This window comes from Nocardia rhamnosiphila NBRC 108938 (assembly GCF_000720425.1).
In the GTDB taxonomy this organism is placed as follows: Bacteria; Actinomycetota; Actinomycetes; order Mycobacteriales; family Mycobacteriaceae; genus Nocardia; species Nocardia rhamnosiphila.
In genome coordinates, this window is sequence record NZ_JOAJ01000003.1 from 345,515 (window position 1) to 401,415 (window position 55,901).

General features: G+C 70.3%; 53 protein-coding genes and 4 tRNA genes (2 of these 57 running past the window's edge). 29 read left to right on the forward strand and 28 right to left on the reverse strand.

Annotated elements, in window-relative coordinates; genetic code table 11:
• Both IG75_RS0113390 and IG75_RS0113400 read right to left on the reverse strand, forming a co-directional pair.
• Positions 1-529, reverse strand: the beginning of a protein-coding gene (locus IG75_RS0113390) for a CapA family protein (protein ID WP_030521577.1). 572 nt of this gene lie to the left of the window's left edge; 529 of the gene's 1,101 nt are visible here — the first part of the coding sequence; it begins with the start codon at positions 527-529; the stop codon falls past the left edge of the window.
• 383 nt (positions 530-912) lie between these two features.
• A tRNA-Val gene (locus tag IG75_RS0113400) sits at positions 913-984 on the reverse strand.
• A gap of 314 nt (positions 985-1,298) precedes the next feature.
• On the opposite strand from IG75_RS0113400, the gene IG75_RS0113405 reads away from it, so the two are divergent.
• The 3 genes from IG75_RS0113405 to IG75_RS0113415 all read left to right on the forward strand — a co-directional run bounded on the left by IG75_RS0113405 (position 1,299) and on the right by IG75_RS0113415 (position 1,562).
• Positions 1,299-1,371, forward strand: a tRNA-Gly gene (locus IG75_RS0113405).
• A gap of 44 nt (positions 1,372-1,415) precedes the next feature.
• Positions 1,416-1,486 (forward strand) — tRNA-Cys (locus IG75_RS0113410).
• A gap of 1 nt (position 1,487) precedes the next feature.
• Positions 1,488-1,562: transfer RNA gene (locus tag IG75_RS0113415), tRNA-Val, on the forward strand.
• Positions 1,563-1,628: 66 nt separating this feature from the next.
• On the opposite strand, the gene IG75_RS0113420 is transcribed toward IG75_RS0113415, so the two are convergent.
• Entirely contained in the window at positions 1,629-2,735 is a 1,107-nt protein-coding gene (locus IG75_RS0113420) for a baeRF11 domain-containing protein (RefSeq protein WP_030521578.1), read from the reverse strand.
• Positions 2,736-2,953: 218 nt separating this feature from the next.
• Here IG75_RS0113420 and IG75_RS0113425 point away from each other — a divergent pair, with 218 nt between their 5' ends.
• Entirely contained in the window at positions 2,954-4,174 is a 1,221-nt protein-coding gene (locus tag IG75_RS0113425; protein ID WP_245713176.1) for a sigma-70 family RNA polymerase sigma factor, read from the forward strand.
• A 71-nt stretch (positions 4,175-4,245) separates the two neighbouring features.
• On the opposite strand, the gene IG75_RS0113430 is transcribed toward IG75_RS0113425, so the two are convergent.
• Positions 4,246-5,460, reverse strand: a complete 1,215-nt coding sequence (locus tag IG75_RS0113430; protein ID WP_030521580.1) for an FAD-dependent monooxygenase — start codon at positions 5,458-5,460, stop codon at positions 4,246-4,248.
• Positions 5,461-5,538: 78 nt separating this feature from the next.
• On the opposite strand from IG75_RS0113430, the gene IG75_RS0113435 reads away from it, so the two are divergent.
• On the forward strand, positions 5,539-6,123 hold the full coding sequence (locus tag IG75_RS0113435) for a TetR/AcrR family transcriptional regulator (RefSeq protein WP_030521581.1): 585 nt from the start codon (positions 5,539-5,541) through the stop codon (positions 6,121-6,123).
• 41 nt (positions 6,124-6,164) lie between these two features.
• On the opposite strand, the gene IG75_RS0113440 is transcribed toward IG75_RS0113435, so the two are convergent.
• The 3 genes from IG75_RS0113440 to IG75_RS37835 all read right to left on the reverse strand — a co-directional run bounded on the left by IG75_RS0113440 (position 6,165) and on the right by IG75_RS37835 (position 10,799).
• Positions 6,165-7,046 carry a hypothetical protein gene (locus tag IG75_RS0113440; RefSeq protein WP_245713175.1) on the reverse strand — a complete coding sequence of 294 codons (882 nt, stop codon included), beginning with the start codon at positions 7,044-7,046 and terminating at the stop codon, positions 6,165-6,167.
• A gap of 182 nt (positions 7,047-7,228) precedes the next feature.
• A complete protein-coding gene (locus IG75_RS0113445; RefSeq protein WP_174561176.1) occupies positions 7,229-8,182 on the reverse strand; it encodes a LysR substrate-binding domain-containing protein in 954 nt (317 codons plus the stop codon).
• Between the two features lie 7 nt (positions 8,183-8,189).
• Positions 8,190-10,799: a flavin-containing monooxygenase gene (locus IG75_RS37835; RefSeq protein WP_063834137.1), complete on the reverse strand. Its 2,610-nt coding sequence runs from the start codon at positions 10,797-10,799 to the stop codon at positions 8,190-8,192.
• A 177-nt stretch (positions 10,800-10,976) separates the two neighbouring features.
• On the opposite strand from IG75_RS37835, the gene IG75_RS0113455 reads away from it, so the two are divergent.
• Positions 10,977-11,510 carry a GNAT family N-acetyltransferase gene (locus IG75_RS0113455; protein WP_030521585.1) on the forward strand — a complete coding sequence of 178 codons (534 nt, stop codon included), beginning with the start codon at positions 10,977-10,979 and terminating at the stop codon, positions 11,508-11,510.
• A 21-nt stretch (positions 11,511-11,531) separates the two neighbouring features.
• Here IG75_RS0113455 and IG75_RS0113460 read toward each other — a convergent pair whose 3' ends face one another.
• Together IG75_RS0113460 and zapE are read right to left on the reverse strand one after the other, a co-directional pair.
• A complete protein-coding gene (locus IG75_RS0113460) occupies positions 11,532-12,341 on the reverse strand; it encodes a tyrosine-protein phosphatase (protein WP_030521586.1) in 810 nt (269 codons plus the stop codon).
• Between the two features lie 161 nt (positions 12,342-12,502).
• Positions 12,503-13,519 carry a cell division protein ZapE gene (zapE, locus tag IG75_RS0113465; RefSeq protein WP_030521587.1) on the reverse strand — a complete coding sequence of 339 codons (1,017 nt, stop codon included), beginning with the start codon at positions 13,517-13,519 and terminating at the stop codon, positions 12,503-12,505.
• Between the two features lie 35 nt (positions 13,520-13,554).
• Between zapE and IG75_RS0113470 the strand changes: the two genes are divergently transcribed.
• The 4 genes from IG75_RS0113470 to msrB all read left to right on the forward strand — a co-directional run bounded on the left by IG75_RS0113470 (position 13,555) and on the right by msrB (position 17,895).
• The gene (locus IG75_RS0113470; protein WP_030521588.1) at positions 13,555-14,319 is read left to right on the forward strand and encodes a pyrimidine reductase family protein; all 765 of its coding nucleotides are present in this window, start codon (positions 13,555-13,557) and stop codon (positions 14,317-14,319) included.
• An 81-nt stretch (positions 14,320-14,400) separates the two neighbouring features.
• Complete coding sequence (locus tag IG75_RS0113475; protein WP_030521589.1) at positions 14,401-15,951, forward strand: alpha/beta hydrolase; 1,551 nt, start codon at positions 14,401-14,403, stop codon at positions 15,949-15,951.
• Positions 15,952-16,057: 106 nt separating this feature from the next.
• The gene (locus tag IG75_RS0113480; RefSeq protein WP_245713174.1) at positions 16,058-17,404 is read left to right on the forward strand and encodes a glycosyltransferase family 87 protein; all 1,347 of its coding nucleotides are present in this window, start codon (positions 16,058-16,060) and stop codon (positions 17,402-17,404) included.
• A gap of 38 nt (positions 17,405-17,442) precedes the next feature.
• Complete coding sequence (gene msrB / locus IG75_RS0113485; protein WP_030521591.1) at positions 17,443-17,895, forward strand: peptide-methionine (R)-S-oxide reductase MsrB; 453 nt, start codon at positions 17,443-17,445, stop codon at positions 17,893-17,895.
• A 92-nt stretch (positions 17,896-17,987) separates the two neighbouring features.
• On the opposite strand, the gene hemQ is transcribed toward msrB, so the two are convergent.
• The 3 genes from hemQ to hemE form a co-directional block, all read right to left on the reverse strand.
• Positions 17,988-18,683, reverse strand: a complete 696-nt coding sequence (gene hemQ, locus IG75_RS0113490; RefSeq protein ID WP_030521592.1) for a hydrogen peroxide-dependent heme synthase — start codon at positions 18,681-18,683, stop codon at positions 17,988-17,990.
• A gap of 94 nt (positions 18,684-18,777) precedes the next feature.
• The gene (locus tag IG75_RS0113495) at positions 18,778-20,136 is read right to left on the reverse strand and encodes a protoporphyrinogen oxidase (RefSeq protein ID WP_030521593.1); all 1,359 of its coding nucleotides are present in this window, start codon (positions 20,134-20,136) and stop codon (positions 18,778-18,780) included.
• Between the two features lie 116 nt (positions 20,137-20,252).
• Positions 20,253-21,308 (reverse strand): uroporphyrinogen decarboxylase, encoded by a 1,056-nt coding sequence (gene hemE, locus IG75_RS0113500; protein ID WP_030521594.1) that lies wholly within the window; start codon positions 21,306-21,308, stop codon positions 20,253-20,255.
• A gap of 296 nt (positions 21,309-21,604) precedes the next feature.
• Here hemE and IG75_RS0113505 point away from each other — a divergent pair, with 296 nt between their 5' ends.
• Both IG75_RS0113505 and IG75_RS0113510 read left to right on the forward strand, forming a co-directional pair.
• Complete coding sequence (locus IG75_RS0113505) at positions 21,605-22,156, forward strand: DUF3000 domain-containing protein (RefSeq protein ID WP_051714614.1); 552 nt, start codon at positions 21,605-21,607, stop codon at positions 22,154-22,156.
• 38 nt (positions 22,157-22,194) lie between these two features.
• Positions 22,195-23,550: a ribonuclease D gene (locus IG75_RS0113510; protein WP_081876848.1), complete on the forward strand. Its 1,356-nt coding sequence runs from the start codon at positions 22,195-22,197 to the stop codon at positions 23,548-23,550.
• Positions 23,551-23,637: 87 nt separating this feature from the next.
• Here the strand turns inward: IG75_RS0113510 and dxs are convergent, their stop codons facing one another.
• Positions 23,638-25,536, reverse strand: a complete 1,899-nt coding sequence (gene dxs, locus IG75_RS0113515) for a 1-deoxy-D-xylulose-5-phosphate synthase (RefSeq protein ID WP_030521597.1) — start codon at positions 25,534-25,536, stop codon at positions 23,638-23,640.
• Between the two features lie 231 nt (positions 25,537-25,767).
• On the opposite strand from dxs, the gene IG75_RS0113520 reads away from it, so the two are divergent.
• On the forward strand, positions 25,768-26,424 hold the full coding sequence (locus IG75_RS0113520; RefSeq protein WP_030521598.1) for an SIMPL domain-containing protein: 657 nt from the start codon (positions 25,768-25,770) through the stop codon (positions 26,422-26,424).
• A gap of 17 nt (positions 26,425-26,441) precedes the next feature.
• On the opposite strand, the gene IG75_RS0113525 is transcribed toward IG75_RS0113520, so the two are convergent.
• On the reverse strand, positions 26,442-27,827 hold the full coding sequence (locus IG75_RS0113525; protein WP_030521599.1) for a class I SAM-dependent RNA methyltransferase: 1,386 nt from the start codon (positions 27,825-27,827) through the stop codon (positions 26,442-26,444).
• 6 nt (positions 27,828-27,833) lie between these two features.
• Positions 27,834-29,822 (reverse strand): APC family permease, encoded by a 1,989-nt coding sequence (locus tag IG75_RS0113530; protein ID WP_030521600.1) that lies wholly within the window; start codon positions 29,820-29,822, stop codon positions 27,834-27,836.
• 185 nt (positions 29,823-30,007) lie between these two features.
• On the opposite strand from IG75_RS0113530, the gene IG75_RS0113535 reads away from it, so the two are divergent.
• Both IG75_RS0113535 and IG75_RS0113540 read left to right on the forward strand, forming a co-directional pair.
• Entirely contained in the window at positions 30,008-30,673 is a 666-nt protein-coding gene (locus IG75_RS0113535; RefSeq protein ID WP_030521601.1) for a potassium channel family protein, read from the forward strand.
• Between the two features lie 2 nt (positions 30,674-30,675).
• Complete coding sequence (locus IG75_RS0113540; RefSeq protein ID WP_036513725.1) at positions 30,676-31,395, forward strand: potassium channel family protein; 720 nt, start codon at positions 30,676-30,678, stop codon at positions 31,393-31,395.
• 33 nt (positions 31,396-31,428) lie between these two features.
• Here the strand turns inward: IG75_RS0113540 and shbA are convergent, their stop codons facing one another.
• The 3 genes from shbA to IG75_RS0113555 all read right to left on the reverse strand — a co-directional run bounded on the left by shbA (position 31,429) and on the right by IG75_RS0113555 (position 33,349).
• A complete protein-coding gene (gene shbA / locus IG75_RS0113545; RefSeq protein WP_081876849.1) occupies positions 31,429-32,067 on the reverse strand; it encodes an RNA polymerase sigma factor ShbA in 639 nt (212 codons plus the stop codon).
• Between the two features lie 142 nt (positions 32,068-32,209).
• Positions 32,210-32,941 (reverse strand): DUF3159 domain-containing protein, encoded by a 732-nt coding sequence (locus IG75_RS0113550; protein ID WP_081876850.1) that lies wholly within the window; start codon positions 32,939-32,941, stop codon positions 32,210-32,212.
• Positions 32,942-32,944: 3 nt separating this feature from the next.
• Positions 32,945-33,349 (reverse strand): OB-fold nucleic acid binding domain-containing protein, encoded by a 405-nt coding sequence (locus IG75_RS0113555; RefSeq protein WP_030521605.1) that lies wholly within the window; start codon positions 33,347-33,349, stop codon positions 32,945-32,947.
• Positions 33,350-33,439: 90 nt separating this feature from the next.
• On the opposite strand from IG75_RS0113555, the gene IG75_RS0113560 reads away from it, so the two are divergent.
• On the forward strand, positions 33,440-34,171 hold the full coding sequence (locus IG75_RS0113560) for an alpha/beta fold hydrolase (protein ID WP_051714556.1): 732 nt from the start codon (positions 33,440-33,442) through the stop codon (positions 34,169-34,171).
• 77 nt (positions 34,172-34,248) lie between these two features.
• On the opposite strand, the gene IG75_RS0113565 is transcribed toward IG75_RS0113560, so the two are convergent.
• Positions 34,249-35,175 carry a DUF3710 domain-containing protein gene (locus IG75_RS0113565; RefSeq protein ID WP_030521607.1) on the reverse strand — a complete coding sequence of 309 codons (927 nt, stop codon included), beginning with the start codon at positions 35,173-35,175 and terminating at the stop codon, positions 34,249-34,251.
• Position 35,176: 1 nt separating this feature from the next.
• Complete coding sequence (gene dut, locus IG75_RS0113570) at positions 35,177-35,671, reverse strand: dUTP diphosphatase (RefSeq protein WP_030521608.1); 495 nt, start codon at positions 35,669-35,671, stop codon at positions 35,177-35,179.
• A gap of 52 nt (positions 35,672-35,723) precedes the next feature.
• Between dut and IG75_RS0113575 the strand changes: the two genes are divergently transcribed.
• Positions 35,724-36,239 (forward strand): DUF3093 domain-containing protein, encoded by a 516-nt coding sequence (locus tag IG75_RS0113575; RefSeq protein WP_051714557.1) that lies wholly within the window; start codon positions 35,724-35,726, stop codon positions 36,237-36,239.
• 13 nt (positions 36,240-36,252) lie between these two features.
• Here the strand turns inward: IG75_RS0113575 and IG75_RS0113580 are convergent, their stop codons facing one another.
• The gene (locus IG75_RS0113580; protein WP_030521610.1) at positions 36,253-36,555 is read right to left on the reverse strand and encodes a DUF4193 domain-containing protein; all 303 of its coding nucleotides are present in this window, start codon (positions 36,553-36,555) and stop codon (positions 36,253-36,255) included.
• Between the two features lie 391 nt (positions 36,556-36,946).
• On the opposite strand from IG75_RS0113580, the gene cei reads away from it, so the two are divergent.
• Entirely contained in the window at positions 36,947-37,627 is a 681-nt protein-coding gene (gene cei, locus IG75_RS0113585; RefSeq protein ID WP_030521611.1) for an envelope integrity protein Cei, read from the forward strand.
• A 21-nt stretch (positions 37,628-37,648) separates the two neighbouring features.
• Here cei and IG75_RS0113590 read toward each other — a convergent pair whose 3' ends face one another.
• Positions 37,649-38,560: an inositol monophosphatase family protein gene (locus IG75_RS0113590; RefSeq protein WP_063045282.1), complete on the reverse strand. Its 912-nt coding sequence runs from the start codon at positions 38,558-38,560 to the stop codon at positions 37,649-37,651.
• 208 nt (positions 38,561-38,768) lie between these two features.
• Between IG75_RS0113590 and ppgK the strand changes: the two genes are divergently transcribed.
• Both ppgK and IG75_RS0113600 read left to right on the forward strand, forming a co-directional pair.
• Positions 38,769-39,527, forward strand: a complete 759-nt coding sequence (ppgK, locus tag IG75_RS0113595) for a polyphosphate--glucose phosphotransferase (protein ID WP_030521613.1) — start codon at positions 38,769-38,771, stop codon at positions 39,525-39,527.
• Positions 39,528-39,695: 168 nt separating this feature from the next.
• Entirely contained in the window at positions 39,696-41,078 is a 1,383-nt protein-coding gene (locus IG75_RS0113600) for an RNA polymerase sigma factor (RefSeq protein WP_030521614.1), read from the forward strand.
• Positions 41,079-41,159: 81 nt separating this feature from the next.
• On the opposite strand, the gene eutC is transcribed toward IG75_RS0113600, so the two are convergent.
• Positions 41,160-41,975, reverse strand: a complete 816-nt coding sequence (eutC, locus tag IG75_RS0113605) for an ethanolamine ammonia-lyase subunit EutC (RefSeq protein ID WP_030521615.1) — start codon at positions 41,973-41,975, stop codon at positions 41,160-41,162.
• Positions 41,972-43,393, reverse strand: a complete 1,422-nt coding sequence (locus IG75_RS0113610) for an ethanolamine ammonia-lyase subunit EutB (protein ID WP_030521616.1) — start codon at positions 43,391-43,393, stop codon at positions 41,972-41,974. Before IG75_RS0113610 ends, eutC begins: the two co-directional genes overlap by 4 nt.
• Before the next feature lie 245 nt (positions 43,394-43,638).
• Here IG75_RS0113610 and IG75_RS0113615 point away from each other — a divergent pair, with 245 nt between their 5' ends.
• The 3 genes from IG75_RS0113615 to IG75_RS0113625 are packed head-to-tail and all read left to right on the forward strand — an operon-like array spanning position 43,639 to position 45,839.
• Positions 43,639-43,962 (forward strand): hypothetical protein, encoded by a 324-nt coding sequence (locus tag IG75_RS0113615; RefSeq protein ID WP_030521617.1) that lies wholly within the window; start codon positions 43,639-43,641, stop codon positions 43,960-43,962.
• 9 nt (positions 43,963-43,971) lie between these two features.
• The gene (locus tag IG75_RS0113620; protein WP_030521618.1) at positions 43,972-45,180 is read left to right on the forward strand and encodes a sensor histidine kinase; all 1,209 of its coding nucleotides are present in this window, start codon (positions 43,972-43,974) and stop codon (positions 45,178-45,180) included.
• Complete coding sequence (locus IG75_RS0113625) at positions 45,177-45,839, forward strand: response regulator (RefSeq protein WP_030521619.1); 663 nt, start codon at positions 45,177-45,179, stop codon at positions 45,837-45,839. Before IG75_RS0113620 ends, IG75_RS0113625 begins: the two co-directional genes overlap by 4 nt.
• A 17-nt stretch (positions 45,840-45,856) precedes the next feature.
• Here IG75_RS0113625 and IG75_RS0113630 read toward each other — a convergent pair whose 3' ends face one another.
• On the reverse strand, positions 45,857-46,216 hold the full coding sequence (locus IG75_RS0113630) for a DUF952 domain-containing protein (RefSeq protein ID WP_030521620.1): 360 nt from the start codon (positions 46,214-46,216) through the stop codon (positions 45,857-45,859).
• A gap of 269 nt (positions 46,217-46,485) precedes the next feature.
• Here IG75_RS0113630 and IG75_RS40230 point away from each other — a divergent pair, with 269 nt between their 5' ends.
• Positions 46,486-46,680 carry a DUF7455 domain-containing protein gene (locus IG75_RS40230; protein ID WP_030521621.1) on the forward strand — a complete coding sequence of 65 codons (195 nt, stop codon included), beginning with the start codon at positions 46,486-46,488 and terminating at the stop codon, positions 46,678-46,680.
• A gap of 88 nt (positions 46,681-46,768) precedes the next feature.
• On the opposite strand, the gene IG75_RS0113640 is transcribed toward IG75_RS40230, so the two are convergent.
• Positions 46,769-47,506 (reverse strand): TetR/AcrR family transcriptional regulator, encoded by a 738-nt coding sequence (locus tag IG75_RS0113640; protein WP_030521622.1) that lies wholly within the window; start codon positions 47,504-47,506, stop codon positions 46,769-46,771.
• A gap of 245 nt (positions 47,507-47,751) precedes the next feature.
• Between IG75_RS0113640 and IG75_RS0113645 the strand changes: the two genes are divergently transcribed.
• On the forward strand, positions 47,752-49,503 hold the full coding sequence (locus IG75_RS0113645; RefSeq protein WP_030521623.1) for a DEAD/DEAH box helicase: 1,752 nt from the start codon (positions 47,752-47,754) through the stop codon (positions 49,501-49,503).
• Entirely contained in the window at positions 49,503-50,063 is a 561-nt protein-coding gene (locus tag IG75_RS0113650) for a hypothetical protein (protein ID WP_030521624.1), read from the forward strand. Before IG75_RS0113645 ends, IG75_RS0113650 begins: the two co-directional genes overlap by 1 nt.
• Before the next feature lie 34 nt (positions 50,064-50,097).
• On the opposite strand, the gene IG75_RS0113655 is transcribed toward IG75_RS0113650, so the two are convergent.
• Positions 50,098-51,840 (reverse strand): DEAD/DEAH box helicase, encoded by a 1,743-nt coding sequence (locus IG75_RS0113655; protein ID WP_081876851.1) that lies wholly within the window; start codon positions 51,838-51,840, stop codon positions 50,098-50,100.
• 186 nt (positions 51,841-52,026) lie between these two features.
• On the opposite strand from IG75_RS0113655, the gene IG75_RS0113660 reads away from it, so the two are divergent.
• Entirely contained in the window at positions 52,027-53,127 is a 1,101-nt protein-coding gene (locus IG75_RS0113660; protein ID WP_081876914.1) for a YihY/virulence factor BrkB family protein, read from the forward strand.
• A gap of 309 nt (positions 53,128-53,436) precedes the next feature.
• Here the strand turns inward: IG75_RS0113660 and IG75_RS0113665 are convergent, their stop codons facing one another.
• Positions 53,437-53,673 (reverse strand): DUF3039 domain-containing protein, encoded by a 237-nt coding sequence (locus tag IG75_RS0113665; protein ID WP_030521627.1) that lies wholly within the window; start codon positions 53,671-53,673, stop codon positions 53,437-53,439.
• Between the two features lie 285 nt (positions 53,674-53,958).
• Here IG75_RS0113665 and IG75_RS0113670 point away from each other — a divergent pair, with 285 nt between their 5' ends.
• A complete protein-coding gene (locus IG75_RS0113670) occupies positions 53,959-54,399 on the forward strand; it encodes a DUF3099 domain-containing protein (RefSeq protein ID WP_030521628.1) in 441 nt (146 codons plus the stop codon).
• A 90-nt stretch (positions 54,400-54,489) separates the two neighbouring features.
• Positions 54,490-55,901, forward strand: the 5' portion of a protein-coding gene (locus IG75_RS0113675) for a DUF7782 domain-containing protein (RefSeq protein WP_030521629.1). Its footprint extends 112 nt past the window's final position; only the first 1,412 of its 1,524 coding nucleotides appear in the window; its start codon is at positions 54,490-54,492; the stop codon falls past the right edge of the window.

Genomic DNA, 55,901 nt, shown 5'->3' on the forward strand with positions numbered 1-55,901 from the left:
TGGTCGATACGGACTCGATCAGAACCCGGCGTCCATCCCGTAACGGCACCGCCACGGGCTGTTGCGCCGCCGCGAGGTCGTCCCCCGCACCCACGGCCCGGATACCCGCGCCGGCCAATGCGTCGAGTGTGTCCAGCAATCCGCCGATACCGAAATCGAGGGCATGGTTGTTGCTCAACGCGCAGACGTCGGGGGCGAACGCGGTGAGCGCCGGCAGGTTACCGGGCTGCATCCGATAGTGGATGGCTTTGCCCGGGGCGAAGCACCCGTCCGCGGTGACCGCGGTTTCCAGATTGACCAGACGTACCTCGGGCGCCAGCTCGTCCAGCAGGCCCGGCACCTCACCCCACACCCAGTCGTAGCCACAGGGCCGCGGCAGCGAGCCGTGGGCCCACTCTGCCAACTCGACGTAACGCCGGGCATCCCGGACCCAGGGCTCCCGCAGTTCCGGGGCTCCCGGATGCGGCAGGATCTGGTCCACACCGCGACCCAGCATCACATCACCGCCGAGAAGAACCGTGACCGCCATCACGACACCGCCCGGCGCAGTGCAGTGCCGGTCCCCGCGCCGACGATCCCGGCCCGGCACGCTCCAGAACCGCCAACGAGCCACGCCGGGGCGATCGCGCGAACCATCGATTCCACCCCGAAACCCATACCTGAAAGCTATCACCGGATGTGCGGCAATGCAGGGCCGAGGCGCCGCCCCCCGGGATGGTCGACATGTTCAGATGCGCATATCCGAGTATCGACACGTAGTGCCGGCGAGCGGGAGCGCTCCTACTTACGCCGCGGGTATCGAACTCCGAACCGGTGCGAGAACCGAACCCAAGGGTGCGATAGCGGAAATCGGCCAGGAACGACAATCGCCTCCTACCTGCTGATTCACAGATAGGAGGCGATTGCTTACTGTGGTCCCAGCTGGGATCGAACCAGCGACCTTCCGCGTGTGAGGCGGACGCTCTCCCGCTGAGCTATGAGACCGGGATGAACCGCTCGGGGGGAATTTCGATGCCCGCCGAACGAGTACGAACTTTAACACGCACCACCCGTTCGCCACCAAATCACCCGGTTGTCATCAGTTCACCGGGGTCGGCCGTCGCGCCACGCCCACCTACCGCCGCAAGAGTCGGGCGCAGCCGTTACGAACGGACGGCGCGACCCGCACCGGTACCGGCGGAAATGACAAGCTTGTGATTTACCGGCGTCTACCAGGCGATTTGTAGGTTTCGCCGAACGTCGGCTAATGTTCTGTCTCGCACCACGGAGGACGGAAACGACCACCGGGGATGCAGAATGCGGATGTAGCGCAGCTGGTAGCGCATCACCTTGCCAAGGTGAGGGTCGCGGGTTCGAATCCCGTCATCCGCTCGAGAGGTAGGGCCAGGCGCATAGAATGCCTTCCCCCTTTGCGCGGTGGAGTGGCCGAGTGGTGAGGCAACGGCCTGCAAAGCCGTGCACACGGGTTCGATTCCCGTCTCCACCTCGCGCGATTAGCTCAGCGGGAGAGCGCTTCCCTGACACGGAAGAGGTCACTGGTTCAATCCCAGTATCGCGCACCAGTTCATATCGGTTGAGAGGCACTTTCCGAGCGGATCGGAAAGTGCCTCTACTGCTTTTCCGGGCGGCTACGCCGCGTAACGGAGTATGCCCGCGATCTCCGTCTCGCGGGGCAGGTCCTCGGCGCGTACGGCCAGGACCCGGCCGCCGGTGAGCAGGACGCGGCGGCTTATCTCGTCCAGGATGCCGGGCGCGTCGACCGGCTCCGGTTCGGCGAATGTGACCGCGCCGTCGGCGGATACGGCGCCGGGCACCGACGCATCGATATCGACGAGCAGGGTGTCCACGGCGCCCGCGGTGGCCGCCCGGGCGAGATCGGAGATATCGGTGGCGGCCCGGCCCTCGCTGCGCCGGCGATCCAGCAGGTCGATCAGCTCGGACAGTTGCGCGGCGTAGTGGCGGTCCAGTACCGCACGGGAACGTTCGGCGAGTTCCTGGTCGGAGGCGTGCTCGGGATTGCCGGAGATGCTCTCGGCGAGCAGGCCGTCGTAGCTGTTCACCGACCGGAACAGGGAGTCGATCGGTTCGGTGGCCGCGAGGATGAGTGGCACATGGCGGCCGGACAGGAAATCGCGGAGTTCGGTGTCGATGGCGCGGGCATACTGGCGGGCCCGCATCTTGCGCCCCTCTTCCCCCTGGACACGGCGCTTCGGTGCCCGATCGCCCAGGCTCGATTTGCCGGCGTGCGCGGCCGCGTTGGCCGGCAGACCGGGTATCCGCACCGTGTACGCCGGCTTGTCGGCGGTGATCTCCACCAGCCGGACGCTGCCTTCGGCCAGGGCCAGGACGAACGCCGACTGCGGGAAGGTGACGGCGCGGAGCAGGCGTTTGAGATAGAAACGATCGCCCACCGTGACGGAGGCGTTCAACTCGTTGGGCACCCGAAAGGTGCGGATCCGCGTCGGTGTGGCGAGGGTGACCAGGGTGCGCGACTGGTAGCGCCAGAACTCGGCATCGTCGATGTGGACGTCGAATTCCTCCTCCAGGGCGGCCCGCGCCGCCGCGTCGGTGACCTGGTCGAGTGCCTGCCGGACCTGGTCCCAGAACGCGATCCGGTTGCGGTCCGGATCGGCTGCGTCCGATTCGGTGGGAGTGTAGATCGATACGCACCAGTCGTCGGTGAGGGCGGCGAGAGCTTCGATCTCGCCGCGAGTCGGGATATCGGTGTGCAGCACGAAATCCTCCACATCGTGGGGTCGGCGCGCCGAATCCGGTGGAACCGGGGATCGCGGCGGTGGGTCGTGACGCAGGGCGAATACTCGGCAAACTTCATTAGAGCACAGGACGACCCCGACAGTCGGTACGCATCCACCGGGGTTGTCGGCGGGCGCGGTTAAGCTGACCCGCACGAACTCGAGCCGACCGGCCCGCCGGGTCCCGACAGGGGGTGTGTGTGCAGACGGAACCAGCCCGCGATGTGATGCCGGATGGGCCGGCCGCCACGGACACCGGGGAATCGTTTCCGGACGATCTCCGTGAACATCTGTCCTTCGAACTCGAGGAATGCGGCCACGCCCTGGCCGAGCTGGTGGACGATTACGCGGTCGACCGGGAACGGGCCGCAACGATCCTGCGACTGCGGCTCGGTATCACCGGGGACCGCCCCGAAACGCTCACCCGTATCGGCGCACGACTGGATTTCGCGCGGGACCGGGCCCGCCAATTGCACACCAAGGCGGTCGGCGAACTGCTCCGGCACACCGCGCGCTCCGGACGGCTGCCGGTTCCCGAGTACGCCCGGCGCTACCCGGTGGGCGCCCGGGATTCCGCACTCACGCGCGCGCTGCTGGCCGAAACCTACGCCACCGATACCGATATCGCGGTGAACGACCTGTCATACCTGAAGCTGCGGCTGGCGGGGCATACCGCGGCCGACGCGAAACGGATCGCGGGTTTCGTCACCCAGCGCATCGTGGGCTGGCGCAAGAAGACCAACCACCTGCTGTCCCGATTGCGCATGGACGAGGAACCCGCCGGGCCGCCCGCGCCCTGGCTCGACCGGATCGACTGGCCCACCGGAAACGGCTCGCCCGCACCGCTGCCCACCGGCCCGGCACGGACGTTCGATATGGACGATGACGGTCGCGGCCGGTTCTACCTGCACAAACCGGGACGTGATATCGGTTTCGACTCCGGGCTCGAGGCCCGGCTCCTCCGTCTGCTCGACGCCGACGACCGGATCCGTAATTTCCAGGAATATCCCGATGCCGTCGGGTACCGGATCGACGGCACGGAACAGTTGCACTTCCCGACCGTCGTCGCCGAACTCGCCGATGGGCGCCTGGTACTGATCGACGAACAACCTCTGGGGCATATCGGTTTCCATGTGAACCGGATGAAGTCCACGGCGGCCCGCGCCCGGGCGCACGAGAACGGCTGGGGCTGGTTGCTCTGGACGGGCAGCCGCCTCGGTGAACCGGAACTGGCGGAGCACCGGGTGCCCGCGGGCCTCGAGGACCGGCTCACCGAACTGCTCGCCGAGGGCCCGGTCCGGCTGCCCACGCTACGGCAGGTGCGGGCGGATACCGGATTCGACACGGTGGACCTGATCGCGCTGGTGGTCCGCAACGAGTGGCGGTGGGATCGGGGCCCGTTCCGGTTGACCGCCGGGTAACGGACGCAACATCCGGCCCTCGCCCCGTGGGGCCCGTTCGGTGCAGCGGCGCGGAAACCGCCGGGCCGCGGCTAGTGGTGCTGCCCGATGGGATCGGGCACGGTGAACGACGAGAGCGTACTGCTCGCGCTGCCGGACATCAGGCGGGCACGGAGCCGGCGCGGGATATGCGGGAGCAGGCGCATCGCCGTTTCGCCGGCGAGCAACTGGGCCCGGGACCGGGGAATACCCCGGCGCAGCACCGCGGGCGCGACCTCGCGACAGCGCCGGGCGTACGCGTCGACCTGCGCGCGGTAGGCGGAAAAGGCCACCGCATGGTCGCCGCCTGCTTCGGCCAGGGCACGGGCGAGGAGGTAGGCACCGACAACGGCGAGCGAGGTACCGCCTCCGACCGCCGGTCCGGGTGCGTACCCGGCGTCGCCGACCAGCGCCACCCGGCCCCGCGACCAGGTGTCCAGCTGGATCCGGCTGACGGAATCGAGATAGAAGTCGTCGGCGCGGTCCATCTCGTCGAGCAGCAGCGGGATATCCCAGCCCTCGTCGCGGTACTCGGTGCGCAGCAGCCGGCGCTGGGCATCGATATCGCGAGGGTCGTGCCGCGCTTCTTCACCGCGCCGGAACAGGAACACCGCACGTGCCAGGCCGGTCTGCCGGACCGGGTACATCGCGGCGATCCGGTCCACGGCGTTGTACAGCAGCGTCAGCCCGGCGAGCTCCCGATAGTTCGGGAGGGTGCCCACCGCGAAGTAGGCGCCCAGATGCCGGCGCCAGCGCTCCTCCGGGCCGAAGACCAGTTCCCGGACTCTGGAATGCACACCGTCGGCACCGATGACGAGGTCGAACCGGGCCGAAGCACCACTGTCGAACGTCACCGCCACGCCGTCACCGTGGTCGGTGAGGTCGGCGATCGAATCACCGAAGCGGTAGTCGACCCGGCTATCGGTCGCCTCGTGCAGGATCGCCGCCAGCTCCCCGCGCATGATCTCGAGGTGCCGCCCATCGGCGAAAGCGTCCGAGATATCGCGCAGATCCACCGCGATGGGCCGTTTGCCCGGCCGTTCGAGCCGGAGCGCGGTCGATTCGGTGCTCGCCTCCCGCAGCGGCCCGAGCAGGTCCATATGGTCCATCACTGCCGTCGCCGGGGCGAAGAGATCTACCGCGTGACCACCCAGGCCCAGCCGCGGAAAGGGGGTGCGCTCCACGACCACCGGTGTGAACCCGAACCGATCGAGCCAGTAGGCGAGAACGGGCCCGGCCACGCTCGCGCCGGAAATCAGGACGTCCATAGCGATCCCCTAGTTCGTTTACTTATCGGTAGGTAAGTTAGTTTACTTACCGGGCGGTCAACGCGCTAGGGTGGAAAAGTGCCGAGACCCCGATCCAGCGAAACCCGTGAGCGCATCCACGCCGCTGCGCTCGAACTCTTCGCCGCGCGCGGCATCCAGGAGACGAGCCTGCGCCAGATCGCCGAAAAACTCGGACTGACCAAACCCGCGCTGTACTACCACTTCTCCTCGCGTGAGGATCTGCTGCGCAGCCTGGTACAACCGTTGTTCGACGATACCGAGGCCGCGATCACCGCGGACGAAGTCCGCGCGGGCGATGGCCCGGTGGACGCACGGGAACTACTCGGACGCTATTTCGATGTCTCCTACCGGCATCGCGCGATCACCGCGCTGGTGCTCCGCGATCTCGCGCCGCTGGCCGAACTCGGATTCCTCGATCGCGTCGTCGACTGGCGCCGCCGGCTCACCACCCTGTTGGTCGGTCCCGACGCCGGGCTCGGCGATCGGGCCCGCGCCATCGTCGCACTGGGCGGCCTGGGCGACTGTCTGGTCCTGCTCGCCGATACGCCGGTAGAAGAACTACGCGTGGCCGCGCTCGACGCGGCGTGCGCCGCGCTGGACAGAAGACCGCCCGCGGCGGACTCGGCGGCCCCCACGCGCTGAGATCCGCCCGGCGGATACGAGATCGGGCCGGGCGGTCGCCGTCAGGGTTTGACCAGCATGGTCGCCGCGATGAAGGTCGCGAGCAACAACATGACGAAAACCGTGATCAGCTGCCAGTTGTCGATGGTTTTGTGCAGACGCCGGATGGTGTCCTCCAGCGCGCGGTGTACCCGCCGCTCATCGGCGATCCGGCGATCCACCGCCGCCACCGCCTCGGCCTGCTCCCGGGCGCGCTGCGCCGTCCGCTCCATCCGGGCGACGGTTCTGGCGAGCTGCCGCTTCTTCTCGCGCACCGCCTGCCGGGCCATGGCCAGCGCGGTGCGCTGCGACATCAGTTCCTGACGTTGCTGTTCGAGCAGCAGTGCCTGGGTCCTGGTGTGCTTCTCCCAGTCGGTCACGGCCGCCCATCCTTTCTTCATATGATCGCGATAACCCCACGCGACCTCGCCTGCCACCCACTCCCGCAGGAACTCTCGCAACTCGTAGGGCCGCCCGCTCGGCACCACCACACCGCTGGGACCGGTTTCCAACATGCCGCTCACGGCGCGGTACTCACACGAGGCGGGTGCGAGATCGGCGATACCGAGGGCGGGCAACTGGGACACCCAGAAACCGGGCGCGCACAACCACAGCACCTTCGCGCAACCCAGCGCACGGAGCCGGTCCGTATGTTGTTGCGCGAGTTCCTGGGTCAGTGGGCCGGTGCGCACCTCGATCGCGCCTTGCTCGGTGCCCCGCCGCCACCAGACATCGACGGTGACCGGGCCGCAGCGCCGGTCCACCACCGCTTCGTCCGCACCGAACGCGAGCATCCGGCTCGCCAGCCAATACTTGAGTCGCTGCGCGTCCCACTGCGCCTCCACGCAGTGCGCACAGCCGCACCCGTACCCGGAGGTGGTCTGCTCCGCGGTGTCCGTACCCACCGGACCGTCGGATATACCCAGGTCGGACAACATCGTCCGGCGCCCGCACCGAATATCACTCCGCCGCTTCGTCTGCATGCGACCACCCATCTAACCCGTCCCACCATGTCGGCCCGACACCACACCGACGTATTCCAGGGTGCTCCACGGAGGCCGGTCACCGCCAGGTTTCTGCCCAGCAGTTACCCAGATGGGACCCATGCAACCCTCACCCCCGGCGGTGTCCCGGTCACCGGATCGGCGGCTGTCAGCGCCGAACGCACCAGGGTGCGCAGCCACGCGTGCGCGGGGTCGGGGGTGTTGCGCGGATGCCAGGCCAGCGAAATCGTCACTTCCGGCAGCGGTAGCGGAATCTCGAACGCACACAGACCCAGTGCCGGCAGCGCGGTGGCCGCGACGACCGCGGGGGCCGGACACACCGCGACACCGGAACGCACGGCGAGCAACGCCGTTGTCAGATCGGGGACAGTGGCCACGACGCGGCGGGTGCGGCCGTGCAGGGCGAGACGGTCGTCGATGGGGCCGCGGGCGATCCCGCGCGCCGAGATGCTGATATGGGCCGCGGCGGCGTAGGCGGCCACGGTCACTCGCTCGGTGACCAGCGGATGCCCGGGTGCGGCGACCCCGATCAGCCGGTCTCCGCGTACCCGTTCCACCCGGGTCTGCGGATCCGCCTGCACGATCACCCCGACCTGCGCGTCGATCCGGCCGTCGCGCAGCGCACTCGCCGAACCGGCCGCCTCGCCGGGCACGAACCGCAGGGTCACTCCCGGTGCCCGGGCGCGTACCTCGGTGAGCAGCCGGCCGGCCAGTTCGGGCAGCACCGCGTCGTCCACGTACAACGCGAACCCGCGTACCAGAGCGGTCGGGTCGACGGTATCGGGTTTCGCCAGCAGCGCCCGACCCTGTTCGACCAGCGCGCCGACCTCGAACCGCAACTCGAGCGCGCGTGGAGTCGGGACGAGCTGGCGCCCGGCCCGGACCAGCAGCGGGTCGTCGTAGACCCGGCGCAGCCGCGCCAGGGTGCGGCTCATCGCCGGTGGCGAGGTGTTGAGCCGTTCGGCGGCCTGCGTGACGCTGTTGGTCTCGAGCAGGGCGTGCAGGGCCACCAGCAGGTTCAGATCCAGATCCGGCACGGCCGGATCAGGTTCGCGAGGACGCGCCGGTGGCCTGTGTCTCGGGTTCGGGAGAAGCCGATGCCGAGTCGGCCGTTGCCCTATCCGGCGTCTCCGGTCCGGCGGCGGATGCCGTACCGGTGGCCGATGCCTGCTCGGTGGCGGGCGCCGGCTCGGTGGTCCCGGAAGCCGATGCCGGATCCACGGTCTCGGCGAGCGCCGTATCGCCGGCACCGGTGGCCGATGCCCGGTCGGTGGTGTCGGCGGACACCGGTTCGGTGGTCTCGGGAGCCGATGAACCCGCCGCGTCCGCGGGCGCCGTATCACCAGCACCCGTAGCCGGTGACCGGTCGGCAGCCGACTGCGTATCCACGGTCCGGGCCGCCGGTGCCGGGTCGGTCCGTGCCGGTTCGGCGCGGTCCGATCCCGTGGTGGCCGTACCCGGTTCCGTTGCCTCCCCGGTGCCGGTTTCGGCGGCGGGCGCGGCTGCCGCGCCCGTCGGAATATCGCCGGGTGTCCCCGGCCCGGGCGACGGCGGCGCGGAGGTCTCGGCCGCCGCGGCGGCTGCCGCGGCCTGGGCCGCACGCATATCGAGCCGGACCGTGGGGCTGTTGGATCGGGCGGCGATACCGGCGGCGCGCTTCTCGGCCGCGGCCCGCCGGGCCGCCTCCCGGGCGACGTCCACCGTCGATTGTTGTGCCGCGGGGGGCGTCTCCGGGGGGCGCCCGTCGGGGGACGGCGCGGCGTTCTCCGGATGTGGTGTGTTCGGCGGCTGCGCGGCGTGCACCGGCCATCGGGTGTTCACCGCCGCGGGCGCGGGCCTGGACTGGTGCACCGGTTGCGAAGGTTGCCCGGGCATGGGTTGCGGTTGCGGAGGTTGTCCGGGCGCGGACTGCGGGTCCGGGCCGGCCGGGTGCGCGGCGGGCATCGCGATGATCTTGGTCCGCTCATCGGCACCCGGAAGAGCCGACTCCGGCAATTTCACGGTCGGAGATTCCGAGGCCACGGGTCGCCCGCCGGACGATTCGGGGCGGGCGGCGCCGGTGTGGATCGGTTCGGTCGCACCGGTCGGCGGCGACGCCGGCTGCGGTGGCGACGCGGGCGGCTGCGGTGCCGACGGCTCCGCCGAAGGTGCACCGTAGGGGGCCGCGAGAGGCCGGGCCACAGGCCCCCGTTTCCGGCGCGACACCACCTTGTAGTCACCGGGCCGGGCCGGGCGCACCCATTGCGCGGTACGTGCCGCGAAGGGCAGCTTCACTCCGAGATCGGCGAGCAGTTCATCGATATCGCGCAGGGCGTAGGGCGTCACCGAGGCACCGTGCGCGTGGTGACCGCCGGTGTACTCGTGCATCCAGCGCAGGCGGGCTTCGATCCGCTCGCTCATCGTCTCCGCGGGCGGCAGGGACAGGCTCCGGGTGAGCAGGGCCGACGTCCAGTGCGCGCCGACCTCCGCGCCCACCGCGCTCAGCAGCGACGAGTTGTAACCGGCGAAGGTCAGATGTGGTACCTGCAACGGCAGGATCTGCCGGTACAACCGGAAATTACCGTGATCGTCGGTGAGCTGGCGCTGTACGTACGGGGTCAGGAACGGGACCCGCTGCTGGAAACCGGTGGCGCAGACGACGATATCCGCACGGACCAGCCGGCCGTCGGACAGTTCGGCATACGGCCCGGCCTGGCCGCCGCCCAGCGCGGCGATCTCGGTTTCGCCGCACACGGCGATACGGCCGGCCGCGACCTGATCGGCGAAATCATCTGCGACCAGGCCGAACGCGGCTTCGTGGGCCTGGTCGAACCGCACCGGCGGCACCAGCCCCAGCTCCGCGGCCCGGGACCGCTGGGCCACCAGCGCCTCGATGAGATCGAGGTTGCTCTCCCGGAAGGAACGGCCCGGGCCACGCAGCAGACGCTCGAACCGGCCGGGCTCGGGATGCCGGAAATGGGCGGCACCGGTACGGGTGAGCAGCACCCGTTCGGCGTCCAGCCCGGGGGCCAGCCGGCGCGGCATCTTCCACAGCAGCCGGCGCGCCACCACCGTGGTCTCGGCGGCCACCCGGCTGATCTCGGTGGCCAGATCACAGGCCGCGGCGCCGTAGCCGACCACGACCACCGAACGGTCGCGGACCGCGTCCACATCCAGGAACTGGGTGCTGTGGCCCAATTGGCCTCCGGCACGACCGAATTCGGTCATTCCCGCGAAATCGGGGATCTCCGGCTCGCTGAATACGCCGTTGGCGATGACGAGGTGATCACAGGAGGTGCGGTGCACGCCGTCGAGATCACGTATCTCGAGCAGCCAGCCGCCGTCGACCGGATCGGCCGCGACCACTTCGGTGCGCAGCCGGAGGCGATCGGTCAGCCCGAAGGCGCGCACGTAGCTCGCCAAATACTCCTGCATCCGGGCTCCGTCGAGCACCCGCGGGTAGTCGGCGGGCATCGGATGGTCGGAGAAGTGGTAGGTGTACTTGCTGCTCTGCGCGCGTAAGCCCGGGTAACGGCGAGTCTCGCTCCACACGCCGCCGATATCGGGGGCTCGGTCGAAAACCTCGACCGCGAACCCATCCTCACTCAGGACCTTCGCGCAGACCAGACCCGCGATACCCGCACCGACGATCGCGATGCGGTTCCCGCTCCTCATGGGCGAGAGATTACGTCGGATGTGTCCGGCAGCAAAGCCGGAGGCTCTATTACGCCTATCGCCGCAGGTCGCACGAGTCTCGCCGGAACCCAGGACAAGTTGTCCGCGGGGCGGGCCCGCACCCTGCCGGACCAGCGGACACACCGCCGGGCCGGACCGCTGTGGTCTCATTGGGATATGACCACTGTCACCGTGGACCGGGCCGGACTGTGGGACGCCGAGGCGCTCAGCGATGTCGCCGCCGCGACCTTCCCGCTGGCCTGCCCGCCGGGTTCGGATATGGAAGATATCGAGGTGTTCCTGGCGGAGGTGCTCTCCGGGGAGCGGTTCGGCGAATATCTGTCCGATCCGGCGCGCACGGTCCTCAAAGCGGTCGCGGACGGCGAGATCGTCGGGTACGCCATCCTGCACAGCGGGCCGCCGTCCGACCCCGCGGTGGCGACGGCGGTAGCGCTGGATCCGGTGCTCGAGATCAGCAAGATGTACGTGCTGCCGGGCCATCACGGCACCGGAGTGTCGAGCGCGCTCATGCACGCGGCACTGGAGCAGGCCCGCGGCGGCGATTACGCCGGTGTCTGGCTCGGCGTGAATCAGGAGAACCTGCGGGCGCAACGCTTCTACGCCAAGTACGGCTTCGAGCAGGTGGGCACCCGGACTTTCACCGTCGGGCGCCAGGTACACCACGACTTCGTGCTGCGACTGCGGTTCTGACCGCCGGCCGCGCTCGCGGTCTCAGTCCAGCATGCGCTGTTTCAGGGTGTCGATCTCCGCCGCGCTCAGCCCCAGACCCTCGCTCACATAGCGGTCGAAACCGCCATAGCTCACCGCGACCTGATCGAAGGCGGCGTCGAGCCACTCCCGCTGGACCCCGCCCACCGGATCACCGGCCGCGGCGCCGCGGTAGTGGTTGGACAGCAGATAGTCCTCGGTGACCGTGGCCCGATCCACACCGAGCACCGTGAGCAGTACCGCGGCGGTCCAGCCGGTCCGGTCCTTGCCGGCGGTGCAGTGGAACAGCACCGCGCCGGCCTCGGGCCCCTGCCCGGACGCCGCGATATCGCGCAGTACCCCGGCCACCGCCTGGTTCGCGCCCGGGGCGGTGATGAACGCCCGGTACAGGTCGCTGCCACCGGCGAGGGTCGACACGAGTTCCGGCAGTGGGGCGGCGCCGATCATGTCGTACCAGTTGGCGCGCGCCCCGGCGGGGATCCGGTCCGGGCCGATCGCGCGCTCGTAGACCGTGCGCAGATCGTCGACCGCACGGACCCCGAGCCGGGTCAGTTCCGCCAGATCCGCGGGGGTGAGATTGTTGAGCTGATCGGTGCGGAACGCGATACCGGTGCGTACGGTGCGTCCGTCCACGGTGCGGTAACCGCCGAGATCGCGGGCATTGGGAGCGCCCGACAGGTGCAGCGACCGGTCGACGGTGAGCACCTCGGCGGCCGCCGGTGCCGCGGTGACATTCGCCGCCGCGGCCGGGCCGAACGCGATCAGGGCACCGGTGAGAACGGCGGCCGGTACGCGCGCCGAACGATGAACCATGAGCGGAACTCCCATCGTGCTCGCCGGCACCCCCGCGCGGCGTGCCGGACTCAGCAAACCAACCCCGGGGTCCGGGGTCAACCCGAAAACGGCGCGTCTGCGCACGCCGCGCGGGTCGGCGCCCGGCGGCCGGAAACGATCCGGCTACCGCCGGGCCGCGCTCAGGCCGGGACCTCGAAGCGGGACAGCGCCAGCAGCCGGGAGATCGCCCGCAGATACTTCTTGCGGTAGCCGCCGTCGAGCATTTCCTGGGAGAAGATCTCGTCGAGTTTCGCGCCCGAGACGGTCACCGGGGTGCCCGCGTCGTAGAGCCGGTCGGCCAGCACCACCAGGCGCAGGGCCACCGCCTGATCGTTGACCGGATGCACGCCGGAGACGAAGACCGCGGACACCCCGTCGATCAACGCCCCGAATTTCGACGGGTGCAGGGTGCTCAGATGGCGCAGCAGGGCGTCGAAATCGTCGAGCGTCGCGGCGGGGGTGGCCGCCGCCCGTTCGTTCAGCTGCGCGTCACTGCTGGGCTCCGGGGCCGGCGGCAGATCGCGGTGCCGGTAGTCGGGGCCGTCCACCCGCACCGTGTCGAAGATCGAGCCGAGCTTCTTGATCTCGCGCAGGAAGTCCTGCGCCGCGAACCGGCCCTCGCCGAGCTGCCCGGGCAGCGTGTTGGAGGTGGCCGCGACCGAGACGCCACTGGCCGATAGCTCGGTGAGCAGCCGGGAGACCAGCATGGTGTCGCCCGGATCGTCCAGTTCGAATTCGTCGATGCACAGCACACTGTTCGCCGACAGCCGCTCGACCGCGTTACCGAATCCCAGCGCGCCGACCAGGTTGGTGAGTTCACCGAAGGTGCCGAACGATTTCGGCGCGGGCGCGCTGTGGAAGATCGAGGCCAGCAGGTGGGTCTTGCCGACACCGAAACCGCCGTCCAGGTACAGGCCCGCACCCTGGGTCGGCTTCTTCTTCCCGAAGAAGGATTTCTTCTGCCCGGCCTTGTGGATGGCGGTGACCTTCTCCGCGAAGGCTCTGGCCGAGGCGACCGCCGCGGCCTGGCTGGGCTCGTTCGGGTCGGGGATGTAGGTGTCGAAACCGACCTCGTCGAACATGGGCGGCGGTACCATCTGGGCGACCAGTTGGTCGGCGGGGACCTCCGGACGGCGGTCGACGAGGCGCATCGGCATGGACGTAGCCTAGTGACGTGGTATGAGCTGTTGGTATGCAGCGTATCCCCGATGCGATCCAGCTCACAGACCTCGACAGCAACGCACTCGCCGATCTGTACGCCTATCCGGGTGGCCCGGACGACAGTTGGCTGCGCGTCAATTTCGTCTCCAGTATCGACGGCGCCGTCACCGGACCCGGCGGTGTATCGGGTGCTCTGGGCACACCGGCGGACAAACGGGTGTTCCATCTGCTGCGCGAACTGTGCGATGTCGTCCTGGTCGGCGCGGGCACCGTACGCGCGGAGAACTACGGGGGCGCGCAGACCGACCCGGGCCTGCGTCGCGAACTGTTCGCCCGGGGCATCGGCGGGCATGCCGAGGGCGACCCGCCGCCGATCGCGATCGTGACCGCCTCCGCCGCGCTGGACCCGGACCATCGGGTGATCACCACCGCCCGGACCCCCACCCTGATCCTCACCACCGCGGCGGCGCCCGCGCAGCGGGTACGCGCCCTCGCCGACGCCGGAGCCGAGGTGATCGAGATCGGCGACGAGGTCATCGCGCCACCGGCGGTTCCAGAGGTGCTCGCGGCGCGAGGGTTACGGCGGATGCTGTGCGAGGGCGGACCGCAGCTGTTCGGCTCCCTGGCCGGCGCGGGCGCGGTCGACGAACTCTGCCTGACCACCGCGCCGCTGCTGGTCGGCGGGACGGCGCGCCGGATCTCGGTGTCGCACGAGGAATTCGGGATGCGGATGACACCGGCGCATGTGCTGCTGGACCCGGACGGGACGATGCTCACCCGCTGGGTGCGCGCCTGAAACCCGGGCGGCGAGCGTACGTGGCGGAGCCCGGGCGTCCCGCTCAGGCGGATCCGATCCGGACCTGGCAGGGTGTAGCGCATGCGCTGGACTCGGGCAGTGGTGCCGGCCTCGGCACTTTTGATCATGATCGCCGGATGCGGGGCCGGTCCATCGGACCGCCCGCACGTCGCCGTCGAACGTCCGCCTGTGCCAGGCGAATCCACCACCTCCGCCCAGGTCCCACCGCCGCCGGCCGCCGAGGTCCCGAAGAAGGACCTCCCGTGGCGCGAGTGCACCCGGGAAACATTCGACAAGGCCGGGATGGGCCCGGGACCCGCCGGCCTGGTCCTGGAATGTGCCGATTTCTCCACTCCGATCGACAGCGCGGGCTCGGTGCTGGGCAACTTCCGCACCGGCGCGGTGCGCGCCCGGCTGCCGCAGACCCCGCCCGACGCCGCACCCGTGATACTGACCTCCGGTGTGGACCGTTCCTCCGGCGCCACCCTCGCGGGGCTGGCCACCGGTCCGGCGAGCGCCCTGCTCACCGCCCACCCCGTGGTCGCGGTGGACCGCCGGGGTATCGGCAGCTCCCAGGCGATCGACTGTCTACCCGCCGATATCCGCAGCGGCCTGCAGGACAACGCCCAGTTCACCCCGGGCGGTGACGCGGTGACCGGTATGTCCGACCTGTCCCGCAACGGCACCATTTCCTGCCGGGACTTCCTGCAGCCCTACGACGGCACCTTCGATGCCGCGCACGCCGCCGACGATATCGAGCAATTGCGCCGCGAGTGGAACGTCGACCACATCGCCGTGCTGGGCACCGGCAGCGGCGCGCTGGTGGGCCTGGAATACGCCCGCAAATACGGTGACCGGCTGGCCCGGCTCGTCCTCGACTCCCCCACCCCGGTGGGTGTGGATACCGTCACCCGGACCGAGACAGCGGTCCAGGGCGCCGAGGCGGCGCTGTCGGCGTTCGCCCAGCAGTGCGTCGGTATCTCGTGCTCGCTCGGACCCGATCCGCGTGCGGCGGTGACCACCCTGATGCAGAAAGCCGCCGACGGGCAGCTCGGCGACATCTCGGCAAACGGGGTTCGCACAGCTGTCACCGGGTTCCTCGGCAGCCCCCGCGCGGACCAGACCGGCCGGATCGGCGCACTCGCCGACGCCCTGTCCGCGGCCGGCCGTGGCGACCTGGGCGCGCTGAAAACGCTGATCGATCAGCAGGAGACCGCCACCGCGACCGACGGACAGTTCGTCAACGGCTGCACCGATATGCCGCAGACCCCGCCCGCGCCTCAGGTCACCGACCTCACCGGTATCTGGGCGCAGAAGTATCCGGCGTTCGGCCGGGCGACCGCGCTGTCGATGCTGGCCTGCTCGGCCTGGCCGGTGACCGAGGCACCGGCGGCGCTGGAGAAACTGGAGCTGCCGGTGCTGGTACTCACCGGTGTGGCCGATCCGGTGACCGGTGGCGCCCAGGCCTCGGTGACCGGCGCCCTCGGGGCGGCGGGCGCCCGGACCTCGACCATGACCTGGCAGGGCTGGGGTCATCCGGTGAGCGCGCATTCCGGCTGCGCGCAGACCGCGCTCGTGGCGTATCTGAAGGACGGACGGCTGCCCGGCGACGGCACCGCCTGCCCCGCCTGACGGTCCCGCGCGAAGGCGCCCCGAGCCGGGTCCGAGGGGCGCCTGACCGGCGCGTCGAGGGTGGGCCCCGGCAACACCACGGCACCGCCCGGTGTACCGTGCCGTGGTGTTCCTTCGACAGCTCGAGCCCCGCACTGCTCGAACAACCGCCGACGTGATCCGGTTCGCGCTCTGGCCGCTGGCGGTCATGACCGTGCTGAACCGGGTGTTCATCAAGGCTGTCAACGGTTTCGTGACCGATGACTACAAGCCGGTCTACCAGGCCTCGCTGGATTTCCTCAACGGTCGCGAGGTGTACACGGCGAATTTCGATTCGGTCGACCCGCACTACCTGTACCCGCCCAGCGGCACCCTGTTGATCGCGCCCATCGCGGTGATCGACTACGAGAAATCGCGCTGGCTGTTCATCCTGCTCAACGCTGTCGCCATCCTGATCGCCTGGTATCTGCTGCTGCGGCTGTTCAACTACACGCTGCGCTCCATCGCCGCCCCGGTCCTGCTGCTCGCGATGTTCCTGTCCGAGACGGTGATCAACACGCTGGTGTTCACCAATGTCAACGGCTGCCTGCTGCTGGCGGAGATGCTGTTCCTGATCCTGCTGTTGCGGCGAAGAGATGTCCTGGCAGGTGTGGTGCTGGGCCTCAGCATGGCCGTCAAACCAACTCTGGCACCGCTGCTGCTGATCGCCGTGGTCCGCAAACAGTGGGCACTCGTCGCCACGGCGGCGGCCGTGCCGATCGCGCTGACCGCCGTCGCCTGGCCGCTGTCGCGCGATCCGGAGCGCTTCTTCACCCGGACCGCGCCGTACCTGTTCGAAACGCGCGACTACTTCAACAGCGCCATTCCCGGCAACGCGGAGTACTACGGCCTGCCCCCGTGGCTGACCTGGACCATCCGGCTCACGATGGCCGTCCTGGTGCTGGTTTCGCTGTGGATCCTGTACCGGTACTACCGCGAGGACGAGTTGTTCTTCGTCACCACCGCGTCGGGTGTGTTGCTCACCGCCTCGTGGCTGCTGGCCTCGCTGGGCCAGATGTACTACTCGATGATGCTGTTTCCGTTCCTCATGTCGGTCGTGCTGCGCAATTCCGTGCTGCGCAACTGGCCGGCCTGGCTGGCGGTGTTCGGTTTCCTGTCCTATGACAAATGGCTGTCGGACCGCTGGCCCGATATCGGCCGCAACCTGGAATATCTGCGGATCACCTTCGGCTGGGGCCTGCTGCTGGTCGTTGTGTTCTGTGTGCTCGGCGACCGGTATCTGGCCGCCCGGCGCGCGGGCCGGTTGCCGCGACTGGACCCGGTGTGGATGGCCGAGGCACCCGACTCCCGGGATGCCGGGGTGGACGATTTCGCCGCACCGGCCCCGCCGGTCCGGACCCCGGCCGCCGACCGCGCGGCGGAGCCCGAACCGGCCGGTGCGCGCGTCGTCGAGACGCAGGCCGTCCGCGGCTGAAACGGGACGCGCCGCGGCAGACGTATTAGCGTGGAGGCATGAGTTCCGAAACGGACGCGACCGATACCTCCCTGCCCGCCCCGAAGATCCAGCTCAGCCCGCAGGAGTGGCGGGCCCGGCTGGACCCCGCGGAGTACGCGGTGCTCCGCGAAGCCGGCACCGAGCGACCGTTCACCGGCGAATACACCGACACCACCGCCGAGGGGGTGTACAGCTGCCGGGCCTGCGGCGCCGAACTCTTCCGGAGTACGGAGAAGTTCGAGTCGCATTGCGGATGGCCGTCCTTCTTCGATCCGGCCGCCTCGGACGCGGTACTGCTGCGCGAGGACAGTTCGCTGGGAATGCGCCGCGTCGAAGTGCTGTGCGCGAACTGCCACAGCCACCTCGGGCACGTCTTCGAGGGCGAGGGTTATCCGACACCGACCGACAAGCGGTACTGCATCAACTCGATCTCCCTGCGCCTGCAGCCCGCGACCGGTACAGCGGACTGACCCGTCCCGCTTCCCATCGGTCCGTCATATGACAACCGCCCGGCGGTGGCCCCTTTTCCGGGGCCACCGCCGGGCGGTCGGGCGACTTCGGGTCAGGGCAGTGCGGCGACGAGCTGATCGAGTTCGACCCGCGGCCCGGTGTAGAAGGGGGTCTCCTCCCGGACGTGCATCCGGGCCTCGGTGGCGCGCAGGTCACGCATCAGATCGACGATCCGGTGCAGCTCCGGCGCCTCGAACGCGAGGATCCACTCGTAGTCGCCGAGCGCGAACGAGGCGACGGTGTTGGCTCGCACATCGGGGTAGCCGCGTGCTTCCTTACCGTGATCGGCGAGCATCTTGCGGCGTTCGTCATCGGGCAGCAGATACCACTCGTAGGACCGGACGAACGGGTAGACGCAGATGTAGTTCCCGGCTTCCTCGCCGGCCAGGAACGCAGGGATGTGACTCTTGTTGAACTCCGCGGGCCGGTGCAGCGCCACATTGCTCCAGACCGGGGTGCTGGCCCGGCCGAGTTCGGTCGTGCGCCGGAAATCGGCGTAGGCGGCCTGCAGGTCCTCGACCCGCTCGGCGTGGGTCCACACCATGAAATCCGCGTCGGCCCGCATACCGGCCACGTCGTAGACGCCACGCACGATGACACCGCGATCGGCGAGCCCGTCGAAGAACTCGCGGGCTTCTTTCAGCGCTGTCGCGCGGTCGTCCCCCAGCACTCCGGGCCGCACCTGGTACACGGAGAACATGAGATAGCGGATGGTGGAGTTGAGAGACTGGTAATCGAGTCGCGCCATAGCCCCATCGTGCCACTCGCCGGATCGCCGCGGGGCCGGGGCCGGTCGAGGCCAGGCCCGGGCCGACCGGCCGCCGCACCCGGAGGAGCGGCATTCAGGCCGGTGCGGGAGCCACACCGCCGGCGATATGTGTCGCGGCCCGCGTCGCCGCCGCCACACAGGCGGGCACCCCGACACCGTGCAGATAGGCGCCGGTCACCGCGAGATCGCCGAAACCGGCCAGCGCGGACTCGATCTCGGCGATCCGCTCGGTGTGCCCGGGGGCGTACTGGGCGAGGCCACCGGGCCAGCGCTGCACGATCGCGGACCGCGGGGTGATCGGTGCCCCCGTGACGGTGGCGAGGTCGGCGGTGGCGGCATCGATGAGTTCGGCATCGGAGAGTCCCAGCACCGCGTCGTCACCGAACCGGCCGAACGAGACCCGCACCAGGGCCGTCTCCCGCACGGCCAGATGGGACCATTTCCGGCTGGACAGGGTGAACGCCTTGGCCCGCAACGGCTCCCCCGTCGCCACCAGCACACCCGAATTGGGCGGCAGCGCGGTGTCCTTCGGCAGTTCCAGTGCGACCAGGGCGGAGGAGGACAGCTCGATCCCGGCGGCCGCGCGCGCCGCCACGGGCGCGATATCGGCCAGCAACCGGGCCGTCACCGGCGCCGGAGTCGCGAGGACGACCGCCTCGAACTCGCCGAGCGGTTCCACCGCCCAGCCACCCGCTATCCGCCGGAGACCGGTGACGGCGGTATCCCGGATCGTGGTGGCCGCCGTCCGACCGGCCAGCGCGTCCAGCAGCGCCCCGTAACCGTCGCGCAGCGCCCCGAACACCGGTGCGCCGGACGGCGCGGGCAGTGCGGCCGCCACCGCCTCGGTGAAGGAGCCGGCACCACGGTCCAGCGCCGCGGCCAGCGTGGGCAGCGCCGCGCGGAGCCCGATGGAGCGGGCGGAACCGGCGTACACGCCGCCGAGCAGCGGATCGACACTGCGCGCCACGGTCTGCTCCCCGAACCGGTCGGCCACCAGCGAGTGGACATCGATATCGGCACCGGGCCGCCAGGTGAACGGACGCTCGGGTTCGGCGGCGATGCGCGCCACCGTCGCGGCATCGACCAGTCCTTCGACGGCCGCGGCATCGGCCGGGATACCCATCAGCGTGCGCTCCGGTAGCGGATGGGCCCGCCCCTGCGACCAGATCAGCGGGCGCAGACCGGCCGGATGAACCAGCTGGTCGGCAATACCCAGTTCGCCCAGCAGCTCGGGCACCTCGGGCCGCCGGCCGACGAACGCCTCCGCGCCCAGATCAATCGGTTCACCCGCGATCTCGCTGGTCCGCAATACCCCGCCGAACCGGTCCCGGATATCGGCCACCGTGATCGCGGCCGATTCCCCGAGCAGCCCGCGCAACCGGTAGGCCGCGACGAGCCCGCTGATCCCCCCACCGACCACCGCGATTCTCATCCCCCGACCGTATCCGGCGCCCGGACATCGCGCGATCGCGCCCTCCGCGGCCGAAACACCCACCGCGGCCGGAGTGCCCGGTCCGGGACGCCGATGTCACGACGGCCGCCACGGCCTCACAGCTCGTGCACCAGCTCCACCAACGCCGTGAGCACCCCCGGGTCGGTCTCGGGCAGCACCCCGTGGCCCAGATTGAAGATATGGCCCGCGGCGCCCATGGCGAGCGCCGAATCCGCTTCGTCGGCGATCCGGCGTGCCTCGGCCTCCACCACCGGCCAGCCCGCGAAAAGCACCGCGGGGTCGAGATTGCCCTGCAACGCTTTTCCGGGGCCGACCCGCCGCACCGCCTCGGTCAGCGGCAGGCGCCAATCGACACCGACCACATCGGCCCCGGCCTCCCCCATGGCGCCGAGAAGTTCCCCGGTGCCCACCCCGAAATGGATCCGGGGCACCCCGGACTCGGCGAGTTCGGCGAACACCCGCTCCGAATGCGGCAGCACATAGCGGCGATAGTCGGCCAGCGAGAGCGCCCCGGCCCACGAGTCGAACAGCTGCACCGCGTCGACCCCGGCCTCGAGCTGGGCCCGCAGGAACACGATGGTGATATCGGTGAGCACCCCGAGCAGCGCGTGCCAGGCCGTCGGATCGCCGTACATCATGGCCTTGGTGCGCTCGTGGTTCTTGCTGGGGCCGCCCTCCACCAAATAGGACGCCAGCGTGAACGGCGCACCCGCGAAACCGATGAGCGGAGTCTGCCCGAGCTCCTCGACCAGCAACCGCACCCCGTCGGTGACCGCGCCCACTTCCTCGGGCCGCAGCCGGGGCAGCGCCTGGACATCGGCGGCCGTACGTACCGGTGTGGTCACCACCGGACCGACGCCGGCCACGATATCGAGATCGATTCCGGCGGCCTTGAGCGGAACGACGATATCGGAGAACAAGATCGCCGCGTCGACGCCGTGGCGGCGAATCGGCTGCATGGTGATCTCACAGACGAGTTCCGGATCGAAACACGACTCGAGCATCCCGATACCTGCCCGGACCTCGCGGTATTCCGGCAATGACCGGCCCGCCTGGCGCATGAACCACACCGGCCGCCGAGCCGGTGCGGCGCCGGTGGCGGCGGCCAGGAACGGGGCATCGGACAACCGGCGGCGCGTATATGTGCTCATCACCCGCCATCGTATGCGGCCCCGCCCGGCCCGGCGCGCAAGGCCGCACAGCGCCACCCGGACCACCGATCCGCCGTCCTGGGCGGCGGCTGCGAACACCATCCCGGCGGGTTGCGCGGTGTTTACCACGATCGGGCCCGCCCACGCAGCAACAACGGTCGTCCGGCGCGCCTCCGCGCGCCCCGGGTGCTACGGGTCTACCGTCATTCCCCGTGACACCGCTCGATATCCGCGACGGCGCACCCGACGACGGGCCCGGCGACGAACCCGCAGCGTTTCGTGCCGCCGTCTCGGCGATGGGCACCGCATCCGTACATCCGCGGATCGAACTGTCCCCGATCCGTCCGCCGCAGCGTCTCGCCCCCTACTCCTATGCGCTCGGTGCCGAGGTGATCCACGAGGAATCACCCGTCGTACCGATCGACTCCGACGGCGATGCCTTCGGGCGGCTCATCCTGCTCCACGACCCCAGCGGGGACGAAGCGTGGCACGGCGTCTTCCGGCTGGTCGCCTATATCCAGGCCGATATCGACGGCGCGCTGGCCGCCGATCCGCTCCTCCCGGAGGTCGCCTGGAGCTGGCTGGTGGACGCCCTGGAATCCCGGGAGGGTCCGTTCACCGCGCTCGGCGGTACGGTGACCTCCACCAGTTCGGTGCGCTACGGCGATATCGCCGGCCCGCCCCGCGCGCACCAGCTCGAACTACGGGCCTCCTGGACGGCCCGCACCACCGAGATGCGCCCCCATGTGGAAGCGTTCGGGGAAGTCCTGGCCTACGCGGCGGGCCTGCCGCCGGCGGGCATCACCGATTTGCGGCCCTCGCCGGCCGGCGAGACCGACCGTGGTTGAATATCGGACGTAGCCTCGGCCACGTAGAGTGGCCCTTTATGCCGGTAGTAGAGGAGCCCGAACACCTGTCCGGTGACCACCCGGATGGTGGCACCGGTCTGTCTCCGGCGTCCGATCCGGGCCCCCGCGACGCAGCCACCGATTCCGGTCCGGCCGAGTCCACCGCGGAACCGCTGCTGGTCCCGGCCGACGGTATTCCCCCGGTCTGCCGCACCGCCGAGGCGGTGGCGGCGGCCGCCGAACGTCTCGCCGCCGGCTCCGGGCCGCTGGCCGTGGATGCCGAACGCGCTTCGGGTTTCCGGTATTCGTCGCGGGCGTACCTGATCCAGTTGCGCCGGGCCGGGGCGGGCACCGTGCTCATCGACCCGATACCGGTCGCCGACGCACTCGCCCCCCTGGCCGAGGCGATCAACGGACTGGAATGGATCCTGCATTCCGCCGATCAGGACCTGCCCGGCCTGGCCGAGCTGGGCCTGCGACCGGCGGTGCTGTTCGATACCGAACTCGGCGGGCGGCTCGCCGGTTTTCCCCGCGTCGGTCTGGCGGCCATGGTCGAACAGTTGCTCGGCCGGGCGCTGCGCAAAGGGCACGGCGCCGCGGACTGGTCGACCCGGCCCCTCCCGGAAGCCTGGCTCAACTACGCCGCACTCGATGTGGAACTGCTGATCGAACTCCGTGCGGCCGTGGCCGCCGCGCTGGCCGAGCAGGGCAAAACCGATTGGGCCGCGCAGGAGTTCGAACATATCCGGCTGCTCGAACCGGCCACGCCGAAACCGGACCGCTGGCGGCGCACCTCCGGAATCCATACGCTGCGCCGGGCCCGCCAGCTGGCGATCGTGCGGGAACTGTGGACCACCCGCGATACCCTGGCGCGCGGGCGCGATATCGCGCCCTCCCGGATCCTTCCGGATTCCGCCATCATCGCGGCGGCCAAGGCCGAACCCGCCTCGATCGGGCAGCTACGGGAATTACCGGTGTTCGGCGGCCCGCGTCAGCGCCGCTACTCCCGGGAGTGGCTGGGCGCGGTGGAACGCGCGCGCGCTCTGCCGGACGAGGACCTACCCCGGATGAGCCAGCCCTATGACGGGCCGCCGCCGGTGAACCGCTGGGAACGCCGCGACCCCGCCGCGGCGGCCCGGCTGGCCCGGGCCCGCGCGGTGATGACCCGGATCTCCGAGCGGGTGGCGGTACCGGTGGAAAATCTGTTGTCGCCCGACCTGGTGCGGCGGCTGTGCTGGGACGGCCTGCCCGACTACCGCAGCGGCCCGGAAGCCGCCGGCGAGGTCGCGGCGGCGGTCGACGGCTTCCTGAAGAGCCACGGTGCCCGGCCCTGGCAGCGCGAACTCGCCGCGCAGCCATTGGCCACCGCCCTCATCGACCGACCGCCGAGCTGACGGCCGCCCGCACGGTACTCCGCGGGCACGGCCGGCCGCCGCGGCGGCCAGGGCGCGTCCGCGGCGGCCAGGGCGCGTCCGCGGCGGCTAGGGCGCGTCGAGCCAGCCGGTGACGCGCCGGGTGATATCGGGCGCGGTCAGGCCGAGCTCCTGACGCACCTGGGCGATACTGCCGTGCTCCAGGAATTCCTGCGGGATGCCGATATCGCGAGCGGGCACGTCCAGACCGGCGGCACGCAGCCGGGCCGATACGGTCGCTCCGATCCCCCCGTGCAGGCCGCTGTCCTCCAGGGTCACCACCAAGCGGTAGTTCTCGGCCAGTTTGACGACGGTATCGGAAACCGGCAGCACCCACCGCGGGTCGATGACCGTGGCGGTGATGCCCTCCGCCTCGAGCAACTCCGCGGCCTGGAGCGCGGCCGGTATCAGGGCACCGACGGCCACGAACAGCACATCGCCGCGCTGGGCCTGCGCCGACGGCCCCTCCCGGTCCGGCAGCCACAGCACATCCACGCCGTCGAGCCGCTCGATCGCCCGGATCTCGGCGCCCACATTGTCTTTGGGGAACCGCAACGCGGTCGGCCCGTCGCCGACCGCCAGCGCCTCGGTCAGCTCCTCGGCCAGGGTCGCGGCATCGCGCGGGGCGGCCACCCGCATCCCGGGCACCATGCCGAGCAGCGACAGATCCCACATACCGTTGTGGGACGCGCCGTCGGCACCGGTGATCCCGGCACGGTCCAGCACCAGGGTGACCGGCTGTTTCAGCAAGGCCACATCCATCAGCAGCTGGTCGAAGGCCCGGTTCAGGAAGGTCGAGTAGATGGCCACTACCGGGTGCAGCCCGCCCAGCGCGAGACCCGCCGCCGAGGCCAGCGCGTGCTGTTCGGCGATACCGACATCGAAGAGCCGATCCGGGAAACGTTCACCGAACGCGGACAGTCCGGTGGGACCCGGCATGGCGGCGGTGATCGCGACGATATCGTCGCGGCGTTCGGCGTGGGAGATGAGTTCCTTCGAGAACACCGAGGTCCAGCTGACCGCGGTGCCGCTGCTCGCCGATTCACCGGTGAGCGGGTCGATGGGACCGCACGAGTGCATCTGATCGGCCACATGATTCTCGGCCGGTTCGTAGCCGTGCCCCTTCTGGGTCACCGCGTGCACCACCACCGGGCCGCCGAAATCCTTGGCGTGCCGCAGCGCCGATTCGAGCGCGACGAGATCGTGGCCGTCCACCGGACCGACGTATTTGAGACCGAGATCGCTGAACAGCTCCTGCGGGCTCACCGCGTCCTTTATCCCGGCCTTCACCGCGTGCACCATCGAATACGCGGAATCACCCACGCCCGGAATGCTTTTCAGGAATCGGCGGCCCGTGTCGAGCATATGCTCGTACACCGGCTGGGTACGCAACGCCGTGAGCCGGTCGGCCAGCCCGCCGATGGTGGGGGCGTAGGAGCGGCCGTTGTCGTTGACGACGATCACCACGGGGCGGTCCTTGGCCGCGGCGATATTGTTCAACGCCTCCCAGCACATACCGCCGGTGAGGGCCCCGTCGCCGACGACCGCCACGACATGACGGTCCTGGCCGGTGAGCGCGAACGCCTTGGCCAGGCCGTCGGCATAGGACAGCGACGCCGAGGCATGCGAGGACTCCACCCAGTCGTGTTCGCTCTCGGCGCGGCTGGGATATCCCGACAGCCCGTCCTTGCGGCGCAGGGTGTCGAAGCGATCCTTGCGACCGGTCACGATCTTGTGCACATAGGCCTGGTGCCCGGTGTCGAAGATCAACGGATCGGCGGGCGAATCGAATACCCGGTGCAGGGCGAGGGTGAGTTCCACCACCCCGAGGTTGGGTCCCAGGTGCCCGCCGGTGACGGCGACCTTGTGCACCAGGAACTCGCGGATCTCGGCCGCCAGCTCCCGCAGTTGCGGTGCCGAGAGCCGACGCACGTCTTCGGGCGTATCGACCCGGGAAAGCACTCCCACCTGATTCGCTCCCTCCGGATAGCGCAGTTGATCCGACCAGTCTAGGAGCCGCGGCCGACTGCACCACCCGGGCGGCGAGACGTACCCACCTCCGTACCGGGCCGGAACCGCGGTCCGGCGTATCGCTCCAGCCTAAGGTGAGAGGCGGGTGCCGCGCGAACCGCGTCCGGCCGCGGGCCCCGGGACGGCGGCGCACCGACGAGCGCCGCACACCGACCGCGAGGAGACCGGATGACCCAGCCGCAGGCGGGAACGGTGACCGTATTCGGGTACGGCACCGTCCGCGCCGCCCCCGATCTGATCGTGCTCTCGATCGGCGTCGAATGCCGCGCGAGCACCGTCGGTCTGGCCTACGACAGGGCGGGCCGGAGTGTGACGGCATTGACGGCGGCGTTACGTGAAGACGGCGTCCCCGGCAGCGATATCGGCACCGGCATGCTGTCGGTGCGCTCGGATACGGCCTGGCAGGACGGCACCGCACGGGTGATCGGCTATATCGCGACCAGCACGCTCACGGTCACGCTCACCGCCGCGGCCGACCCCGCGCGACCGGCGCCGTCGGACGTGGTGGCCCATGCCGTGGCGGCGGGCGGCGACGACGCGCGGCTGGGTGGGCTGCGGCACACCTTCGCCGACCGGGAACGACTACTGGAGCGCGCCCGTGACGCCGCGTGGGACAACGCCGTGGACAAGGCCCGGCAGTACGCCCGCCGCGCCGCCCGCGAACTGGGCCCCGTGCTCGAGATCACCGAGCACACCACCGCGCCACCGCCCGCGGAGCCCGGCGGGATCCGGATGGTCGCCGCGTCCGCACCGGCGCCGGTGCCCATCGAATCCGGGGAGACCGAGATCACCGCGACGCTGCGGGCCACCTGGCAGCTGAAGTAGGGCGCCGCACGGGCTTGTCAGCGCTCCAGGAGCGCAAGGCATTCCACATGGTGGGTGGCCGGAAAGGCGTCGAAGGCGCGCAATGCGGTCAGTCCGTAGCCGGCGTCCAGGTACAGGCGCAGATCCCGGGCGAACGACGCCGGATCACAGCCGATGTGCACGATCCGGTCCGGCGCCGCGGCGGCCACGGCGTGCACCACGGGTTTGCCGGCCCCGGCCCGTGGCGGATCGAGTACCACCACCTGCGGCCGTGGGTGATGGTGTCCGGCCGCCCACTGCTCCACCCGTCCGGTGCGCAGCTCCAGCCACGGCAGATCGCCCAGGGCGGCGTGACCGTCGGCGACCGCGGCCGGTGCGGATTCCAGCGCCCGCACGGCGCCGGTCGGGCCGACCTGTTCGGCCAGGCGCGCAGCGAAAACTCCCGCGCCGCTGTACAGATCCCACGCCGTCGCACCCACGCCCGGATCGGCCCAGCCGGCGACGATATCCGAATAGCACTGCGCGGCACCGCGGTGCGCCTGCCAGAACCCGGCCGCCGACACCTCCCAACGCCGGCCGGCCACGTACTGGACGGCCCGGCCGCTGCCCTCGACCACCCATTCGTCGCGGTCGGTGTGAGCGGCGGCGCGCCGGGCCGCCGTGCGCCGCCGCTGCGCGCCCGGCGTCTCCGGCTCCGCGCCGACTCGGCTCGTGCCGTCCCGCGGCCCGCGTGCGCGCCCGCCCCGCCCGTCGGCCCGGCTCCCGGGGCCGGAACGGCCGCCGTGCCGATCACCGCCGCGCCGGCCGGTCTCGGGTACCGGCGGGGCGATTTCGACGATATGCCGGGCCCCGGTGTCGTCGACCGCGATCACCAGCTCCGCGCCGGGCATCCAGCGGCGCCCGTCGATATCGTCCAGGGCGCCGGGCACGGGTTGCGGACAGCGCAGGTCGGTCAGCACTCCGGTACTGCGGTATCGATGCACACCGGCCCGGCCCTCCGGATCCACCGCGAGCCGGATCCGGGTGCGCCAGCCGCCGGTGCGATCGCCGGAACCGGTGATGGGTTCCACCTCGACCGCGCGTTCGATACCGGTGATGCGGCGCAACTGTTCGGCCACGACCGCGCCCTTCAGCTGCCGCTGCGCCGCCGCGGTGGCAAAGGAGAAATCGCAGCATCCCGCCCCACCCGGCCCCGATACCGGGCAGGTGGCGGGGATCCGGTCCGGTGATGCCTCGAGGATCTCCACGGCCTCGGCCCGGCAGAACGCGCCGCCGCGATCTTCGGTGACCCGGGCCCGCACGAGCTCACCGGGCAGGCCGTGCCGGACGAACATCACCCGGCCCTCATGGCGTGCCACACAGAGTCCGCCGTGCCCGGGCGGCCCGAGCCGTACCGACAGCACTTCATCGCGCCACGAACTCATCGGACCTCACCCATTGTCGCCGTAGCCGCGCCGTACCGCGCCCGGTGCCGCGGGTTCGCCCGCCGCACGGGCGCGCGCCGAGGAACTCAGCTGCCACGGCACGCTGGTCACCATCACGCCCGGTTCGAACAGCAACCGGCCCTTCAACCGCAACGCGCTCTGATTGTGCAGCACCTGCTCCCACCAGTGCCCGACCACGTATTCGGGGATGAAGACGGTCACCACATCGCGCGGCGCGTCCTTGCGGACCCGCTTCACATATTCGAGCACCGGTTTGGTGATCTCTCGGTAGGGCGATTCGATCACCTTCAACGGGACCGGATTGTCGCTCTTCTCCCAGTCCCGCACGAGTGCCCGGGTGTCGTCCTCGTCGACGTTCACCGTGATCGCCTCGAGGGTATCCGGGCGCCCCGCCCGCGCGTAGGCCAGTGCCCGGCGGGTCGGCAGGTGCAGTTTCGACACCAGGACGATCGAATGGGTCCGGCTCGGCAGGACCCCGTCCCATTCGTGTTCTTCCAGTTCCCGGGCCACCGAGTTGTAGTGGTGGTGGATCATCTTCATGATCACGAAGATCACCGCCATGGTCACGATGGCGATCCAGGCGCCGGCGAAGAACTTCGTCACCAGCACGATCACCAGGACGGCCCCGGTGGCGACCAGACCCAGCGCGTTGATGGCCCGGGAACGCATCATCCGGCGCCGTTCGGCCGGATCCGTCTCCCGGCCCAGCAATCGGCTCCAGTGCCGCAGCATGCCGGTCTGGCTGAGGGTGAACGAGACGAACACCCCGATGATGTAGAGCTGGATCAGCCGGGTCACTTCCGCGTCGAACGCCACCACGAACGCGATCGCGCCGACCGCCAGGAACAGGATGCCGTTGCTGAAGGCGAGCCGGTCGCCGCGCGTGTGCAGCTGGCGGGGCAGGAAGCGCGCCTGGGCCAGGACCGAGCCCAGGACCGGGAATCCGTTGAACGCGGTATTGGCGGCCAGTACCAGGATCACCGCGGTCACCACGGCGACGAAGTAGAAGCCGGGAGTGAACCCGCTGAACACCGCGTGCGCGATCTGGGCGATCAGCGTTTTCTGCTGATAACCCTCGGGCGCGCCGACGAGTTGTTCGGGGTGTTCGGCGAACACCACATGCGCCTGCCGGGCGAGCACGATCATGCCGAGCAGCAACACGATGGCGATCGAGCCGAGCATCAGCAGGGTTGTCGCGGCATTGCGCGATTTGGGTTTGCGGAAGGCCGGCACGCCGTTGCTGATCGCCTCGACACCGGTGAGCGCCGCACAACCGGAAGAGAAGGCGCGCGCGAGCAAGAAGATCAGTGCCAGCCCGGCCAGATGCTCCTCTTCGGCCCGCAGCTCGAAGCCCGACGATTCGGCGCGCACTTCGTCACCCAGTACGAAGATCCGGATCAGTCCCCAGGCGAGCATGGTGAACATACCGAACAGGAAGGCATAGGACAGCAGTGCGAACATCCGGCCGGACTCCCGCACGCCGCGCAGGTTCATCGCGGTGATGAGCACGATGGCGGCCACCGCGAAGAGCACCTTGTGGGTCGCCACGAACGGGATCGCCGAGCCGATGGTGGACGCGGCCGACGCGATCGAGACGGCGACGGTGAGTACATAGTCCACCAGCAATGCGCTGCCCACGGCCAGGCCGGCTGTGGGGCCCAGATTCGTGGTGACCACCTCGAAGTCGCCGCCGCCGGACGGGTAGGCGTGCACGTTCTGGCGGTAGCTGGTGACCACGATGACCAGGACGACCGCGACGGCGAGGCCGAGCCACGGGGCGTACGCGTAACCGGCCAGCCCGGACACCGACAGCACGAGGAAGATCTCCTCGGGCGCGTAGGCGACCGATGACATCGCGTCCGAGGCGAACACCGGCAGCGCGATTCGTTTCGGCAGCAGGGTGTGGCCCAGGGAGTCACTACGGAATGGCCGCCCCAACACCAGACGCTTGGTGGCGGTCGTCAACTTCGACACTGGACGGAGCATAAGCCCCCGTGCCCCGCTGCGCTGCGAGGCATCACCGGAGGGCGGGGTTTGGCCACCCCCCGCGGGGGGAACGTGGCTGGGGGCGAGAACCAGCGAGTACGGTTCGTTTTCGCAGCAGCCACACGGCTGTTTCACTTGCCGTAGGGCAGACCGAGTCAGGAGCGAGGTTCACCGTGTACGTGGTGATCATGGGATGCGGCCGGGTGGGGGCGTCGCTGGCCCGCGCCCTGGTCCGGATAGGTCACGAGGTCGCCGTGATCGACCGCAATCCGGACGCGTTCCGGCGCCTGGGCCCGGGTTTCCCGGGCGAGCAGGTCGTGGGGGTCGGATTCGACCGCGAGGTTCTGCGCCGGGCGGGTATCGAACGGGCCGGGGCCTTCGCGGCCGTGTCCTCGGGCGACAACTCCAACATCATCTCCGCGCGGGTGGCGCGGGAGATGTTCGGGATCGACCGGGTGGTGGCCCGTATCTACGACGCCAAACGCGCCGCCGTCTACGAACGGCTCGGTATCCCGACCATCGCGACCGTGCCCTGGACGACCGACCGCTTCCTGCACACCCTGATCGGTGACGCGGGCACCACGACCTGGCGTGATCCCACCGGGACCGTCGCCGTCGCCCAGCTGATCCTGCACGAGGAGTGGTACGGGCGCACGGTGAGCGAACTGGAGGACGCCACCGGCGCCCGGGTCGCGTTCGTCATCCGGTTCGGGCAGGGCATCCTGCCGGACGCCAAGACCGTCGTGCAGGCCGACGACATCGTGTACGTGGCCGCCACCTCCGGCTCGGCCGGGGAGGCCGTCGCGCTGGCCGCGAAACCTCCAGCTAGCAAGGACTGATCATGAAAGTGGCCATTGCCGGAGCCGGGGCCGTCGGCCGCTCCATCGCCCGCGAACTACTCCGGGCGGGACACAGCGTCATGCTGCTCGAACGCCAGCTCGACCATATCGACCGCGAGGCGGTCTCCGAAGCGATCTGGGTCCATGCCGACGCCTGCGAACTGCAACTGCTCGAGGACGCCGGACTGGAGGACTACGAGGTCGTCATCGCCGCGACCGGCGACGACAAGGCGAATTTGGTGCACAGCCTGCTGGCCAAAACCGAATTCGGGGTGCGCCGGGTGGTCGCGCGGGTCAACGATCCGCGCAACGAATGGCTTTTCGACGGCTCCTGGGGTGTCGATGTGGCCGTCTCCACCCCGCGTCTGCTGGCCTCCCTCGTCGAGGAGGCGGTATCGGTCGGCGATCTGGTCCGCCTGATGACCTTGCGGCAGGGGCAGGCCAATCTGGTCGAACTCACCCTGCCACCGGATACGACGCTGGCCGGTAAGCCGGTGCGCAATCTCACCCTGCCGCGGGATTCCGCGCTGGTCACCATTCTGCGTGGCGGGCGGGTCATCGTGCCGCAGCCCGACGACCCCTTCGAGGGCGACGACGAACTGCTGTTCGTCGTCTCCGCGGCCGCCGAGGAGGAACTGCGTGCGGTGCTGGCACCGCACGGCATCGAATCGCAGACCGGCGGCACCACCGGCCTGACACCCGCGCAGGACGCCGAATACTGACCACCCGGCAGCACTCGGCCCACATCCGCGGCCTCAGGCGGCTACGGGCTGCGCCGCGCGCGCCCGCAGCTTGTTCAACGCCCGGTACTGCATGACCCGGATCACGCCGGGGCTGGTGCCGATCGCCGCCGCGGTCTCGGCCGCGCTCCAGCCCAGCACGATCCGCATCACCAGCACCTCCCGGTGCACGGGGTTGAGCTGCTGCATCAGTTCGCGGGCCAGGGCGCCGCGTTCGGCGGCCAGCGCCCACTCCTCGGGGCCGGCCGCGGTGGACACCGCTTCGGGGACCTCGGCCACGGGATAGGCCGGATGGATCTGGGCACCGCGGAACGCATCGGAGACCTTGTTCGCCGCAATGCCGTACACGAAGGCGAGGAACGACTTCCCCTGATCCCGGTAGCGCCCGATGGCGTGCACGGTGGCCATCAGCACCTCCTGCGCCACATCGTCGGCGGTGACGTGCAGATGGGCGGCGTTACCCAGGCGGGTCCGGCAGTAACGCTGGACCAGCGGCTGGACCAGTCGCAGGATCTCGGCCACGGCGGCGCGGTCACCGCCGGCCGCCGCCGGGACCAGGACGTCCAGTTCGGCGGAGATCCGGCGGCTCTGGGACCGCACCGGATGTTCGGATCCCCGCTCGGGGCGGGTGATCGGGTGCTGCTCGGTTCGCATTCGCCGGTCCTCTCGGGAGATCGTCTTCATCAACGATCGTCCGATGAACGGCGCGTGCGGGATAGGCACCAAAGGGTGGGTCCTCGTCCACCCTTTCGGATGACGCCGGGCCGCACCTTCGGATGATGCGGCGCCGCGAAGGTCAGGCCGGACCGGCGGAATGCCGTCCGGAGCCGGCGGGCAGATGCCCGGCGCGGCGCACCGCCCAGACCGTCACCACCAGCGCGACGGCGGTGAGCGGCCAGCCCATCGCGATTCGCGCGGCGGCGAGCCAGCCCGTGCTGTCCGTGTCGTAGAGGTGGTTCTGGACCAGGTAGCGGGCACCGAAGACGAGCACCCACGCCACGGTCGCCAGGTCGTAGAGGCGGACCACCCGCGGATCTCCGCGCCAGTCGCCGCCGTGGCCGTTGAGCACCCCCCACACCACCCCGACCAGGGGCCGCCGGACGAGTATCGAGATCAGGAACGCGGCACCGTAGATCAGGCTGGTGTAGATCCCGAACAGGAAGAAACCCTTGGCCTCGCCGACCCGCCAGGCGATCAGCGCGCAGATACCCACGCCCACGAAACCGGAGACGGCGGGCTGGATCGGCTCGCGGCGCACCAGCCGCCAGATGAGAATCGCCGCCGCCACCCCGAGCGCCGCCCAAATCGCCACGGTCAGCCCGAGCAGGGTGTTCACCGGAACGAAGACCAGCACCGGCAGCGTCGAGTAGATCAGGCCGCCGAAGCCACCCAGCTGTTCCAGCAGGGTCTGCTTATCCGGTTCCTCCGGAGTGTCGTCGGCGGAACCGGCCCGGGCGGCGGGCGCGGAGTCCGGGGTGGTCGCGGCCCGGGGCAGCGGTCTGGTGGCGTACTCGTCGCTCGATGGCATACGTCAGCTGTTTCCGCGCAATTCGTAGTAGGGGTTGTACATCACCTTACGGCCTTCGCGTTCTCCCACCCGGCCGCGCACCATGATGCGCCGTCCCGATTCGATACCGGGAATCCGGCGTCGCCCGATCCACACCAGAGTGATGGCATCGGTGCCGTCGAAGAACTCCGCCTGCATACTCGCACCCGAGGACTGCGGACAGGAGTCGACACTGCGCAAACGGCCCAGCATCGTCGCCTCCTCACCGCGCCGGCACTCCGAGACCCGGCAGGCGCCCGAAGCGTCTGCCTTCTCCGCCAGGTCCTCGGCGTCGAGCTGATCGATATCCTCGGTCAATCTGCGGCCGAGCCTGCGAAAATATCCGGTCGCGGACTTGGCGCCCGCTTTTCTTCCTGCCGCGGAAGACATCGCCTGCTCTCCTGTGCGCGGACGACATGGGTCGCACGTCATCCGAATTTCCTTACTCCGGCCCGGCTGTGGCCGTACCCGCCACTGTAGATGGGTACCGGCGGCACCGCTACGCTCGGTCCGGTGTTCGATTCCCCACGTCCGGCCGTTGTCGTCGCCCTGCCCGGAACCGGTTCCGACGCACATTTCGCCCGCCGCGCGTTCGGCCCCGCATCCGCCGCCGCGGGAATCGATTTCGTCGCCGTGGACCCCGATCCGGCCGCGGTGATCGAGAGCTACCGCGCCGCCCTGGACGACGCCGCGACCCGCGGCCCGGTGCTGGCGGCGGGTATCTCGCTCGGCGCCGCGGTCGCCGTCGAATGGGCCGCGGGCCGGGAACCGGGCGAGGTCGGTGGTGTGGTGGCGGCCCTGCCCGCGTGGACCGGCCCGGATACCGCGGAATGCCCCGCCACGCACAGTGCGGCGGTCACGGCGGCCCAGTTACGCGCCGAGGGACTGGAGGCGGTGATCGACAGGATGCGGGCGAGCAGCCCCGGCTGGCTGGCCGACGCGCTCACCCGGTCGTGGCGCGCACAGTGGCCTGGACTGCCGGCGGCGCTGGAGGAAGCGGCGCAGTACAAATGGCCGGAACCCGTCCTGCTGGACGCGCTGAGCGTCCCGCTGGCGGTGATCGCCGCTTCGGACGACCCGGTGCATCCGGTGAGCGTGGGACGGGAATGGGCACGCCGCGCACCCCGGTCGGCGCTCATCGAGGTGACGCTGGACGAATTCGGCGCCGATCCGGGCATCGTGGGGCGGCTGGCGCTGCGGCACCTCGGCTGAAAACCCGGCCACTCGACCGGATCGGTACCCCGGCCGCGTCGTCCGGTGCCCGCGCGGGCACCGGACGACGCGATCGGTCAGTTACGGCCGAGTTGCTGCATCGCCGACCCTTCGGCGCCCCGCCGCGGCTGCTGCGGCTGCTGGGGTGGCAGCACCGCGGGCGCCGGCGAGGGCCGCGCGCCGGGCGGCGGGGTCGCCACCTGCTGCTGGGCCTGCTGTTGCTGCTGATGGGCGGCGGTGAGCTGTTCGGCGAGCTGCTGGGGCAAGACCACCGGAAGCGGTTCGCGCACCGGCAGCGCGTCGGTTCCCCGCCGGATGATCGTCTCGCTGAGCACAGTGCGCGCCGCCACGACCAGCGGGCCGCCCGCCGCGGTGGAACCCGAGGGTCCCGCCGCCACCAGCCGGATCATCCACCGGTAACCGTCCACCCCGATGAAGCGCAGATCGGCGCCCTCGGTGACGGCCACCAGTTCCCGGCCCCACGGGCCCTTCTCCACCGAGACCCGGGCCCCGTCCTTGCGCAGCGATTCCGCCAGGTCGGCCGCGACCGTGCGCCACTGGCCCTTGGATTTCGGCGCGGCGTAGGCCGCGACGGTGATGCGTCCGTGCTCGGTGGCCAGATGGACCGCCTGCGGGGTGCCCTGCGGGGTCATCTCGACCTGCAACTGCCCGCCCGGCGGCACCGGCAGGATCACCGAGCCCAGGTCGAGACGGGTATCGGTGAAGTTCTCCAGCACCTCGGCGACATCGTCGTAGTCGTAGGGACCGCGCCGCTGGGGTTCGGTATCGGGATCGTCGATCGCGGCGTCGTAGGCGTCGCTGTAGGCGGCGCCGCCGTAACCGTCGTCATAGCTGTCGTCGTAGGGCTCGTCGTATTCGGCGCGGTGGTACCCGCCGTCGTCGTAGTCCTCGTATTCGCCGGTCTCGTACTCACCCGTGGTGTACTCGCCGGTGTCGTTCCCGTCGCCGGATCTGCGTCCGCCGGATTTCCGTCGTCCGAACATGTCAGGCCTCCTTGCCGTCGGCGGCGTCCGCCCCGCCCGGCGTCAAACTCGCGTGTCCCCCGCTGGATCCGTAACCGCCCGCCCCGCGCGCGGACTCGTCGAGCCGGTCCACCGCCACGAACTCGACCAGCTCCACCCGCTGCACCAGCAGCTGCGCGATCCGGTCACCGCGGCGCAGTTCGATGGGAGTGCGCGGATCGTGGTTGATCAGGCACACCTTGATCTCACCCCGGTAGCCGGCGTCGATGGTCCCCGGCGTGTTCACCACGGATAGCCCGGCCTTGGCCGCCAGCCCGGAGCGGGGGTGGATCAGGCCCACGGTGCCCACCGGCAGCGCGACAGCGATACCGGTGCCGACCAGTACCCGCTCCCCCGGCTCCAGGACGACGTCCTCGGCGGTGCACAGATCCACGCCCGCGTCGCCGTCGTGGGCGCGCGTCGGCATGGGGATCCCGGGGTCCAGCCGGAGCAGCGGTATCGGTGAGAGTGCGTTCACGTCCGACCAGCCTACGCGCAGGCCCGGCGCGGGTGTCGCTTAGTGTTGAGTCGTGTCCGACCAGCCTCGACCCACCGAAACCGAGCGCCCCGCGCGACCGGAACCGACCGCCTATCGCGAACGCCTCTGGGTGCCGCTGTGGTGGTGGCCGGTGGGCTTCGCCCTCGCCGGTCTGCTCGCCGCGGAGATCCATATGGGAGCGCCCGGCCTGCGGGCCTGGCTGCCGTACGTCCTGTTGTTCCCGGTGCCCGTCTGGGTGCTGCTGTGGACGAGCCGGCATCGCCTCGAAGTCACCCCGGACGCGACGGGCACCCCCGAATTGCGGGTGGACCGGGCCCATCTGCCGATGTCGTTCGTCGCCCGGGCGACCGTGGTGCCCAGGAGCGCCAAGAGCGCGGCGTTGGGCCGTCAGCTCGATCCCGCGGCCTACGTCCAGCATCGGCCGTGGATCGGCACCATGGTCCTGCTCGTTCTCGACGACCCGGACGATCCGACACCCTACTGGCTGGTCAGCACGCGCCGGCCCACAGCGGTCCTGGCCGCGCTCGGCCTGCCGAGCGCGGATTGACCTCACGCTCCGCTCAGGCCGCGCAATCCATGCAGATCATCTGACCGCCTGCCTCACTGGCGAGGCGGCTGCGGTGATGTACCAGGAAACAGCTCGAGCAGGTGAACTCGTCGGCCTGTTTCGGAATCACCCGAACCGTCAGCACTTCCTCGGACAAGTCCGCGCCGGGGAGCTCGAACGACTCCGCGGTATCGGATTCGTCGACATCCACGACGGCGGACTGGGCCTCGTTGCGACGAGCCTTCAGCTCCTCCAGCGAATCCTCCGACACATCGTCGGACTCGGTACGCCTCGGTGCGTCATAGTCGGTTGCCATGTCGTCTTCCCCTCGTCCTTACTCCGTATATCCGGATCGGCGCACGCCGTCTCTCGACCGCGCCCGCCGCCCCGCCGGTGGTGCACTTCACACCCGCACCGGTCCTCTATCAGCGCGAATCCAAAGGACTCACCTCCGATAGCGTCCGGACAACGCATGAGTTGCCCTGCTTGTTCCCGCGACCGAACGCCGATTTACTCATGGATATTTCGGTCTGGGCGGCCAGACAATAGCGGACGGTGCGGAAAATGTCGCAATCGAAACCCGGCCGTGTCGAAACCGCTGGGCAATCGATATGCCGCCCCGAGCGAGCCGTGACCGGCCCCGGTAACGCGCCCGGAGCGGCCTGGGTAATGCGCGGCACGCGGGCCGGGGTACGTACAGTATCGACGTGGTTTCACTGATCACCGAAGGCAGACCGACGGATACAAAAGGCCGTCCCTACCCGCGTCGACGGCCGCGCCCCTGGCTGATACTCGTGGTCGTTCTCATGGTTGTTTGCGCAGGTCTGTGGATCAAGGCACTGACCACCAACGACGACGACCACACGCCGATGGCATGCAATTCGCCGACCCCGGCCACCGACCCCAAGGCCGCGCCGCAGCCGCTGCCCGGCCAGCGGGTCGGGGCGAGCCGCCTCGAGGATGTGGAACCCGCACCGACCGCGGGTACCCAGGTTCGCGTCCTCAACGCCAACGGACAGCGCGGCCAGGCCGCGCATGTCGCGGCCCAGCTCGGTGATCTGGGGTTCGGCAGCCCGCCCGGGGATCCTTACGGTAACGATCCGATATACGCCAACGGTGACCTGGAATGCACCGGCCAGATCCGGTTCGGTGAGAACGGCCGGACGGTCGCGGCCGCGGTACAGCTGGCCGTCCCGTGCGCCGAACTCGTCGAGGACAAACGCTCCGACAAATCCGTCGACCTGGTGCTCGGCTCGCTGTTCGGCGGCGACCTGCAGCCCAACAACGACGCCGAAGAAGTGCTGCGGTCGCTGAAGAACCCGGTGAGCGGGGAGAGCCCGGCGATCGACCCGGATATGCTCGCGGCCGCCCGGACCGCCCGCTGCTGACCGCGGGCGCCCGGGCCGGGGTCAGGCCTCCGGAATCGGCGCGGCGACGCCCAGGCGATCGAGCAGCGCGAACAGTTCGTCGGCGATACCGGGCGCCGCGGCCACCACGAGTGCCCCCGCGGCGCCGGTCGTCGGCATCGGGGGCAGCCGCAGCACCGCACCGGCCTCGGCCGCGATCAGCGCGCCGGCCGCCCAGTCCCACGGATTCAGTCCGTGCTCGTAGTGCGCGTCCACCCGTCCCTCGGCAACCATGCACAGATCCAGCGCGGCCGCGCCGATCCGGCGGATATCACGCACATGCGGCAGCAACTCGGCGACGCCGGCCGCCTGCCGGGTCCGCCGGGGGACCCCGTAGGCGAAGCCGGTCGCGACCAGCGCCAGCCGCGCGGAGCGCACCGGGTTGCACCGCAGCGGTGTATCGCGGCCGTCCGGGCCGATCCGTAGCGCCCCGAGGCCGGTGGCCGCGGTGTAGACCGTCGACGCCGCGACATCGGCGACCGCCCCCGCGACCGGTCGGCCGCCGCGCACCGCGGCCACCGAGACCGCGTACGCCGGGATCCCGTAGAGGAAGTTCACGGTGCCGTCGATCGGGTCGACCACCCACACCACTTCGTCTTCTGCCGCCGCGGCGAGATCGCCGCCGCCCTCTTCGCCGAGAATGTGGTCGCCGGGTCGCAGCCGGGCCAGTTCGTCACGGATGAGCTGTTCGGTCTCGGTATCGACGACGGTCACCGGATCGGTCGGGGTGCTCTTGGTCCGCACCGCGGCCTCGGCCGAGGCCGCGGAGGCGAAGACTTCGCGACGGCGGACCCGGGCATGCGCGGCGGCGATACCGGCCAGATGGGCCGCGATCCGGCGCAGCACGGTGGCATCGGCGGGGGCGGGTTCGGTGGCAGCGGTGAGAGACCAAATCGATTCCGGCACGTCTTCCATCGGAGCACAGATCCTGCGATGAGGTCGTCCGGGCACGCACATTACCCTTGTCGTGCACACCACACCGGCGGAGCGCGGCCGCGGAGGAGGCAGCGCGACGCGGGTGGCCCGACGACGCCGTCCGGATCTCCTCGCGCGCGGCCGGGCCCGCCCGGAAACCGGTGCGACGCACCACGACAGCAGCCAGCACAGGGAACGAGGAACCCGCATGTCCGTTGGACGGCACGCGTTCGGTATCGATATCGGCGGTAGCGGCGTCAAGGGCGCCGCGGTCGATCTGGACACCGGGGAGCTCGTGCACGAGCGCATCAAGATCGCGACCCCGCATCCGTCCACCCCGGACGCGGTCGCGGCCGCCGTGGCCAAGTTGATCGAGACCGCGGGCTGGGACGGACCGGTGGGTCTCACCCTGCCGTGCGTGGTCCTCGACGGTGTCGCGTACACCGCCGCCAATGTCGACAGATCCTGGATCGGCACCGACGCCCGGGCGCTGTTCGCGACGGCACTCGGCGGTCGCGAGGTGACCGTGCTCAACGATGCCGACGCCGCAGGACTCGCCGAGGACCGCTACGGCGCCGCCCGCGATATCCACGGGCTCGTACTCCTGCTCACATTCGGTACCGGAATCGGTTCCGCGTTGCTCAACAACGGGGCCCTCGTTCCGAACACCGAACTCGGGCATCTCGAGATCGGCGGCATGGAAACCGAGCACCGGGCCGCCGCCTCGGTCAAGGAGAGGGAGAACCTCGACTATCCCGAGTGGGCGGCGCGGGTCAGCACCGTACTGAGTGGCCTGGAGGACCTTTTCTGGCCGACGGTGATCGTGGCCGGTGGCGGGATCAGCCGCGACGCCGACCAGTGGATTCCACTGCTGACCAATCGCACCCGCGTGGTTCCGGCGAACTTGAAGAACACAGCGGGTATCGTCGGCGCGGCCATGGCCGTCGATGCCGGAATCACCCCCTGAGGATGTCCACGGCACGGGCCAGTGCACACTGGTCGGATCGTTACAATGGAAGCACCCGGCGGTGAGCCGGACCCCCGACCGGCGTTTTAGCCGGTAAACCCGACAGACCGCTCCGCCGGAATACTACTCTGGCGTGACGCCGCACGAGACCGTCACGAAAGGGCGTACGTGGTAGCCACGAATACCCGTCAGACAGCCGAATCGGCCGACGCCGAGGCCACGGAAGTTCCCGCGGCACGCCCGGCCCGGAAGGCCGTGGCCAAGAAGGCCCCGGCGAAGAAGGCCGCTGCCAAGAAGGCTCCGGCCAAGAAGGCCGCTGCCAAGAAGGGAGCCGCCAAGAAGGCCCCGGCCAAGAAGGCGGGGAGCGCGGGCGCCCCGGGCTCGGGCGAGGAACAGCTCGACGACGATTCGCTGGATGTAGCGGATCTCGGCGACCTGGAGGTCTCCGAGGACGATCTCGCGGAGGAGGGCGACGACCTGGTCGTCGAGGCCGTCGAGGAGGAAGCCGAGGCCGAGCCGGCCGACGGTACGTCCGAGCCCACCGCGGCGGACAAGGCCTCCGGCGATTTCGTCTGGGACGAGGAGGAGTCCGAAGCGCTGCGCCAGGCGCGCAAGGACGCCGAGCTGACCGCGTCCGCGGATTCGGTGCGGGCCTACCTCAAGCAGATCGGTAAGGTCGCGCTGCTCAATGCCGAGGAGGAGGTCGAACTCGCCAAGCGGATCGAGGCCGGGCTCTACGCGGCGGAGAAGATGCGCGAGTTCACCGAGGCCGGGGACAAGCTTCCCGTGGCCACCCGCCGTGATTTCAACTGGATCATCCGCGACGGCAACCGTGCCAAGAACCACCTGCTCGAAGCGAACCTGCGTCTGGTGGTGTCGCTGGCCAAGCGCTACACCGGCCGCGGGATGGCGTTCCTGGATCTCATCCAGGAGGGCAACCTCGGCCTGATCCGCGCGGTCGAGAAGTTCGACTACACCAAGGGCTACAAGTTCTCCACCTACGCCACCTGGTGGATCCGGCAGGCGATCACCCGCGCCATGGCCGATCAGGCCCGCACCATCCGTATCCCGGTGCATATGGTGGAGGTCATCAACAAGCTCGGACGTATCCAGCGTGAGCTGCTCCAGGACCTGGGCCGCGAGCCCACCCCCGAGGAGCTGGCCAAGGAAATGGACATCACCCCGGAGAAGGTGCTGGAGATCCAGCAGTACGCCCGGGAGCCCATTTCGCTGGATCAGACCATCGGCGACGAGGGCGACAGCCAGCTCGGTGATTTCATCGAGGACTCTGAGGCCGTGGTCGCGGTGGACGCGGTCAGCTTCACCCTGCTGCAGGATCAGCTGCAGTCGGTGCTGGAGACGCTGTCCGAACGTGAGGCGGGCGTGGTCCGGCTGCGGTTCGGCCTGACCGACGGCCAGCCGCGCACCCTGGACGAGATCGGTCAGGTCTACGGGGTGACCCGCGAACGGATCCGGCAGATCGAATCCAAGACCATGAGCAAGCTCCGGCACCCCAGCCGGTCGCAGGTCCTGCGCGACTACCTGGACTGAGTCCCGGCAGCAGCACGCGCAACGGCCCCTGAACACCTGTGGAACCACCGGTTCCCGCCGTGTTCAGGGGTCGTTGCGCGACTACCCCGCTTCGCCGCCGGATAACCGGCCGGACGGCCCCGGCGGGATCGCGTCCCGGGACGTGTCCTTCAGCGTCACACCGGAGCGATCGAGCCGGCGGGCCCCGGCCACCAGGGCGGCGACGACCTCCGCCGCCCGGCGGTATCCCGTTCCCTCGGGCGGATGGATATTCGATACGCAATTACGGTCGGCGTCGGTGCGGCCGGGCCGTGGCCGGTGGGTCAGGTAGACGCCGAGGCTGTCGGCCACCGAGAGGCCGGGACGTTCACCGATCAGCACCAGGACGGTCGTCACCCCCAGAGCGGCACCGATATGGTCGCCCAGCGCCACCCGGGCCTGCGTTGCCACCACCGGCGGCGCGATCGACCAGTGCGGGCGCAACACCTCCAGCAACGCCGCGACAGTGGGCGGCCCGTGGGTGATGAGCGCCCGGGCGGACAATCCGTCGGCGAGTACCAGGCCGATATCGGCGCCCGAGTGCGCGAGCCGCGCCGGCCCACCCTCGTCCGGGTCGACGGCCGGCAGCCGGCCGAGGTCGGGGCGGCGCAGATATTCGGCCCGGTCCCGGGCCCGGCTGCGGATATGGACCGGCGCGCCCACGTCCAGTTCGGCGAGCCGCGCGCACAGCGCCGGCACCTCGAGCGGGATATGTACCGCATCGCGGGCGGCGGCGTGCGCCGCGGCGAATTCCAGGACGCGCCGGGTGGGTAGCGCGTCACCGGCCCGGCCCAAACCGATCCGCGCCTGGGTGAACGACCGCAATCCGGTCCAGAACGCCTGGGAATCCGCAGGCGCCCTTTCCTCGTCGGTCGTCATCGGCCCCCTGTCAGCGCGCGCAACGGGGACGCGGCCGGCGCCACCGGCAGCACCCGGCCCGTCTCGTCCAGCATCCCGAGCCGGTCCAGCCACTGCGCGAACTCCGGGGCGGGGCGCAGTCCCAGCACCCGGCGGGCGTAGAGCGCGTCGTGGAAGCTCAGGCTCTGGTACCCGAGCATCACGTCGTCGGCGCCGGGAACCGCGATGACGAAGGCACAACCGGCAGCGCCGAGCAGGGTGAGCAGCGTGTCCATATCGTCCTGGTCGGCTTCGGCGTGATTGGTGTAGCAGACGTCCACGCCCATCGGCAGGCCGAGCAATTTGCCGCAGAAATGATCCTCGAGGCCCGCCCGCGCGATCTGTTTGCCGTCGTAGAGGTACTCCGGGCCGATGAACCCGACCACCGTGTTCACCAGCAGCGGCCGCAGCTCCCGGGCCACACCGTAGGCGCGCGCCTCGAGGGTCTGCTGGTCCACCGGCCTGCCGCCCGTTCCCCGGTGCGCATCGGCCGAGAGCGCCGACCCCTGGCCGGTCTCCAGATACATCACATTGCCGCCGACGGTGCCGCGCCGCAGCGACCGCCCGGCGTCGTTCGCTTCCCGCAACAGCGCCAGGTTCACACCGAACGCCGCATTGGCGGCCTCCGTCCCGGCGACCGACTGGAAGACCAGGTCGACCGGCGCCCCGGCCGAGATCAGCCCGAGCGTGGTGGTGACATGGGCGAGCACGCACGACTGCGCCGGAATATCGAAGCGGGTGCGGATATCGTCGAGCAGGGTGAGCAGGTCCGCCGCGGCCCGCGGGGAGTCGGTGGCCGGGTTGACGCCGATGACGGCGTCACCACAGCCCAGCAGCAGGCCGTCCAGGACGGCGGCGGCGATCCCGTCACGGTCGTCGGTGGGATGGTTGGGCTGCAACCGGGTGGCCAGGGTGCCGGGCGCCCCGATGGTGGTCCGGAACGCCGAACTCACCCGGGCCGCGTGCGCGACGGCGATGAGGTCCTGATTGCGCATGATCTTGCTGACCGCGGCGGCCATCTCCGGGGTCAGGCCGGGCGCGAGAGCGCGCAGGGTGGCGGCCGGATCGGCGGTTCCCTCGCCGGCCGCGACCGCGAGCAAGCGGTCCCGGAGCCCGCCGACCGTGAGCGCGGCGACCGGACCGAACGCGGCGCGATCGTGGGTGTCCAGGATCAGCCGGGTCACCTCGTCGGTTTCGTAGGGAACCACCGGCTGCTCGAGGAACTCGGTGAGCGGGATATCGGCGAGCACCCATTGCGCGGCCGCTCGCTCGGCATCGGTGTCCGCCGCACATCCGGCCAGTTCGTCGCCGCTGCGCCGGGGCGTGGCCTTGGCGAGCACGTCCACGAGGCCGTCGAAGCGATAGTTCGTGCCGCCGAGGTGCTGGGTGTAGACCGTCATCCGGTTCCCGTCCGTCCGGGCCGCTGCACTCGCCCGGCCGGTGGACGGTGTCCTACCGGACCGGTCGGTGGGCGGCCGACATACACGGTGCCCCCGCAGATTACCGCCCTGGCGGGTTCCGCGCCCGGACGCCGGGAACCTCGCGCGACCACGGCCCGGCCGAGACAGCACCGGAGGTGAACGGACGGCTTCCCGGAGAAGATCCCGACCGCGTCGGACATACCCCCGGGCCCTCAGGATCCGGAATGCTCGCCGATCCCCGAGTAGCCGTTGCCGACCCGGAGTCCGGCGAGTGGCCGGGGCAGCGCGGCGACCAGGGTGCCCGGATGGCCTCCACCGTGGCCGCCGACCCGACGCCACCGCCGCCGTGTCCGGTCGCGCCCCGGCCCCCGGCACAGATCACCACCCGCACCACCGGCACCGCGCACGCCGCCGGTCGCGACCGGGTGGTGCGCACCGGAGAACAGCGGCAGAGCCGTGTGCCGGGGGGATCTCACTCGCCGGGTCCGCAGTTCGTACCGGCACCGCTCATCACTTCGGTGGATCCGAGCCGCGGACCGGTGTGCTGAGATGAACGCATGCAGCGGTGGTCGGCGTTGTCGGCGACGACACGAGACGTCGTCGTGGCGGGCGGATGGTTCCTGTTCGGCGTGCTGCTGTACCTGGCCGGCTTCCAGATGATGTTCGCCCCCGAGTCGCAGGCCGGCCCGCTGTGGCCGCGGATCGCGATTCTCGGGCTGGCGAGTGCGGTACTGCTGGTACGACGCCGGGCGCCGATCACCGCGATGGTGCTGGGGCTGATACCACTGGTGATGGATCTGTCGCTCGGGCCGACACTGCCGGTCTGGCTGGTGTACACCGATCTGATCTACGCGGCGGTGGTGTACGGCACGCGACGCCAGATGCAGGGCGCGGTGGTGGCCTGGCTGGCCCTCTCCGCGACCGCGGCGGGGGTGGTGCTGGCGATCACCGGCGACTGGCATCTGATGTCGCTGGCGCTGGTACTGGCGGCGGCCTTCGTCGGCACCTCGCTGTGGTGGGGCCTGACCGTCCGCGCGCACAAGGAGACCGCCGATGCCGAACGGGCCCGCGTGCGCGCCCTGTCGCTGGTCGCCGAACTGGACCGGCGGGCGGCGGTGGCGGACGAACGCAAGGCCATGGCGCGGGACCTGCACGATGTGATCGCCGGGCATCTGTCGGCCATCGCCCTGCAGTCCGAAGCGGCACTGGGCGGCCTCGACGGCACCGCCGACCCGCGGCTGGCCGGGGTGCTCGGCGCGATCCGCACCAACAGCGTCGAAGCGCTCCGGGAGATGCGGACGATGATCGGCCTGCTGCGCCGCGAGGACGACGCCGATCAGACGACCGCGCCCGGGCGCCTGGCCCAACTGCCCGGGCTGGTCAGCGCGGCCCGGCAGGCGGGTATGCAGGTACGGGTCCGGCTGGACCTGGGCGAGACCGTACCGGCCGGGGCGGTGGACCAGGCGGCCTACCGCATCGTCCAGGAAGCGGTGACCAATGTGATGAAACACGCCCCCGGGCAGGAGGTCGATATCGACGTGCACGCGGAGTCCACGACACTGGTGCTGACGGTACGCAATCCGCTGAGCGCCGGGCCGCCTCCGGCGCCGGAGCCGGCCGCCGACCGGCGCGGCCTGTCGAATATGCGGGAACGGGCGGCCGCCCTCGGCGGTACGTTGCGGGCGGGGCCGGAGGCCGGCGCCTGGTGGGTGCGGGCGCGGCTCCCGCTGGCCGCGGTGCCCGATACCGCGGGGGATCCGCGGTGACGGTCCGGGTTCTCCTCGCCGATGATCACGCGGCGATCCGCGCCGGGCTGCGCATGATCCTCGACGCGGCCGACGATATCGAGGTGGTGGGCGAGGCCGCCGACGGCGAGGTCGCGGTGGCCCAGGCCCGGGCGCTGCGGCCGGATGTGGTGCTGATGGATGTGCGCATGCCGGGGGTGGACGGCATCACCGCGACCACCCGGGTCACCGGCGAAAGCCTGGCGCGGGTGCTCATCCTCACCACCTTCGACCTCGACGAATACGTGTTTCGCAGCCTCCGCGCGGGCGCTTCCGGGTTCGTCCTGAAGTCGGCGTCCGGGCCCGCGCTGGTCGACGCGGTCCGCGCGGTCGCCGCGGGCGAGGGGGTGCTCGCCCCGGAGGTCACCCGCGCGGTGATCGACGCCTTCGCCGGAACACCGTCCGGCCGGGGTCCCGAACCGCCACCGGGTATGGCCGAGCTCACCGGCCGGGAGAAAGAGGTGTTCGACTGTCTGGGCAGCGGGCTGTCCAACGCGCAGATCGCGGCGCGCCTGTTCATCAGCGAAACCACGGTCAAAACACATGTGTCCCGTGTCCTCACCAAACTGGGGATGCGGTCTCGGGTGCAAGCCGCGATCCTCGCGCGCGAACTCGGCGACGGGGCCGCCGGGCACCCGTAGCCGAGGTCGGTCGCGGCTCAGCCGGGCAGCGGCGCGAAGCGTCCGTCGGTGCCGGGGAGGTAGCTGTCCACCCCGACGACGGCCTCGACCGGCAGCGGACCGTACAGATGTGGGAAACGCAACGCCGGATCGTCGCTGGGCGCCCCCGGCTCCCAGCGCACCGGCGCCGCGAGGCGGCCCGGGTCCAGGCGGAGCAGCAGAAGATCGCGCCGACCTGCGAAAAGGCGGTTCGCGGGCAGGTGCACCTGCTGCGGCGCGGAGAGATGAACGAACCCCTCCGTCCACAGCGAATCGGGCCGATGCGCACCATCTTCCCGGGCAAGTGCCCACTCACCGGGAGTACAGAGGTGAACAAGGGTGTGAGTGTCACAGGGCACGGGTAACCTCCGATACACAACTCGACAGTCGGTACGGAGCAAGGGCCGTACGTTTTCCACACCCGCCCCGCGGTGTTCGCCACAGGCGAAAAGCGCTGGTCGTGTTAGGGAAAACACACTGGTTCCCCAGTGGGAACAATCCCGATGCCCCGAACGTCTGACAGAGTAGTTACACCACTGCTGGGAAGTAGCGGAAGCGAGCCCGCGGAGTGACCACGGGCCTCACACCAGGTGAACGGTATTGTGCCGGAAGCCAGGACGGAGGAGTCATGCCAGGAACCCTGACTAGCACCCCACTGACCGCGGTCGATCGCTGCGATCGCTGCGGGGCGGCTGCGCGTGTACGTGCCGTTCTGCCCGCAGGTGGCGAGTTGCTCTTCTGCCAGCACCACGCGAACGAACATATGGAACGACTGCGCGAACTCGACGCCGTGATCGACACGGAGTCCGCTCCCGCTCTCTGACCCGTCCTCGCGTCCGACACAACAGCATCGAACAACAGAACACCGTCTCCGTGGCGGGCGACCGATCCGGTCGCCCGCCACGGGCGTTTCAGCCGGGCAGAATCCCGTCGATCAAGCGGTGCAGCCCGTAGTCGAAATCTCCGGCCGGGTCACCGGGCGCCTGGTACAACTCACCGACGGCCGCACCGACCCGGGCGGACAGCGGGAAGGCGGCGGCAGGCATGACCTGCTCCAGCACCGGGCCGTGCGCCGCCCACCAGTCGGCGTCGGATTGTTCCCGGACGCTGCGGGCCGCGGCGAGCGCGGTCCGCGCGTTACCGGTCGCGAACTGCGACAGCACCGCGATCACCCGGTCCATCTCGATATCGTCGAGACCCGTCCCCTCCAGCGCCGCCAGGTGCCGCTCGTACCGCCGTGTCCGGCCGGGTCCCAGCACCATCCGCCAGGACGGCACCTCGAACAGCCAGGGGTGGCTCAGATATTCGTCCCGGATCTGCCGGGCGACGGCCACCATCCGGTCCCGCACGGGCAGGCCGGCGGGGATGGGAGCATCCTCCAGCGCGACCACGTCGACCATCAGGACGGTGAGCGCGTCCTTGCTCGGGACGTAGGTGTACAGGCTCATGGGCCGCAGGCCCAGCTCCGCGGCGACCGCGCGGACCGATACTTTCTCGTAGCCCTCGCGGTCCGCGAGCCCGATCGCCGCGGCCACCACCTCGTCGACGCTCACGGTCTGCCGGGGACCGCGGCCGCCACGCCGGGGTGGCAGCTCGTGCCGCCACAGCAGTTCGAGCAGGACACGGGCAGGATCGGGCGGACGGGTCACCGGCACCTCCGGCCGGCCGCGGCCGATACGGGTACCGGCCGGTCCGAGCGCCGCGCTGCCGTGGGCGCGCCGTCGCCGCTCATCGCATTCCCTTCACCACGTAGAGATACCACCCGGGCACTGCGTGGTGCGGACCGGAACAAATCCGGTGCGGTGCGCGTTGCCCTAATACTCCGTACACTATACGCTGATCATAGGGGTGCACTCTGCCGACCATCGAGACCACCTATCTGCCCGACCGTCATATGTTCGCCCTGTGGACATGGACCGGCCGGGAACCCGGCCCGGCACCCACCGGAATCGGCGACACCGCGACCCTCCCCCTGGCCGTACCCGGCGGCACCCGGGCCCAGGCGCGTGCGGGAAGCATCACCCTGCAGGTGACCCCGGTCGACTGCGCGCTGGTGGACCCCGCCGGTCTCGCCGGATTCACCTCTGCCGAGCCGGGCCACTCCACCCGGGCCTGGCAGGCGATCCTCGCCGGCGAACCCGCGGACCTCCCCCTCGCCGGGCACGCGTTTCCCAACGCGGCGGGGACCGCCATACTCACCGGTGACCACGCCCGCTCGGTGCTCCACGACACCACGGCCGTCGCCGCGGGCCTGCGCGACGATCTCCTCGCCGACCTGCGGCCCTATCAGGCGCGCGGGATCGGCTGGTTGCGCGACACCGTCGCCCGCCACGGCGGGGCGATCCTCGCCGACGAAATGGGTCTCGGCAAAACCGTGCAGACCATCGGCCTGCTGGTCGGGCGGGCGGACCACGGTGTGCAGCTCGTCGTGTGCCCGACCTCGCTGGTGGGCAACTGGGTACACGAGATACAGCGTTTCGCCCCCGCCCTGCGGCCGGTGGCCTGGCGAGGTGGCGAGATCGGCACCACGGCGGGCGATATCGTCGTGACGGGTTACCCCGTGCTGCGGCTGCACGGTCACCGGCTCTCCGGAAACGACTGGGCGACCGTGGTGTTCGACGAGGCCCAAGCGCTGAAGAATCCCCGCACGCAGGTGTCCAAGGCGGCCCGCGCGCTCGACGCCGCGGCCGTCGTCGCGCTGACCGGTACCCCGGTGGAGAATCACCTCGAGGAACTGTGGTCGCTGCTGCACCTCGTGGCACCCCGCCTGTTCGGGCATCGCGCCCAGTTCCGGCGACGCTTCGTCAAACCCGTCGAACAGGGCTCGGCCACCGCGGCCGCGCGCCTGCAGGACGCGATCGAGCCGGTCCTGCTCGCCCGCCGCAAGGCCCAGGTCGCCGCCGCGCTCCCGGCCAAGATCCACAACGATCTGCTGTGCGATCTCACTCCCGAACAGGAGAAACTCTACGATCAGTTGCTCGACCGCGCGGTCGCCGACGGCTTCGGTACCGGCACCCAGCGGCAGACCCGGGTGCTGGCGGCCCTCACCGCGCTGAAACAGGTGTGCAACCATCCCGGCCTGGTGGACGGTGACCAGGGCGAATTAGGGGGTCGCTCGGGGAAACTCGACCTGTGCACCGATATCGTCGCCGCCAACCTCGACAACGGCGCGCCGACGCTGATCTTCACCCAGTACCGGGCCACCGGCGACCTTCTGGTGCGGCATCTGGCCGAACAGTTCGCCCTCACCGCGCCGTTCTTCCACGGCGGGCTGACCCAGGCCGAACGCGCGGCGATCGTCACCCGGTTCCAGTCCCCCGGCGGACCACCGGTTCTGGTGCTCAGCCTGCGGGCGGCGGGCACCGGGCTCACCCTCACCCGCGCCGCGGATGTGATCCATTTCGACCGGTGGTGGAATCCCGCGGTCGAAGCCCAGGCCTCCGACCGGGTGCACCGGATCGGGCAGACCCGCACGGTCACCGTCACCACACTGACCTCGGCCACCACGGTCGAGGAACATATCGCGGGGATGCAGCGCCGCAAATCCGCGCTCACCGATCTCGGCGACGGCAGCGGTATCGCCGATCTCGCCCGGCTCGACGACGAGCGGCTCCTGGAACTGCTGCGACGGAAGCGAGGAAACTGATGGCGGACAACGAATTCGGCTACACCCGCTGGGGAATGGACTGGGTCCGGCTGGCCGAGCCGCTACGGCAGACCCGCCCCGAGCCGCTGCTCCCCCGGGCGCGCAGTATCGCCCGCAACGACGGGGTCCGGTCCGTGGTGGAAGGGCATATCGTCCGCGCGCACATCCATCGCGGAGGCCAGGCGTCGGTCGTCCATCTCGAACTGGCGCCGCTCACCCGGACCGCGCGCACGGCACTGTCCGCGATCGTCGGCGCCGGACCCGCTCTGCTGACCGACGAAATGCACGCGGCAGCCCTCGCGGCGGGCGTCTCGGTGGCCCCGGAACCCGCGGCGATCGACTGCTCGTGCAGCGCACGCACCGCACGCTGTCTCCATGTACTGGCCACGTTCTACGATCTTGCCCGGCGGGTGGACGAGGATCCGCGCCTGAGCCTGGATATGCAGGGGTACGGCCACCCGGATCACAGTGCCGCGCGGGGCGATTCCGGCGACGGGCCGGAAATACCGCGCTGGATACCGCTCAACACACTGGATCCCGCGATGTTCTTCGACGGGTGAGCCCGGACACCGACGCCGAGGGGCCGCGGCCGGTTCACATCCGGCGCAGCGCCGCGATCCGCTCGCCGAGCTGATCGGCGGTGGCCAGTGCGGTGGGCGGCCCGCCGCACTGGCGCCGGAGCTCGCCGTGGATCACCCCGTGTGGCTTACCGGTGCGGTGGTGATGCATAGCGACCAGGCTGTTCAGCTCGCGCCGCAGTTCGCCCAATTTGTCGGCGGTCGCCACTCGCTCGGCGGCATTACCCGCTGCCGGGGACGCGGGGGCCGGTGCCTCCGGCTCGGCCTTGGACCGGTCGGCGATCTGCCGGGCCTGCCGCTCGCGCAGCAGGGCGCGCATCTGATCGGCATCGAGCAGACCGGGAATGCCCAGATAGTCGGCCTCTTCGGCGCTACCGGCGAAGGTCGCGGTACCGAACGAGGACCCGTCGTAGATCACCTGGTCCAGTTCGGCGTCGGCGGCCAGCGGCACGAACGCCTTTTCTTCCTCGCCCGGTTCGTCCTGCTGTTTGTTCGCCTCGGTGAGCAGGTCGTCGTCGAGACCGTCCTTCTCGCGGTGCGGTTTCCCGATGACATGGTCGCGCTGCACCTCGAGCTGCGCGGCCAGATCCAGCAGCACCGGAACCGACGGCAGGAACACACTCGCGGTCTCACCCGGCCGCCGGGCGCGGACGAAACGGCCGATGGCCTGGGCGAAATACAGCGGCGTCGAAGCGCTGGTGGCGTACACGCCGACGGCCAGCCGCGGGACGTCCACGCCCTCGGAGACCATCCGCACCGCGACCATCCACGGCTGGGTGCCCGCACTGAACTCGCCGATGCGGGCCGAGGAGGTGGGGTCGTCGGAGAGCACCAGCACCGGCCGAGTACCGGTGAGATGCTCGATCAGTTCCGCGTAGGCACGGGCCCGCTCCTGATCGGAAGCGATCACCAGACCGCCGGCGTCGTGCATACCGCCCTCACGCAGCTGCGCCAGCCGCATATCGGCCGCGCGCAGCACCGCGTAGATCCAGTCGCCCGCCGGATCGAGCGCGGTACGCCAGGCCCGGGCGGTCTGTTCGGCGTTCAGCGGTTCACCGAGCCGGGCGGTGTACTCCTCGCCCGCGCTGTCACGCCAGTGCGCTTCGCCGGAGTAGGCGAGGAACACCACCGGGCGCACGACCCCGTCGGTGAGCGCCTCGGTGTAGCCGTAACTGTGATCGGCCCGAGACCGCGGCAGCCCGGCCTCGTCGGGTTCATAGGTGATGAACGGGATCTGGCTGTCGTCGCTGCGGAACGGGGTACCGGTGAGCGCCAGCCGGCGGGTGGCGTCCCCGAACGCCTCGGCCACCGCGTCGCCCCAGCTCTTGGAGTCGCCGGCGTGATGGATCTCGTCCAGGATCACCAGGGTGCGCCGGTTCTCGGTGCGCACCCGGTGTTTGAACGGGTGCGCGGCGATCTGGGCGTAGGTGACCACTACGCCGTGATAGTCCCCCGAGGTGCCGCCGGTGGTGTTGGAGAAGTTCGAATCCAGCGCCAGCCCCGAGCGCGCCCCCGACGCGGCCCACTGATGTTTCAGATGTTCGGTCGGCGCGACCACGGTGACCTGGTCGACCGTGCGATCGGCCAGCAATTCCGCGGCGACCCGCAGCGCGAAGGTCGTCTTACCGGCCCCAGGAGTCGCCACAGCGAGGAAATCACGGGGTTTGGTCGCGAGGTACCGGGTGAGCGCGCGCCGCTGCCACGCGCGCAGGGATGCGCCCGGAACCTCCGTCGCAATAGCACCGCTCGCATCGGTCACGGAGACAAACACTAGCGGCCGCGGCGGCGATGGCGCCAAACCGGCGTGGGGCGCGCGACCGGTGTCACACACCGTGGGGGGCGGTTTCCGGGGCGTGCTCGGTAACCGGCGATTCACCGATCGACCCCCGACACGTTGCCCGCCGCCATACCGCTGGGCGCCCGGGTGCGCGATGCTGGACAGACCATGCACAGTTACGGACGCGAACCCGGCGCGGACCCGTCGGGTACCGCGTGGGCCCGGCGCGCCCTCGCCCAGATCGGCCGGCTGGTGGTCCGGGTGGCCGTCAAGGCCTGGGACGACTCGATCTTCGCGAAATCCGCCGCCGCCGCCTTCTGGCAGACCCTGTCGCTGGTACCGCTGCTGTTCGGCCTGCTGGGCGGGCTGGGTTACGTCAGCGGCCTCTTCGGGCCGGACACCGTGGAGATTGTGGAATCGAAAGCACTGACCTTCAGTCGCGACCTGTTCAGTCAGAGTGTGGTCACCGATCTCATCGAGCCGACGATCCGGGATGTGCTCGGGCGCGGCCGGGCCGCGTTCGTCTCGGTGGGCTTCGTACTCTCGCTGTGGGCCGGGTCCTCGGCCATGGCAACCTTCGTCGACGCGATCGTGGAGGCGCACGGCCAGCAGGACGCCCGGAACCCGATCTGGCAGCGCATCTTCGCCCTGCTCCTCTACGTCCAGTTCCTGATCGCGGCGATCTTCATCCTGCCGCTCGTCGCGCTGGGCCCGGTGCTCATCGGGCGGGTACTTCCGGATTCGTGGCTGGAGCCGGGCCTGCGCCTGATCGACATGTTCTACTACCCCGCGGTGGGGTTGCTGCTCATCGTCGGGCTGGCCACGCTGTACAAACTCGCGCTGCACAGTTCGCTGCCCTACCACCGGCTGTTCTGCGGGGCGTTGCTGGCGGCGGTGTTCTTCATGGCGGCCAGCGATATCCTGCGCCACTACCTGGCCCTGGTGACCCGGACCGGGGTCACCTACGGTGCCCTGGCCACCCCCATCGCCTTCCTGCTGTTCACGTTCTTCCTGGGTTTCGCGGTGATCCTCGGCGCGGAATTCAACGCGGCGGTCCAGGAGTTCTGGCCGGCCCGGGCCACCCGGATGGAACAGTTCAAGGCATGGCTGGCCAAACGCCGCAGCGAAGCGCAGGGTGACGTAGAGGCCGATCCGGCCGAACCGGGTGCACACCGGATCCCGCGCCGGGGCGGCGCGGGCCGCGGCGACGACAGCGGCCCAGGAGGCGGTTCCGCGGGCGGGACACCGGCTCCATTGGTCACCCGCTGACCTACCGGCCGGGCACCCGCCGGTCGACCGAACCACGCCGGCGGACCGATGCCGGCTCCCCGATCCGGGCGGGACGGGTTGAGGTCCGGCGAGTAGCCGCGGCGATCGTCCCGGATGCCGCGACACGCCCCGTCCGGCAACCCTGCCGATGCGACCCCCACGACCCACTGTGTGGCCGAGCCGTCCGCACCGCGCTTGCGGTGACCGCCTGCTGCGGCTCCGCGACGCGAGGGCACCGACCGGTCATGCCGAATGCAACACCGGACGGATCGGCGGCCGGTGGCTCGGCCGACGTCGAGCCGGGTGCGGTCAGTCGCCCTTACGGAGGGTCTCGTAGACCTTCTTGCACTCGGGACAGACCGGCGAACCGGGCTTCGGCGAGCGCGTCACCGGGAAGACTTCACCGCACAGCGCGACCACCATGGTGCCCATCACGGCACTCTCGGCGATCTTGTCCTTCTTCACGTAGTGGAAGAACTTGGGGGTGTCGTCATCGGTGGTCTCGTCGGTGGTCGTATCGGGGCGGACCAGAGTATCGGTACTCACGCCCTCCATGATGCCGCATCACGGCACCCCGCTCTCGCGATCACCCCCGCGACCGGCCCGTACCGGCGTGTGGCGATGGCGCCCGCCCCGCCGGGGCGGGCGGTCGACGCGACGGGGCGGCGCGAAAAGCGGCCGGTGCGGCCGGAGAAGACGCGTTCCCCCGGCCCACAGCCGCCGGCGATCCGGCACCTCTCGAAGGGGCCGGACCCGGCGGCGCGGCCGTCGTGCACGGTTACCGGTGGACGCGTTGTACACGGCGGCGGAGATAGTGCAAGACTCGAAGGTATGCAGCAGCACGGCGAAGACTCCGAGCGCGGCTCGGAGCACCTCGACGCCGGTGCGAGCGGTCCCGGTGAGCCCCCCGGCACACCGCGGCCGGCCCGTCCCTCTCGTTCGCGCGGATACTTCCCCGGCGACGACGCCAGACACGCGGCGCTGATCACGAAGGCGGCCCCGTCCTTCGAGGAGCAGCACCGGGCCCGGGTTCGCCGGTATTCGATCATCATGGCGTTCCGGATCCCGGCGCTGATCCTTGCCGGGGTGGCCTACACGGTCTTCGGGAACGCCCTGATCTCGATCCTGATCATGGCGGCTTCGGTACCCCTCCCGTGGATCGCGGTCCTCATCGCCAACGACCGGCCGCCGCGGGACAAGAACGAACCCAGCCGCTGGGACCGCCCGCGTCCCGCACTGGAGGAACGCCGGCACGACCAGATCGACGGCTAGACCGCTCGCCATCGCCATCGCCGAGTCCGGCCACATCGCGACAGCGGTGCGGCCATCCGGCCGAGCCCGCGGAGGTGGCAGAGTACCGCTGTGCCCACCTACGGATCGACCGTCCGATCACCGCTGACCGCCCTGTGCCCGGCCCTGCGCACCGCGCTGACCAGGGTCGGATACGACGCCGACACCCTGCTCGAAACGCTGGGCGACGAAGCGCACAGCGCCCTGGGCCGCGGCGAACCGGTACCGGTGCGCCGGGCCGCGCGCGCCGCCGGTGAACTGGGCGCCCTCGTCCGCCTGCTCCTCCTCGGTGACGCACTGGACGAGCGCGAGGCCGCCGCGGCACTGGCTCCGGTGCGGATCGATGAGGCCGTGGCGGCCGGACTGCTGACCCGCTCGGGCGGCGAGGTCCGCGCGGCGCTGGACCTGCGCCCGACCGATATCGGCGCGGGCAACCGCTGGATCCTGTCCGACCTCGACGATTCGATGCACCGGCGCACCCTGACCGAGGATCATGTACTCGGCGTAGGCCATGCCTCGCTCTCGCTGCTGCGGGCCACCCCGACGGCACCGGTCGGCTCGGTGCTGGATCTGGGCACCGGCTGCGGTATCCAGGCCGTGCACGCCGCGTCCTACGCCCGGTCGGTCACCGCTACGGATGTGAATCCGCGCGCGCTGTGGCTGGCCGAGGCCACCGCGGCGCTCAACGAGCTGGATATCGACCTGGTGCCCGGGTCGTGGTTCGAACCCGTCGCCGGGCGCCGGTTCGATCAGGTGGTGGCCAATCCACCCTTCGTGGTCGGGCCGGGCCGGGTCGAGCACACCTACCGTGATTCCGGGCTCGCCCTCGACGGCGCCAGTGAATTGGTGATCTCGGGTGTCCCCGACCTGCTGACCCCCGGCGGAACCGCCGCGGTGCTGGCCGCCTGGGTGCACACCGAGGACCAGGACTGGCGGCAGCGCGTCTCGAGCTGGTTGCCCGCGCACGGTATCGACGCGTGGGTCGTCCAGCGTGATGTCGCCGACCTCGCGCTGTACGTGGGCACCTGGCTGCGCGACGCCGGCCTCGATCCGCGCACCCCCGCGGCCCAGCAGCGGGCCGAGGAATGGCTGACCGCGCTGCACCAGGCCGAGGTGACCGGTATCGGTTTCGGTTTCGCCTACCTGCGCGCGGTGGACGCGCCGACCGAACTGCTGGCCGAGGACCTCGCCCACGGCTTCGACGATCCGCTCGGCGCGGAAGCGCTGGCCTACTTCCACCGATCCGCCTGGTTGCGCGATATCGCCGGTGATCCGGACCGGGCCCGGCGCTCGCGCTACCGGGTCGACCCGGCGACCGCCCTCGAACGGGTTGCGCTGCCGGGTGCGCAGGGCTGGGAGCAGCAGGTGATGCGCCTGCACCGGGGCGACGGGCCGCGGTGGCAGCACGAAGTGGACGAGACGACGGTCTCCCTGCTGGCGGGAATGCGGCCCGACGGCCTGCCGTTGTATGAACTGATCGAACT

Excerpts from the sequence above, each read along its gene's own strand:
- IG75_RS0113650 (WP_030521624.1), top strand. The coding sequence starts at position 49,503 with ATGGCGGACAACGAATTCGGCTACACCCGCTGGGGAATGGACTGGGTC.
- IG75_RS0113660 (WP_081876914.1), top strand. The coding sequence starts at position 52,027 with ATGCACAGTTACGGACGCGAACCCGGCGCGGACCCGTCGGGTACCGCG.
- IG75_RS0113645 (WP_030521623.1), top strand. The coding sequence starts at position 47,752 with ATGTTCGCCCTGTGGACATGGACCGGCCGGGAACCCGGCCCGGCACCC.
- IG75_RS0113590 (WP_063045282.1), bottom strand. The coding sequence starts at position 38,560 with ATGGAAGACGTGCCGGAATCGATTTGGTCTCTCACCGCTGCCACCGAA.
- IG75_RS0113475 (WP_030521589.1), top strand. The coding sequence starts at position 14,401 with ATGCGCTGGACTCGGGCAGTGGTGCCGGCCTCGGCACTTTTGATCATG.
- IG75_RS40230 (WP_030521621.1), top strand. The coding sequence starts at position 46,486 with ATGCCAGGAACCCTGACTAGCACCCCACTGACCGCGGTCGATCGCTGC.
- IG75_RS0113520 (WP_030521598.1), top strand. The coding sequence starts at position 25,768 with ATGACCCAGCCGCAGGCGGGAACGGTGACCGTATTCGGGTACGGCACC.
- IG75_RS0113460 (WP_030521586.1), bottom strand. The coding sequence starts at position 12,341 with ATGGTTCATCGTTCGGCGCGCGTACCGGCCGCCGTTCTCACCGGTGCC.
- IG75_RS0113505 (WP_051714614.1), top strand. The coding sequence starts at position 21,605 with ATGGGCACCGCATCCGTACATCCGCGGATCGAACTGTCCCCGATCCGT.
- IG75_RS0113430 (WP_030521580.1), bottom strand. The coding sequence starts at position 5,460 with ATGGACGTCCTGATTTCCGGCGCGAGCGTGGCCGGGCCCGTTCTCGCC.
- IG75_RS0113555 (WP_030521605.1), bottom strand. The coding sequence starts at position 33,349 with ATGTCTTCCGCGGCAGGAAGAAAAGCGGGCGCCAAGTCCGCGACCGGA.
- IG75_RS0113540 (WP_036513725.1), top strand. The coding sequence starts at position 30,676 with ATGAAAGTGGCCATTGCCGGAGCCGGGGCCGTCGGCCGCTCCATCGCC.
- shbA (WP_081876849.1), bottom strand. The coding sequence starts at position 32,067 with ATGCGAACCGAGCAGCACCCGATCACCCGCCCCGAGCGGGGATCCGAA.
- IG75_RS0113495 (WP_030521593.1), bottom strand. The coding sequence starts at position 20,136 with ATGAGAATCGCGGTGGTCGGTGGGGGGATCAGCGGGCTCGTCGCGGCC.
- IG75_RS0113560 (WP_051714556.1), top strand. The coding sequence starts at position 33,440 with ATGGGTACCGGCGGCACCGCTACGCTCGGTCCGGTGTTCGATTCCCCA.
- IG75_RS0113615 (WP_030521617.1), top strand. The coding sequence starts at position 43,639 with ATGCTCGCCGATCCCCGAGTAGCCGTTGCCGACCCGGAGTCCGGCGAG.
- IG75_RS0113455 (WP_030521585.1), top strand. The coding sequence starts at position 10,977 with ATGACCACTGTCACCGTGGACCGGGCCGGACTGTGGGACGCCGAGGCG.
- IG75_RS0113550 (WP_081876850.1), bottom strand. The coding sequence starts at position 32,941 with ATGCCATCGAGCGACGAGTACGCCACCAGACCGCTGCCCCGGGCCGCG.
- IG75_RS0113580 (WP_030521610.1), bottom strand. The coding sequence starts at position 36,555 with ATGGCAACCGACTATGACGCACCGAGGCGTACCGAGTCCGACGATGTG.
- IG75_RS0113620 (WP_030521618.1), top strand. The coding sequence starts at position 43,972 with ATGCAGCGGTGGTCGGCGTTGTCGGCGACGACACGAGACGTCGTCGTG.
- IG75_RS0113470 (WP_030521588.1), top strand. The coding sequence starts at position 13,555 with ATGCAGCGTATCCCCGATGCGATCCAGCTCACAGACCTCGACAGCAAC.
- IG75_RS0113610 (WP_030521616.1), bottom strand. The coding sequence starts at position 43,393 with ATGACGGTCTACACCCAGCACCTCGGCGGCACGAACTATCGCTTCGAC.
- IG75_RS0113565 (WP_030521607.1), bottom strand. The coding sequence starts at position 35,175 with ATGTTCGGACGACGGAAATCCGGCGGACGCAGATCCGGCGACGGGAAC.
- IG75_RS0113510 (WP_081876848.1), top strand. The coding sequence starts at position 22,195 with ATGCCGGTAGTAGAGGAGCCCGAACACCTGTCCGGTGACCACCCGGAT.
- msrB (WP_030521591.1), top strand. The coding sequence starts at position 17,443 with ATGAGTTCCGAAACGGACGCGACCGATACCTCCCTGCCCGCCCCGAAG.
- IG75_RS37835 (WP_063834137.1), bottom strand. The coding sequence starts at position 10,799 with ATGAGGAGCGGGAACCGCATCGCGATCGTCGGTGCGGGTATCGCGGGT.
- zapE (WP_030521587.1), bottom strand. The coding sequence starts at position 13,519 with ATGCCGATGCGCCTCGTCGACCGCCGTCCGGAGGTCCCCGCCGACCAA.
- IG75_RS0113525 (WP_030521599.1), bottom strand. The coding sequence starts at position 27,827 with ATGAGTTCGTGGCGCGATGAAGTGCTGTCGGTACGGCTCGGGCCGCCC.
- hemQ (WP_030521592.1), bottom strand. The coding sequence starts at position 18,683 with ATGGCGCGACTCGATTACCAGTCTCTCAACTCCACCATCCGCTATCTC.
- IG75_RS0113670 (WP_030521628.1), top strand. The coding sequence starts at position 53,959 with ATGCAGCAGCACGGCGAAGACTCCGAGCGCGGCTCGGAGCACCTCGAC.
- hemE (WP_030521594.1), bottom strand. The coding sequence starts at position 21,308 with ATGAGCACATATACGCGCCGCCGGTTGTCCGATGCCCCGTTCCTGGCC.
- ppgK (WP_030521613.1), top strand. The coding sequence starts at position 38,769 with ATGTCCGTTGGACGGCACGCGTTCGGTATCGATATCGGCGGTAGCGGC.
- eutC (WP_030521615.1), bottom strand. The coding sequence starts at position 41,975 with ATGACGACCGACGAGGAAAGGGCGCCTGCGGATTCCCAGGCGTTCTGG.